Below are 55,788 nucleotides of genomic sequence, written 5' to 3' on the forward strand. Positions count from 1 at the left end.
CCTACCGGACCCTGGAGTCGATGACCTTGGTGCTGCCCAGCGGCACCGTCCTCGACACCGCGGCGCCCGACGCCGACGAGCGCCTGCGCGCGCTCGAACCCGACCTCGCGGCGGGCCTGGAACGGCTGCGCGACCGCGTCCGGGGCGACGCGGACTCGGTGCGCCGCATCACCGCCCAGTTCGCGATCAAGAACACCATGGGCTACGGCCTCAACAGCTTCCTCGATCACGACTCGCCCGCGCAGATCCTCGCCCACCTGATCATCGGCAGCGAGGGCACGCTGGGGTTCGTCGCCGAGGCGGTGCTGCGCACGGTCCCCGCCCACCCCCTGGCCGCCACAGGACTGCTCGTCTTCCCCACCCTGCGCCAGGCGATGGCGGCCATGCCCGGCCTGGTCGCGGCAGGACCCGCCGCCGTCGAACTGCTGGACGCCGAGTCCCTGCGGGTGGCCCAGACCGACCAGAAGGCCGACGAGGTGCTGCGCACGCTCGCCGTCAAGGATCATGCGGCGCTGCTGGTGGAATGGCAGGAGCCGGACGCCGACCTGCTCGGCGCGCGGGAACGCGCAGCGGAAGGGCTGTTCCCCACGCTGCCGCTGGCCGCCCCCGCCCGCCTGAGCAGGGAAAGCGGCGGTCGCGCGGCGCTGTGGCACATCCGCAAGGGCCTGTACGCCTCCGTCGCCGGGGCCCGCCCCAGCGGCACGACCGCCCTGCTGGAGGACGTCGCCGTCCCCGTGGCCGCCCTGGCCGACCTCTGCGACGACCTGACGGGCCTGTTCACCGCCCACCGCTACGAACGCAGCGTGATCTTCGGCCACGCCAAGGACGGCAACCTGCACTTCATGCTCAACGAGCGCTTCGACACCGACCTGGAGCGCTACGCCGACTTCACCGAGGACATGGTCGAGGCCGTCCTCGGCCGGGGCGGCACCCTCAAGGCCGAGCACGGCACCGGCCGCGTCATGGCCCCGTTCGTCCGCCGCCAGTACGGCGAGGAGCTGTATGAGGTGATCTGCGAGGTCAAGCGGCTGTGCGACCCGGCCGGCACGCTCAACCCCGGCGTCCTGCTCACCGACGACCCGCGAGCCCACCTGCGCGACCTCAAGTCGGTCGTCACCGTCGAGCCCGAGGTGGACCGGTGCGTCGAGTGCGGCTACTGCGAGCCCGTCTGCCCGAGCCGCGACCTGACCACCACCCCGCGCCAGCGGATCGTGCTGCGCCGCGAACTCGCCGCCGCCCACGAGGCCGGAGACGACGCGCTCGCCCGCCAGTTGGAGGCCGAGTACGCCTACGACGCCGTCGACACCTGCGCCGTGGACGGCATGTGCGCCACCGCCTGCCCCGTCCTCATCAACACCGGCGACCTGACCAAACGCCTGCGGGCCGAACGCCACGGCCGCGCCGCCCGCGTCGGCTGGAAGAGCGCCGCCAAGCACTGGAACGGCGTCACCCGGGCAATGGACCTGGCCCTGGACACCGCCGCCGCGACCCCTCCCAAGCTCTCCGAGGCCGCCGCCCGCGCCGCCCGCACCCTCATCGGCGCCGACACGATTCCGCAGTGGAGCCGCGACCTGCCCCGTGGCGGCAGACCCCGCCGACCGGACCCGGCTGAGAAGGCGGACGCCGTCTACGTCCCGTCCTGCCTGAACACCCTGTTCGCGCCCGCCGACGGCGGCCCCGGGGTCATGGCCGCGTTCCTGCGCCTGGCGGAGCGCGCGGGCCTGCGGCTGCATGTCCCGAAGGCGATCGGGGGGTTGTGCTGCGGCACGCCCTGGTCGTCCAAGGGGTACGCCGACGGCTACGACGCCATGGGCCGCCGCGTCCGCGACGCCCTCCTGCGCGCCAGTGACGGGGGCCGCGTCCCGATCGTCAGCGACGCCGCCTCCTGCACCGAGGGTTTCCACCGCCTCATCCCTGACCTGCGGGTGGTCGACGCGGTCGCCTTCACCGCCGAGCACATCCTGCCCCGCCTGCCTGCCGCCCGCCGCCTGCCCTCGCTGGCGCTGCACCCCACCTGCTCCTCCACCCACCTCGGCCTGGACGCCGCCATCACCGAGATCGCGCAGGCGCTCGCCGAACGGGTGGTCGTCCCCGACGGCTGGCAGTGCTGCGCCTTCGCCGGCGACCGCGGCCTGCTCCACCCGGAGCTGACCGCCTCGGCCACCCGCGCGGAGGCCGCCTCCGTGGCGGCCGGGGACTTCGCCGCGCACGCCTCGGTGAACCGCACGTGCGAGCTGGGCCTGACCCGCGCCACCGGCAAGCCGTACCACCACCTCCTCGAACTCCTCGACCAGGCCACCGCCGAACTGTGACGGCGGCTCGCGAAGCCGGGCCCGAAACCCGCGCCGTAGTTACGGGGCGTCGCCGATCCGGGCCAGGATCGCCGGGGTGTCCGTCGCGGGCGCGGCGTGCACCCCGAGGGTGTTCATCAGGTGCTGGTAGGGGCCGGCGGCGCCGTCCTTGGTGAGGTACTGGGCGCTGGCGAGGTGTTCGAGATAGACGACGTCGCCGAGCTGGGGCGGCGCGAAGCGCAGGATCGTGACCGGCCCGACCCCGCCCGCCGGGGCGCCGCCGGCGAGCGGCAGCACCTGCACGGTGATGTGCGGCAGGGCCGCCATGGCGGCCAGGTGGTCGAGCTGGGCCCGCATGATCTTCTCGCTGCCGACCTGGCGGTGCAGCGCCGACTCGTCCAGCACCACCCAGAACTTGCACGGCGTGGGCCCGTCGAGGATCCGCCGGCGGCGCATCCGCACCGCGACCCGCCGCTCGACCTGGTCGGAGGTGCCGCCTTCTGAGCCGTTCGCGATCACCGCGCGGGCGTAGTCCTCCGTCTGCAGCAGGCCGGGGACGAACTGCACCTCGTGGGTGCGGATGAGCACGGCGTCCTGCTCCAGGCCGAGGTAGGGCTCGAGCCACTCGGGGATCACGTCGCGGTACTCGTGCCACCAACTGGGGGAGTTGGCCTGGTCGACCATGGCCAGCAGGCTCGCGCGCTCGGCCTCGCCGGTCACGCCGTACAGGGTGAGCAGGTCGGCGACGTCGCGCACCTTGAAGCTGGTGCGTCCCACCTCCATGCGACTGATCTTGGAGTGGGAGCCGCGGATGTGGTAGCCGGCGTCCTCGCGCGAGATGCCCCGGGCCTCGCGCAGCTCACGCAAGCGCCCGCCGACCAGGATGCGGATCACGGTCGGACCGGACCAGGGGGAATCTCCGAGTTCGCCGACGGAGAGCTCGGTCGGGTCACCTACTTGGCCGGTGGTCGGCATCCATGCTCCTCACTCAGACATCAGTCACAGCGCGACTCACAACATGCTTCCACCTCAGCCCACAGGCAGACCGTATTCTCACATGGAGACTCCACTGCGTGTCAATGGCGACGTGAGGTCTGCGCCTGAGCCGAGTCCTTCATCCTCTCGTGACGCCGCTCCGGGCTCAGAGCTTGAACGACACCGCCGTCGAACAGTTCGACCGCCCGCAGCCGACCGGCCAACGCGGTCAACCAGGACGGTACGCGCTCAGCTGACCTCCGATCGCAGCTGCTCGACGCGTGGGTACGCTGCCGGAGTGGCGAGGGGACGGGGCTGGTACCGAGGAGACTGTCACGTGCACTCGGCGAGCTCGAAAGGCGGAGAGCTGACGCCGGAGCAGCTCGCGGCGGCCGCCCGCGCGCTGGGGCTGGACTTCGTCGCGGTCACCGAGCACAACACGGCCGAAACGCACGACGTCTGGAGTTCGCTCGCCGGCGACGACCTGCTGGTGATCCTGGGCCAAGAGGTCGTCACCCACACCGGGCACTGGCTGGCGCTGGGCATCCAGCCGGGGCAGGTGGTCGAAGGGCGCTATCGCGTCCGCGACGACGTGATCGACCGGCACATAGACCGGGTTCATGAGGCCGGCGGGCTGTGCGTGGCCGCCCACCCGCACGCGCCGTACCCGTCCGGCGACCTCATGTATCCCTTCGAGCTGTTCGACGCGGTGGAGGTCTGGAACGGGCAGTGGACCTCTGACCTGCCGTGGAACGCCGACAACGAGGCGGCGCTGGCCGAGTGGGGCCGCGGTCTGGCCGCTGACATCCACGCCGGACGGTGGCGACCGGCGATGGGCAACAGCGACACCCACCTGGAGGGCCAGATCGGCATCCCGCACACCGTGGTGCTGGCCGAGGAACCGAGCACGGAGGCGGTCCTGGCCGGTATCCGCGCCGGACGGAGTTGGATCGCGGAGTCGGCCGCGGTCGAGCTGTCGTTCTGGGCATCCGCCGGTGAGCGCAATGCCGGGATCGGTGAGCGACTGACGGCAGGCGACGGGCCGGTCGTGGTACGGGCGGACGTCCGCGGTGTGTCGTCCGGCGTGGTCAGCTTCCACACTGACCGCGGCAAGGCGCACCGCGTGTCGCTGCCCGCCGACGGATCAGGCGTCGTGGAGTGGCGCACCGACGCGGAGGAGTCGGCGTTCGTCCGCATCGAGGTGCGCCACCCCGGCGGTGGCATGGCGGCACTCACGAACCCCACCATCCTGGCCGATCCCACAACCGACGGTTGTCCGGGACGCGCATCGGCTGTTTGAGGCATGGTCCCACCGGGCCGGCGCTGGACGCCATCCCCCAGATCACCAGCACCGCCTCCTGCCCTGGCGGAAGACGGGCCTCAGCTGACGCCGTTGGGGACGAGCATCGCGGTGCACGTCCAGCCGGACTTCTCGACCATGGCGCACGCCCAGCCTCATCCCCGAGACGGGAAGCGTGATGAACGGCTTGTGCCTCATGTACGCGGGACGCGGCAGGAACCCGCCCATTTCGGCCTGGCGTGGTCTCAGACACTCGTCTCTCCCTTTGCGCCAGCGCCTGGAACCAGCACGACATCCGCCGCTGCGGCTGGCGTGTCTTCTGCGGTGAGTACTTCGGCCCATACCACGCAGCCCCCGAGCGGTCCCGGATCCACTCCCCACCGCACCGACAACTCATCGACCAGATGCAGGCCCCGGCCGTTACCCTCGCCCTCACCCGCCTGACGAGGACGAGGGATGGTGATCCCTCCCTCATCGATCACCTCAACACGTGCCAGCGCATCGCCGATCGCCGACACCTCAAGGATCACGAACCCGCCTGGCCGCCCCGACCGCGAATGAGACACCGCGTTGGTGGCCAGCTCACTGACCACCAATCGCACATCATCCACGTCCCGATGCCCCGCCGCCGTCAGGATGCGCCCAACGCACAGCCGGAGAAGAGAGACCGAGGCGCCCACCCCGGGCACCAGTAGCTCGGCGAGAAGCTGCGGCCTGCTCATGGCGCAATCTTTCGGAGCAGCAGTTCCGGTACGCCCTCATCAATCGCATCCGCTCTGCACCAGGGCCAGCTGTCCCGGGTACAGACCCAGCGATCCCGCCATAGAGTCGTGCGAACTGTCACCGACCCCGATGGGATTTCTACCACGAGCCTGGCCCAGCGCAGGTCCCATGACACCCGCTCACCCTGGCGGGCCAGAACCCCTTCCAGGTGCGAAGGGTAAGCGAAACATAGCTGTTCGTAGTCGCTGAACGGCATACTGTCCCCATCCTCGGTTGGGTTCCGGTGCTCTTTGGATTACTCTCTGCGTTGTGGCGCTCACGCAATGATGTGCCCGCCCATGGTGAGAACGCAACCGTTGTGTCTGCACTGTTCCTCGGGAGATAGGTAGCCTTACCTCATGTCAAGACGACCGCATTCGCCCAAGGTTCGCCTTCGACAGCTCGCGCGAGTGTTGCGCGATCTCCGCGAGGAGAAAGGTATGACGCGGGAGCAGGTTGCGGACGCAACAGAGATGAACCGTGCGACGTTGTACCGAATCGAAATGGCGCAAGCTCGCCCGCAGGTCCGAACGCTGCGAGCGCTCTTGGATGTCTACGGGGTGGCAGAAGCTCGACGTGCGGAACTGGTGGCCCTCCTCAAGGCCGCCAATGAACCAGGGTGGCTGCAGACGGCCGCCGATCTCCCGCCGCAGTACGCCACCTACATCGGCTTTGAGCAGGAAGCCAGGCGCGTACTGAACTACGAAACATCGTTCATTCCTGGCCTGCTCCAGACTGAGGCTTATGCCCGCGCAGCCATACCAGGAGGCGCGCCCGAACTGCCGCGCGAAGAGGTAGAGAACCGAGTGAGGGCCCGCATGCAACGTCAAGCACGGCGTGAGCCACCGCTCGCCCTGTGGGCGATAATCGATGAAGCGGCGATACACCGGCGCGTTGGCGGGCCTGCGGTTATGCGGGAGCAACTACAACGGCTCTTGGAGGAGAGCGAACAGTCGCATCTGACCCTGCAACTCGTTCCCTTCGCAGCGGGCGTGCACCCAGGAATGCACGGCTCGTTCGTCATTCTCCAGTTTTCAGAAGAACATCACGATGTCGTATACATCGAGTCCACCACGAGTGACCTATTTCTAGAGGGTGTGCAGGACGTTGCACGCTATAACCTGGTATTTGAGCATCTTCGCGCCGTAGCAGCCAGCCCGGATGTCACCTATGACCTTGTGGCCGAAGCGCTCACCAAGATCAAGTGAGAGGGGTATGAGGTGCCGAAGAAGGATGTTGATCTCTCTCGTGCGACGTGGCGTACGAGCACCTTGAGTGGCTCGAACGGTCAGTGCGTGTCTGTTGCTTTCGTGGACGGACACGTCGCGGTTCGACACTCCAAGGACGTGGACGGTCCGGTACTCGTCTTCACGGACAGCGAATGGCGTGCCTTCACCGGCGGGGTCCATCTGGGCGAATTCGATCTGCTCTGACGGCACTTGGCTTGCCCGTGCCGTTCGGGCCCGCCATCGCCCTGGTCCCGGTGGGCAGGGCGATGGCGGGCTCGCGTAGCGTTCACGGGCGCTGGCTTGCCGAGCCTGATGGGTTCAGCGATCTTCCTGGCCGGTCAGCTCGCGTACGCGGCGCAACAACGCGGCCCTGCGGGTGCGGGCGCGTACGGCCAGCACCAGCGCCATCCCGGCGAACAGCCCTCCGACGAGCAGTGTGCCGCCCAGTCCCGTGTCGCGTTGGGCGGCGACGACGGCCAGCACCGTCGTCGTGGTGAGCGAGGCGGCCAGGCCGATCCAGGCGGCGATCACCCGGTCGGTGGCGAACAACGGTACCCGGCGCGTCAGCAACCAACCGCCGTACCCGGACCAGGCCAGGCAGAACACGGTGAACAGCGCGAAGGCCAGATGGGTGCGGCCGGGCAGCGGGCCGGGCTCGGTCCACCACAGAGCGGCCACGAACACCGCCCCCGCCAACCCGGCCAGCAGTGCCGCCACCGCCCTTACCCGCCTCCCGGGCGACAGCGACGAGTCCAGCCGCTCGATCATCTCCCGCGCCGACAGACGCGGTTCCTCCTCCGTCATGACCGGTATCCCTTCTCTTCGAGGTGCTCACGCAGCAGGCGACGGGCGCGGTTGAGCCGGGACTTGACCGTGCCCGCAGGGATTCGGCAGATCCGCGCGCAGTCCTCGACCGGCAGGTCCTCCAGGTAGAACAGGACGAGGACCTCGCGTTCCAGTACCGGCAGCTCCGACAGGGCGCTCAGCAGTTCGGCGCGGTCCACCATCGCCTCCACCGGGTCCTCGGTGCCCACGTCGGTGGCGGCGGCGAGTTCCTCCCTGGCGTACTGGCTGCGCAGGCGATCGGTCACCGACCGGCGGGCGATCGTGAACAGCCACGGCGCGAACCTGGCGGGCTCCCGCAACCGGGGCAGGCCCCGCACGACGGCCAGCCAGATCTCCTGGCTCACGTCGTCGGCCCGCTCGGCGTCCAGCATGCGCCGCACATACGTCCACACCGGCACCCGCCAGTGGGACACCAACTCGGCCAACGCCGCCCGCTCGCCCAACTGGGCCCGCACCACCAGCAGCTCGTCGGTCATCTCGTCCTCCCCTCACCCTGCACAGTCGGACCGGAAGCCGGTCAGGTTCACCAGTTCCGCATCTTTCACCCACATCCGGCCTGTCAGCCGGACTGCGTCATTCGACCGCTTCGGGCAACTCGCGCGGCATGCGGCCGGAGATGCGAGCGTTGCCGATGCGAACGGTGTTGGTGCGGGCGGCAGGGACCTGCGGGATGCCTGATGGGGCATTTTCTGGGCATGCGCGCCCGCGAGATGAACCTCTACCGCCGCTGGCCGTTCTTCTTGACATGGGTGAGTTGTGCTCTGGCCTCGGCGAGAGCCTCCGCCTGCCGCATCCAGTCCCCGCCGTCGAGCGCAAGCCCGACCGTGTCGGCTCCAGCCTCGGAGTAGGCCTGGAGGCGTTCTGCCACTTGCGCTGGGCCGCCGGTGACGGGGACAGCCGCCGCTTCCTCTGGCGGCATGCGATGTACCTCAACGAGAACGCGAGTGAAGGATTCGATGGCAGCCGGGTTGTCGACGAGGATCGCGTGACCTCCCACGGAGATCGATGGGGTCGGGCGGTCCAGCTCATGGGCGATCTCGCGTAGCCGTACTGCCTTTTCGGCCAGAGCTGCGGGGCTGATCAGAGAGGGTGCCCAGCCGTCGCCGTGAAGGACGGCGCGGCGCATCGCCGCCTCCGAGTTCCCGCCGATGAGGATGGGCGGGACCGGGGCAGCGGGGGCGAGAGTGATTTCCTCGTCCCCCAGTTTGGTCGGCTCGCCGCGGATGAGGCCTGGCAATGCTTGCAGCGCCGCGTCGGTCCAGCGCCCCCGCCCGTGCAGCGGCGCCCCGACCGCACGCCAGAACGGCGAGCCGGGGAAACCCCCGATCCCGACGCCGAGGACAACGCGGTTGCCTGACAGATGCTGAAGTGTCTGTATTTGCGTGGCGACCCATGCCGTGGGATGCAGCGGAAGGCTCAGTACGCCGAATTCGAGTCCGATCTTCTCGGTCACGGTCGCGGCCCCGGCCAGAACCAGCGTGGCGTCAAAGCTCGGCGTCCCGTCGCCGACGATGAAATCGGCCATGCTGACCGCGTCGTAACCAAGTTCCTCAAGGTAGCGCGCCATCGCGATGTCGGGCCCGCCGGTCTGCGTCACGGGCAAGGTCGTGCTGATCCGCATCATGATCCTCTTCGAGTGTCTGTACGGGGATGCGGTCACGCTAGAACCCCAAGTCGTGTTGAGGTCAAGCGTCTCGGTCTTCATGGGGCTGCTCGCGAACACGGTTCGCTTGGCGGTTCTTCTCGCGCACATGCCCCGCCCGTTCGACGTGCCGGCCTCGCTTCAGGACGAGTCGGTGTGTGCCCGTCGGTACTGGGTGGGGGTGACGCCGTACGAGCGGGTGAACCAGCGGGTGAGGTGGGCCTGGTCGGTGAAGCCGACCTCGTTCGCGACCCTGGCTGCGGGGCGGCCGAGGGTGAGCAGGCGGCGGGCGGTGCGCAGCCGCACCTGGCGTTGGTATTCGCTGGGCGCCAGGCCGTAGGCGGTGCGGAAGGCCCGGTAGACGGCGTACCTGCTGGAACCCGTCCAGGCCGCGAGGTCGTCGGCGCTGATGGGCTCGGCGTAGTGGTCGTGGATGAGTTCGCGGGCCGTGGCGGCGAGGTGGGCGGCGCCGAGGATGGTGGGTGGGCCGGAGGGCGGGCGCGCGGCCAGGCGGACGAGGGCGGCGACCGCGGAGGAGAGGAGTTCGTCGCGTTCGAGGGGGTCTGCGCCCTGCAGGAGCGCGGTGTGCAGCCTGCGCAGCCGCGTGGCGAGGACCGGGGAGTTGATGACCGGCGCGGCGAACAGCGGCAGCCCGACGGGACGCCCGGCGATGTCGGCGAGGGCGTCGGCGATCAGTTCCTGGCCGATGTGCACGATCCGGTAGGTGAACCCCTGCTCGTCGGTGGCGTGCCCGTCGTGCACCTCGTCGGGGTTGAACGCCATGACCATCCCGGCCGCGCTGGTGTGGCCCGCGCCCCGGCAGTTGAACGTCTGCGCGCCGTGCTCGGTGACGCCGAAGGAGTACGTCTCGTGGCTGTGGCGGTGGTAGCGGTGGTGCAGGAAGCTGGCGTGCATGGCTTCCAGCGGCATCTCCGCCGAGCGCCAGTAGCTGGTCCACTCTCCGGTGCCGGTCATCGCGCTGCCACCCGGCTTTCTGAGGCGCACGAGCGTACAAGACGGGCATATCGCGTCCGGCGCAGGATGTTCGCCGCCCTTGTCTTCGGGCGCGGAAAGGCGTTGTGCGGAGGGGAGCCCATGACAAGCACTGTAACGACCGGCCCCAGGCCGTACCTCCTGCTGGTCACCACCATGCTGCTGTGGGGGAGCGGCTTCAGCAGCTCCAAGGTGATTGTCGATCACCTGCCTCACTCGGTGGTGGCGACCTTGAGGTTCGGCGGGGGCGCGCTGGCGCTGCTGGTGGCGTTGCGGTTCGTCCGGCAGGGCGGCGGCGAGCGGCGGCGGACGTCGCGGCGCGACTGGGTACGGGCGGCGGGGGCGGGCGTGCTCGGGGTCTTCGTGTACAACCTGCTGTTCTTCTGGGGGTTGTCGCTGGCCCCTGCGATCGACGGGAGCACCATCGTGCCGGTCATGAGCCCGGTGCTGACGACGTCGTTCCTGCTGATCACGCGTACGGAGAGGGCGTCGGCGGCGCGGGTGGCGGGGCTGGCGGTCGGAGCGGCGGGCGCGGTGATCTTCTTCGTGGGGTCGGGAGGGGAGGCGGGCGGGGGCCAGGCCAGGCTCGCGGGGGATCTGCTCTTCCTGCTCAGCGCCTGCTGCTGGGCGGCGTTCACACTGCTGGGCCGCCGCGTGCTCGCAGGGATCGAGCCGCTTCGGGCGACGACGTACGCCACGGTGAGCGGCGCGATCCTGCTGGCCCTCTACAGTGCGCCGGCGGCGGTCGAGGTCGCCTGGACCGAGGTGCCCGCCCACGTCTGGCTGAACGTCGTCTTCGTGGCGCTCGGCCCGACGGCCGTGGCGAACGTGCTCTACTACCGGGGCATCCACGCGGTCGGCCCGGCGTCCGCGTCCACCATGATGTTCGTCGTGCCCGTGGTCGGGACGACCTGCTCGGCGCTGCTCCTGGGCGAGTCGTTCGGGACGGTGCAGGCGGCGGGGGCGGCCGTGCTTCTCGTCGGCGCCGTCCTGGCCGTCACCCAGGGCAGACTCCCGGTACGGCGGCGCGGCCCATCGGATCATTGACCGTCCGGGGACGGTCCCGGATCTTCCTGGTCGAAGGGGGAGCCGGCCCGGCTGGCGCGGCTCAGATAGGTCACGCCGATGATGAGGGCCACACCGCCGAGCCCGAGCAAGGCGATGAGCCCCGGGTTCCACGGCGAGCGCGTGCTGCCGGAGACGACCACGACCCTGCCCTGGCCGGAGGTGGCGGTGATGTCGTCATGGGTGAGGATCCAGTCGTCCGAACCCAGCAGCTCGTTGTTCTCGCGGAAGTCGTTCAGGCCGCCGGTGTAGCGCCTGCCGCCGGGGTCGATCAGCGCGGTGGTCTTGCCGCCCGCGGTGCGGGCGATGTACAGCGTCATCAGCTCCAACCGGCCGTCGTGCCGTTTGACCAGGATGTCGCGCTCGAACGACTTCCCGCCAAAGCCGGCGTAGGACGTCACGGCGTCGCCCACAGACGAGTCGGGCAGGCAGCCGCGACCGCACGGCTGGGCCGCCATCATCGCCTCCAGGACCTGATCGGGGGTGCCCTCGGAGGCGAACTGCGCCAGCCGGTCCTCGCTCGTCTCGCCACGAAACTTGTCGCCCTTGACGTTCGTCGACCGTGCGTACTCGCCGAACAGGGCTGACACGCTGAGCGGTGGGGTGGCCGAGCCGCACCCCGTCAGCGCCAGGGCGAGAACAAGGAGAATCCAGGGGCGGCGGAGTACGTCCATGGTGGTCCTCTTCGTGGGCGTCGGAGCAGGGTCGCCCACGAAGTATCGGCGTGACCGGCCGGGACCCGTCCCGGCTCGCACGATCGGCCTTACGACTCTGAGGGCCGGGCGCCTTGGCCATTGGTCTTGGGGTGACCCCTACGTTGGCCAATCCTCCGGCGTGAGGCACCGCCGGAGGACGAGCTGCCGCCTTGCAGCAGTCGCTACTGCCCTTGCTCGGATATCCCTGCTGAATGGTGAACGACTCGGCTGAGCAACGACTGCGGCCCAAGCTTGCCCACGTGCAGCAAGTAACTCGCGGCCGAAGGCGGACGCTTTTGGGCTCGTGCGTGTTGAGTCAGAGGTCGCTCGAATTCCCGCTCGACTTCGTGGCGGAGATAGGCATCGAAGATGGTGGGCTCCTTCACGTCGGCAAGAACATCGCCCAGTTCAGACCGTCGTGGTCACCAAGTCGCCGAAAGCGTCGAAGTCGGACCCGTGCTTTTCCCTGAGACGGACGATCTTCTCGCTAAGTTCCTGAGATCGCTGATCTGCCGGCTTACCAAGCAGAGAAGTAGAGCGTTCACGATTTGGTTAGCTGTCCACTCTTGATCAGCGGGTTGTCTGGTTTGGTCGCGGCACCTTCTTCATCGTCCCGCTCTTCAGACGTCTCCGACGTGGGCTGGGGGGATACGGGCGCTCGTTTGCCAGAAGAGGGCGCAGTACGCGATCTGGATCGTGCTGCGATACCCAAGAAAAGGAGCCAGGAAGGGCTTGATGCAGGGCGCGGAGATCGTCATCGTTGGCGACACGTCGAGAGCGCGGTTTTCCACCCGATACGACACCACCCCTGGCTATAACCCAGCCCTATTCAGAGCTGCAAGGATGTCTTCATGTAATGCCCGCATCGAGCTCCGCTCGAATCCGGTTCTTGTTTGGAGCTCCCAATCTTCCAGTTCTTGGTCTGCTTCACGCAAGGCTGCTAGGATCATGCGAAGCTCTAGGGCAGACAATTCGAAGGTGAAACGATCAGCGTGAAGCGGTACCACCTTCATTTGCGCACCTCCATCGGCGTGTAATCGCAGCTTATCCCAGTACGCCTATTTTGTTTTCGGAGGGAAGATCGTACCATAATTCGGGTCTTTCGGATTCCAATGGACTAGCACATTCTTTGGGCCGGGATTGGGGATGGGGCCGGGGCCGCCAAGCGGGCCGCCGGTCGGTGCGGCGGCGGGCGCGGGCGCGGGCGGTGACATGCGCCCTGGCAGGCGCGGGCGGCGCCTGCCGGGGTCGCGGCGTCACGGGTAGTACGTGGCGAGTTTCTCCTTGATCTTGGCCACGGTGTCGTCGAAGGGCATGGCCTGCGGTTGGCCGTTCCGGTAGTCGAGGAGCTGGACGGCGTACACGGCCGTGCCCTGGCGAACCACGGCCACCCACCAGTACTGCGTGATCGCCGTGTAGCCGTTGACGCCGGAGGTGATGCGCATGACGTCCACCCCTCCCGCTTCGGCGACCTTGGTGACGTGGAGGACGAATGAGGCGTTCTCGTCCGGCCGGTTGCGTTCGACGCAGGTGGTCAGGTAGTTCCGCCACGTCCGCTCGAACGCCGCAGCCGCGTCCGCGGTCGGGAAGACCCAGACGTTGTTGTAGGAGTGGAACGACTTCGGGGTGGAGTATCTGGCGCTGATGCCCGCGCTCGCGCCGTTGGGCCGCCCGTACTGCCAGCACGTCGGGCCGGTGACGTCGCCCTCGAAGTACGGGTTGATCCACGGCTGCTGGAACGCCTGGCCGACCGGCGGCTGGTCCGCGGGGCTCAGGAGCACCTCGCGATTGACGTCGGCCATGGTGACCTGGGTGGCGGGGGCGGCGTTGGCGGGGACGGCGGCGGTGAGGAGCATCGCGCAGGCGATGGCGGCGCCGCTCAGGGCGGCTCGGGCTGCGGATAAGCGCATGGGGCAGGTCCTTTCTCCGTGCGTGGGATGACTTCTTTGATCATCTTGTGTCACGGACGGATGTCAACGACCGTGATCGAAGCGCAATCCCGGGTCAGCCGCCCGCGTAGGTGATGTTCGGCCGGGGCGGACGGGCCATGCCGGAGCCGAGGAAGTAGTCCACGTGGTGCGACTGCATGCATCCCTTGAGGGTCATGCCGTTGCGGTAGGCCGGGTTGTGCGCCAGCGTGTACAGCCTGGTGCCGCTCGGCCGGTCCGTGGTGAAGACGATCAGTTCGTTGAAGGCCGCGTTGGTGTAGACGACCTCGCGCCAGTCGCCGAGGATGTCGCCGACGAAGGCGGGGTTGACGGTGCTCGCGTTGACCGCGCCGTACCTCGATGTGGTGAGCAGGCGAGGCAACTCCGACCCTGGCACAGCCCGAAACCTACGACGCGCACGCGGCGTAGCAGAAGCAGTAAGGACCCCACGGCGACGTGGGGGAGTCCCCGGCGGTTGCGCCGGGGAGGATGTCAAAATGCAGTGTGCGCCTCCCCGAGACCGACACCCGCCTGTCCCCATACACCGGCTGGACCCGCGCCCACTGGGAGAGCGTGGCCGACCATCTGCTGGAGTCAGTGGTGCCGTACGCCACGGACGACTTCGCGCAGTTCCGCCTGCCCGGCAAGGCGAGCAGATCGGGCCGGGTGAGCGACGGGCTGGAGGGGTTCGCGCGCACGTTCCTGCTGGCGGGCCTGCGCATCGCGGGCGCGGGCGGTGATGTGCCGCCCGCCCTGCTGGAGCGCTACGCGGCGGGGCTCGTGGCCGGGACCGACCCCGCGCACCCCTACGCCTGGCCGGAACTGTCCGACATGTCGCAGCCGTTGGTCGAGGCCGCGTCCGTGGCGCTGGCGCTGCACGAGACCCGCCCCTGGCTGTACGACCGGCTGTCGCCCGCGCAGCAGGAGCGGGTGCTGGCATGGCTGGCAGGGTTCGTCGGGCGGTGCACGCCGGCGAACAACTGGGTGCTGTTCCAGGTGATCGTCGAGCAGTTCCTGGCCGAGGCGGGCGGGCCGCACGACCCCGCCGAGATCGCCGGCGGGCTGGAACGGATCGAGGAGTGGTACGTCGGCGACGGCTGGTACTCCGACGGCAAGGGCAAGAACTTCGACTACTACTGCGGCTGGGCGCTGCACCTGTATCCGTCGTTGTGGGCGCGCATGGCCGGCGACACCGCCCGCCAAGAGCTCTACGCCGGTCGTCTGCGGACGTTCCTGGCCCAGTACCAGCACCTGTTCGCCGCCGACGGCGGGCCGGTGCACCAGGGGCGTTCGCTGATCTACCGGTTCGCGACGGTCGCGCCGCTGTGGCTGGGCGCGCTGACCGGCGCCTCGCCGCTTCCTCCCGGCAGGACCCGGCGGATCGCCAGTGGCACGCTGCGCCACTTCGTCGAACGCGGCGCACCCGACGGCCGCGGCCTGCTCACCTGCGGCTGGTACGACGCCTTCCCGCCCGGCACCCAGGACTACTCGGGCCCAGGCTCGCCGTACTGGGCCAGCAAGGCCTTCCTCGGCCTGCTGCTGCCCCAGGACCACCCGGCCTGGACCGACGCCGAGGAGGCCGCGCCCATCGACGGCGCCGACCAGACGGTGGCGATGCCCGCGCCCGGCTGGCTGCTGCACGCCACCCACGCCGACGGCATCATCCGGCTGGTGAACCACGGCAGCGACCGCGACCGCGTCCAGGACCCGTCCGGTTGGCCGGATCCGCACTACCTCAGGCTCGCCTACACCAGCCACACCGGCCCCGACCTCGGCCCTGAGGCGGTCGACGGCCAGCTCGCCGTCCTGTCGCCAGACGGAGCCGTCTCGCGGCGGCGCCGCATCGAGCCCCTGTCGGTGGGGGAGCGCCTGGCGGCCTCGGCCTACCAGGACGGTCCCGTCCGCGTGGTGACCGCCTCCGTGATCGACGGCCCGGCCGAGATCCGCATCCACCAGGTCACCGCGCCCGCCGGGCACCGGGTACGCGACGGCGGTTACGCGCTCGCCTGGCACGAGCCGCCCACGACGCTCGTTTCCGGCATCTCCGCGCTGGCCCGCCGCCCGGACGGGCTGGCCAGTGTGGTGCGCGGGCTCCACGGCTACACGGGGACGGGCGTGGTCACGGCCAAGGACGTCAACGCCTTCGGCCGCCATTCCGCCACCCCGTACACGATCTGCGACGCCCACCCGGGCGGCACGGCCGTGTACGTCAGCCTGATCCTGCTCACCGCGGCGGAACCGCCCACGGTGGAGGCGCGGGTGGAGGGTGACGAGGTCGTGCTGAGGCTGTCCGGCGGCGACGAGGTCAGCGTCCGTCTGGGCGAGATCGCGGGTGTGCTGGACGATCGCGTATGCGGTTGAGAGGGCGGTGCATGGACCGGCTCGTGTGCCAGGCGTCACGATGAGCGCATGGTGGCACTCTCTCTCATCGCGCTCGCCCTGCACGGCCTCGTCGCCGGTCTCTTCTACGCCTTCTCCATGTCCGTCATGCCCGGACTGAACGCGATCGACCCGGCCCAGGCCGAGGCGGCCATGCGCAGCGTCAACAGGAAGATCCTCAACCCGTGGCTCTTCGTCGTCTTCCTCGGCTCGCCGCTCGTGGCGCTGGTGGCCGGGCTGCTCGCGGACGGTTCCGCCGCCCTGTGGTTCTTCGCCGCCGCGGCGGTGAACTTCGCCGGCTCGTTCCTGGTCACCGTGGCGATCAACGTGCCCATGAACAACGCCATCGAGGCGGGCACCATGCCGTGGAAGGACTACTCGCGGCGGTGGACCGCCTGGAACACGCTGCGTGCCGTGGCGTGCGTGGCGAGTCTCGTCCTGGTCGGCGTCGGCCTGACGGCCCTGTGACCAGGGTGTACGGGGGCTTGTGACCTATTTGTTCCTGTCTCGTGATAAATGACCAGAATGAACTGATCGTTCGTCTTCTCGTCAGTCTCTGCACGCACACTGTTCACTCGTGCGCTCCAATGTGTCCGCCCGGGAGCAGCCCGCCTGATCGGCCGCTCACGCACGGAGGAGAAGGGACTGCACCTGATGCAGCCAACAGCACGACACAATCGGGGCGGTTTATGGAGCCGCGGGCGTCTGGCCGCGGTCGGCGCGGTCACGGTGCTGCTCATGAGCAGCCTCGTGACCGCGGCCCACGCCGACCCAGGGGCACAGGGACGGCCCACCCCCACACCGACCGGTACGCCGAGCCCGCCGACGCTCACCCCCGCGGGCGGCTCCTACATCGAGGGCACGGTCAAGGTCGCGGCCGTCCCGACCTCGGCCGGTGACAGCGTCACCAAACTCGACATCGACGGGACCGCGATCGACGCCGCCAAGACCGTGGGCGTCTCCAAGCTCCGCTTCGACGTCGGCCCGAACTCCACCGAAGCGCAGTACCACAGCTACGTGCTGGTCAACGGCGCCTACCGGAGCGAGATCGGCGACCACGTCAACGAACGGGCGACCATCGAGATCCCGAACGAGCACCTCGTCAAGGGCGAGAACACCGTCGAGATCGTCGTCGGCGCCATCCAGAGCTCATGCGGCCTCAACTACGACGACTTCGTCCTGTCCGACGTGGGCCTCGAACTTCTCGGCGAGGTCGCGGACGGCGAGGACAACCCGTACACCCTCTCCTTCGGCGACGGTAGCTGCGGCACGAACACCTCGCTGCTGAAGCGCGCCACGCTCAAGTTCTTCACCCAGTCAGAGCCGCAGGCCACCACCGGGCTCGCCGCGGACGTCGACACGACGAAGCTCGCCAACGGCGAGCACGCCATCACCGCCACGACAGCCGCCGGCGTGACCACCAAGAACACCGTGACCGTGAACAACGCCCCCGCCGGGGCGCCACGGCTGCAGCCCGCGGACGGCACGATCGTGGCGGGCGTCAAGTCCGTCTTCGCGACCGTCCCGGCCACGGGCTCGGGCGGCGTCAAGTCCCTCACCGTCGACGACGCCGACCCGCCCGCCAAGCCCACGCTCGGCAACGGCGCCGCCATGTTCGCCTTCGACGTGGGCGCGGACCCGATCGAGGACAAGTACGACAACTTCCTGCTCGTCAACGGCAAGCGCATCGACCTGGGCGGCACCTATACGAGCCGGCGCGTGACCGTCGCGATCCCCGCCCGGTTCCTGGTGCCCGGCGACAACACGATCAAGGTCGTCACCGGTGACTACAAGGAGTCCTGCGGCAACAACCGCGACGACTTCACCATCGCGGGCCTCGGGCTCACCCTCGACGGCGCGACCGTGACCGGCCAGGACATCAAGCCGTCGTACGAGATGGGCGACGGCGACTGCGGCAGCAACCAGAGCGCCCTGCGCGAGGCCGAACTGCGCTACACGATCGAGGCCAAGGCGGTGCGCGTCGTCGAGACGCTCGGCTCGGGCGATGCGACCCTCAGCTTCAACGTGGGCAGCAACTCGATCGAGGCGCGCTACCAGAACTATCTGCTCGTCAACGGCCAGAAGGTCGTGCTCGACGGCGACTTCGTCAGCCGCCGGATCGACTTCACGATCCCGAACGAGTTCCTGGTGCCTGGCTGGAACACGATCGACTTCGTGACCGGCACGTACCCGACGTCGTGCGGCAACAACCGCGACGACTTCGCGATCTCGAACATCACCCTCACCCCGGCGCAGGGCACCGCGACCGGCCAGATGCTCAAGCCGTCCTACAGCATGGGCGACGGCAACTGCGGCGACAACGTGAACCCGCTGACCGAGATCGACCTCGAGTTCCTCGTCGACGCCCCGGCCCGAGGTCTGCGCGTGGACCTCGACAGCACCGAGCTCAAGGACGGCAAGCACACCCTTTCGGCTGCCTCGTCGTCCGGCGAGGTCGCCACCCGCCTGCTGGTCAGCGACAACTCGGCGCCGAAGGTCGTCAGGAGCGTCCCGGCCGCGGGCAAGAAGATCAGCGCCTCGGTCGTGCTGGACGTCACGCTGGAGGACGCCTCAGGCGTGGTGTCTGGGCCGGACGTCAAGCTCGACGGTCAGCCGATCGAGCTCGGCGCCCCGGTGGGGCCCGGCCTCAAGGCCGGCAGGCACACGCTGGCCGTGACCGGCGCCGACGGGCTCGGCAACACCGCCACCCACGAGATCGTGTTCGAGTCCGCGGGCATCCCGGACGTACCCGCCGAGCTGAGCCCGGCACTCGGGGCCGTGGACGTCTCCGACCCCGTCAAGCTCTCGGCGAAGGTCGGCGAGCCCGACGGCGGCCGGGTGACGGCGACGTTCAACGAGGCGCAGATCCTCACCCCGAACCAGGCGTACCAGGGCACGGCCACGTCCGTCCCCACGACCCTGAAGGTCCCGGGTGAGAAGCGCGTCAAGACCGACGCGCTCGAACCCGCCGACGGCAGGACGCTCGACGCGCCCACCGGCCAGGACCTCGTCTACCAGCGGTACGACGTCCAGGTCCAGGGCCACGTGGAGTCCCCGGTGCTGCGCTGGGAGGGCGTCATCGACCCCGAGCGCCTGGCGTCCCTGCGCGTGTGGAACACCAAGACCGACACCTGGGACCTGCTGACGAGCGCCCGCGGCGCCGACGACGGCAAGACCGCGCTGACGGCCGTCGTCGACCGCGAGTACGTCGACAAGCAGCAGGTGCACGTCATGGTGACGGCCGAGGACCCGTTCGCCGACGACATCGAGCCCGGCGACCCGAACGGCTTCGACGACCCCGCCACCTACGACTTCTCGATGGTGCACTTCACCGACACGCAGTACATCTCCGAAGGCGCGGTGGAGCAGGAGAGCCCGCAGGAGCGGGCGGTGTGGGAGTCCGCCTACGCCGGCATCGTCAACTGGATCAAGGACAACAAGGACCAGCGCAAGATCTCCTACGTCGCGCACACCGGCGACATCATCGAGAACAACGGCCGCAAGCCCGCTGACGAGGCCATGCAGCGGCAGGTCGTCGGCGAGTTCGAGGTGTCGTCGCGGCAGCAGAAGGTGCTGGACGACGCCGGCATCCCCAACGGCGTGATCGCCGGCAACCACGACAACCAGTCGGGCACCGAGAACGGCCCCGAGGCCATCTACAACAAGTACTACGGTCCGGGCCGCTACCAGGACGCCTCCCGGGGCTGGAAACACGCCTCGTACGGCGGCCCGTGGAAGGAGGGCGACAACCAGAACCACTACGAGCTGTTCTCGGCAGGCGGGCTGGACTTCGTCGTGGTCGGACTGTCGTACGGGGTGACCAGGGACGAGGCCGAGTGGGCCGACTCCGTCTTCAAGAAGTTCCCCAACCGCAACGGGATCCTGCTCTCGCACGACTACATCGTGCCGAGCACGGACCCCGCCGGTCGCGGCGCCGGCTTCGCGGCCCCCGACGGCTCGATGTTGTACAAGACCGTGGTCGAGAAGAACGCGAACGTCTTCCTGATCCTCGCCGGCCACGAGCACGGCGTGGGCACCAATGTGAAGCCCAAGGTGGGCCAGGTCGGCAACGGCGTCGTCGAGCTGCTGGCGGACTACCAGTTCTACACGGTCTCGGCCGACCGGCTCGGGCTCACCGAGATCGGCGGCTACAACCCGCAGGACCAGCTCCAGTTCGGCGCGAGCTTCTTCCGGCTGCTGCAGTTCAACGTCAAGCGGGCGGAGCTGAGCGTGGACACCTACTCCCCGCTGCTGAACGACTTCGGCGCCACCGAGTACGACCCGCTGCGCCGCTACAACGGCCTGGAGGACAACATGGTGCTGCCGGTCGACCTCACCACCCGTACGACGAACTTCCAGACCGACTCGCTGGCGCTCTACAAGCCCAGCCGGATCATCGGCAAGAGCACGGTCGCCTCGGGCCAGGTCGCCTCGGTCACCTGGGACCGCCTGAAGGACGACACGGCCTACGCCTGGTTCGTCACGGCGCGTTCCGCCGGTGGCGGCGTGACCGCCTCCGAGCCGAGCGTCTTCGTCACCAAGGACGAGCACGGCCGCCCCGGCAAGTGGGGGCCTGACTCGCCGATGTACCGCTGGTTCAAGCGCTGACCCCGCGCCGCCCCGGACCTGCCCGGTCCGGGGCGGCGTCCGTCCCGACCTGGAGAGACGACACATGTCCCGCAGGCGCTGGCTGTCGGCCGCCGTCCTCGCCGTGATCCTCTGCGGCGCGCTGGCCGACCTGGTGCGTCCCGCTCCGGCGCAGGCGCACGAGGCGACCACGAAGGCCCACGTCGAGGTGAGCGGCGCGGGCGCGAACGTCAGGGCCGTGCTCGACCTCGAGTACGACCTGCTCATGAAGTCGGCCTGGCTCTACGCCGAGGCGTACGAGGCCAAGGGCCGGGCCGAGCAGCTCCGCCAACTGAAGACCAACCGCGACGCGGTGATCCGCTACGTCACCGACCGCTTCCAGGTGGCCTACAAGGACAAACCATGCACGCCCACCATGGCGGGCGACGCGGACGTACGCCCGCGCGGCAAGGCGGCCTTCGCCGTGCTCACCCTCGACTACGCCTGCGGCGCGGGCGAGGGCGCTTACGCGATCTCCAGCGCGCTCTTCCCCGACTCCGAGACCTTCGTCCACAGCACGGAGACCCTCCTCCGCTACCGGCTCGACGGGGAGAACGGCTCGGCCGTCCTGGTTGCCCAGAGCCCGACGGTGCGGGTCGGCGAGCACTCGGCGACGAACCAGATCGGGGAGTTCTTCCTGCTCGGCGCGGAACACCTGCTGTTCGGTCTGGACCACGTCCTGTTCCTGCTCGCCCTGCTCATCGGCGCCCGCAGGCTACGGGACGTCGTCCTGACGGCCTCGGCCTTCACCGTCGCCCACAGCATCACGTTCTTGCTGGCCGCGATGGGGATCGTGGCGGTCCCCGGCGAGATCGTCGAGCCGATCATCGCGGGCTCGATCGTCGTCGTGGCGGTTGCGGGCCTCCTGGGCCGCGAAGAGGACCGGCTGGGCCGCCTGCGGCTGCCGATCGTCTTCGCCTTCGGCCTGGTGCACGGGCTCGGGTTCGCGGGCGCGCTGGACATCGACGAGAGCGGATCGTGGGAGCTGCTCCTGTCGCTGCTGAGCTTCAACGTGGGCATCGAGGTCACCCAGCTCGTGCTCATCGCCGTGCTCTTCCCGCTGCTGACGCTGCTGCGCCGCACGTCCGCCGCCCGCTGGGCGGTGCTCGCGCTGTCGGTCCCCATCGTGGCGGTCAGCGTGTACTGGTTCTTCGAGCGCATCCCGCTGCCGCTGTGAGACCTACGGGGTCCACCTGATGCCGGGATTGACGCCGCCGGTCCAGTTGAACGTGGCCATGTTGTCCCATTGGTCGCCGGTGCCGTTGATGTTGGCAGGGTCCCAGCCGTTGCCCCTGATGGCGTACCAGGTGGGCTCCCAGTAGAAGACGCCGATCGCGCCGGCCGCGCGGGCGGTGTTCTGGACGGCGGTGAAGTTGCTCGCCTGCCCCTCCCAGGTGGCCGGGTAGCCCGAGCAGGGAGCCGAGCCGTTGACCGCATTCGCCTCGGAGTCGGCGTTGGCCGCCGTGAAGGGGTAGGCGGTCTCGGCCACGATGACCGGCTTGCCGTAGCGGGACCTGGTGTCGTTGATCACGCTGGACAGGGTCGACAGCGGGCCGTGCCACATGCAGTAGTACGACAGGGCGGTGATGTCCCAGGGCACGCCCTTGGCGCGGATCCCGTCGTAGAACCAGCGCGCGTTGGCCAGGCTGTCGGCGTTGGCCGTGTGGATGATCACCTGCGTGCCGGCGTTGCACGCCTTGGTCGCGTTGTAGCCGGCCTTCAGCAGCAGGCTCAGGTTGGTGAAGTCGTTGTTGACGACCCTGCCGTCGTTCCAGAGCATGCCGACGTTGATCTCGTTGCCGATCTGCACGCTGTCCGGTGTGGTGCCCTGCGCCTTGAGGGCGGTGCAGACGTCATAGGTGTAGTCGTAGACGTCCGTCTGGAGCTGGCCGATGCCGTGACTCACCCATGCGGCCGGCTTGTACTGCTTGCCCGGGTCGGCCCAGGTGTCGGAGTAGTGGAAGTCGATCATCAGGCCGAGCCCTTTGGCCTTGACCGTCTTGGCGTAGGCCAGCACCTTCGCCTTGTTGTTGTATCCGCTGGCCGGGTTGTTCCAGACGCGCATCCTGACGTAGTTGACGCCGGCGCCGGTGAGGATGTCCAGCGGGTTGGCGGCGGTTCCCGAGGGGTTGTAGTACGTGGCCCCGAGGTCGAGGCTGCGCTGCACCGAGGAGATGTCGGCGCCGCGCATGCTCAACGTGGCGGCGTCGGCGGGGGTGGGGGTGAGGGGGACGAGCGCGAGCAGGGTCGCCAGTGCGACCCTCCGTAAGACGGCCATACCGGTCTCCGTGTGTGAACGTTCACAGACGCCTTGAGAATAGATCAGGGCGTGTGGACGCGCCACAGGGCGGCCCTGTCCAGGGTGTCGATCTGCCAGGTGTGTGATCGGAGCGTGCCCCGGTGGCGGTAGTCGCGCATGATCCGCACGTGTTCCGGCACCCGGACGAACGCGCGCAGGTCGTCCTCGCCGCACCACACCGATAGCGACCCGCACCGGCGACCGGCCAGATCGACCCAGAGCCACATGCCCACCGCCCCGGGCAACGACGGCCACAGGCGGCTCAGCGACCGCCCGCGCCGGGCGATGCCGGGCAGGTCGATGAGCCGGTGCATGCGATAGTCCGTCAACGCGGCCACCAGCGGGCCCGGCTGTCCGACCGCAGGGCCGGCGATCCAACGGAACCTCAACACGTGTGTCATGGACGTCAGACTATATGAACGACCGATCGGTCGTATATATCCGGGGTTGAGGGCCAGGTCGGTGTTCGGCGGCCTCAGGCCGCGTCGTCGCGGCGGAGGCTCTTGTAGACGCCGTACAGGGCCTCCAGCCCACCGACGATCATCAGGACCACGCCCACCTTCGACGGTGTGAAGATGAAGATCTCCTCGTCGAGCCCCCACAACCACAGCGCCAGCCCGCCGGCGAAGGTGAGGGAACCGGTCAGGAGCGTCTTGCGGGCGGAGGCCATGGGGGACTCTTTCGATCACGAGGATGCGGGCGTCGGCCAGCGTAGTGACGGGCCGGGGCTCGTGACCTCCTGCGGGTTGAGGAGAGCGCGTACATCTTTCGAGTGATGTCAGGCGGTGCAGGTGAGCGCGAACCACACGACCTTGCCGCCGCTCACCACCGTCACGCCCCAGTCGTCGGCGATCGCCGCGACGATCTGAAGCCCTCGTCCGGACAGTGCGTTGAGGTCGGGCGAGCAAGGACGGGGTTCGCCTTCGCCCGGATCGAAGACCTCGCCGTACAACCGGCCCTCACGGTCTTCCAGGCGCAGCGCGTAGGCCGAACCGCCGTACCGGATGGCGTTCGTGACGAGTTCGCTCACGATGAGGAGGCAATCGTCGATCGCCCCGTGCAGGCCCCAGCCGGCCAGCTCTGTACGGACCAGGGAACGCGTCTTGCCGACACCTGCGGGGACCGATGGCAGCAGGTATTCCACCGTGCGGAGTTCGGTGGTGGGCAAGGCCCCGGGCTGGGGGGTCATGTGCATCACATCTCTCGCTATGGGAGCGCTCCCAATCCCAACGATAAGCTCTCACGCTCACTCTTGGGAATCCGCAAGGTGCAAGATTGTTGCGACGGTTCCCATTCGGCTTCCCGGCGAGGGCGACGATGGAGACGCGGGCATGTGGGGCGTGACCTTGACGTGGGGGTCAGGTCAGGGGATGTGAGCTAAGGCGCCGTAGTTGCCTGATGTGCTTGGTTCGTCGGCGCAGGCGAGATCGGGCCCTGTTGGACGCCACTGCGGGACCCACACCAGTCCGGGTTCCACCAGGTCGAGCCCTTCGAGCAGGGCCGCGACCTCCTCCCGGGAGCGGATCGCGAGGCGGGGCAGCGTCATGGTCAGCAGGTCGCGGATGGCCGGCAACAACTCCGGGGGGACGCCGTCGAACGAGGTGTGCAACAGTCCGAGGAAGCTGCCCTTGGGCGCCGCGTGCCGGAGCCGTTTGATGACGTAGTGGGCGTGTTCGTCATCGTCGAGACTGTGCGTCGACAGCAGCAGCACGGCCACGGGCCTGTCCCAGTCGAGGAAGGTCTGGACCACCCGGTCCCGGAGCATCTCGTCGATCTCCCGCACGTCGCCGTCCAGCACGCGGACCGTGTCCGTGAAGGGTTCGATGGTGGCGCGGGCCATGGCGACCACCATCGGGTTGTTCTCCACGTACAGGACTCGCAGGGAAGGGCTGGCGCAGGCGTCGCGCGCGATGTCGTGCAACCGGTGCCCGGCGGGAAGGCCGCTGGGAACCCCGCTTCCCACGATCATGAACTGGTCCACGCCCTCTTCCGCCGCCAGGTGGCCTATCACCCGGGACAGGAACTCGATCACGGCGCGGGCCGCGGTGGTGATGACAGGGGTTACTTGATCGAAATGACGCACCATGTCCTTGTCCGCCAGGAAGTTGTTCTTCCCGCCCGCGGCGGCGTCGAATATCCGCGTGATTCTGGCCTGCGTCGATTCGAGCATGGCCAAGTTTCGGACAGCACGTCGGTGCATGAGCGTTGCCCCTTTCCCTCGCCGCTACCCTGATGCGGTAAGCGATCTTCGGACTTCACTCGGTCACTCTGTCCATATGTTCCAACAATTCCAGTCAATGGCAATAAGCTAGACCGGTTATTTCTGGAAATGTTTGTTACCAGAATCGCCGCGACCGGACCTGCCTTGAGGCACTCGGATGGCATATCCGTGCAGGTGGGGCTGGGTTTAAGGCGCTGAGAGCGGCCTGTATGCACGCAAGGAAGGCGATCAGTTGAGTACGCTATGTGTTCGACTGATGACTGTATGATGTCGGCGGAATGGGCCGGACATGGCCGCTCGGTTCGGGCGGGGCGCGTAGGCCGTAATCCTCGCCCGTGTCAGCGGTTGGCGGTCCCGAAGGGGGTGCCGGGGCGGGCCGATTTCAACCGATGATCGAGTTCTATTTGATCATCCGTCCGGCGTCGCCGACATGCGTCTTCGGGTCGCAACCCGGCGTCGGTCTGGTGCGTTAATTGTCCGCACCGTGAATTCTCGTGGACGCCGAGGCGGCATGACCGTACGAGAAAAGTTGGGTGACGCACAGGAGAAAGGAGATGCGCGCGAAAATTCTGAGGGATGTGTTGTCGGCGATAATTCTGGGAATCCGGCCGCCGAGATCGGGTCACGCGCCCCGCTGCTTCATCGGTCTCGGCCCCGTCCTGCGACGGTGTCACGGGTTCTGGACAGCGGACTTCTCCAGCCACGCGACGACGTGCTCGACGTAGCTGTCGACCAGCGTCAGGGGTCTGCCGCCCAGTTCCAGGACCGCGACGAGGTGGTCGACGCCGAAGGTGTGCTCCCAGACGCGGGCGCGCCGGTATGTCGCGCCGTCGACGGCTCGCCGCAGGGTTTCCCAGCCGTGCCAGCTCATGAAGGCGGCGTCGATCGCCGGGTCGAACAGGTGGGCCCGGTCCCAGTCGAGGACGCCGATCAGCTTGCCGTCCGGGCCCCAATGCACGTTTGCGCCGCAGAGGTCGCCGTGGACGAGGGTGTCGGGAACCGCCTCCAGGGCCAGGGCCGCCTCCAGCCGCCGCCGTCCCTCCTCGCGCCACTTCGTGGGGAAGCGCGGGATGACCTCGTCGGCCAGGATGTTCGCCCAGTTGGCGGCGCCCGTGTGCGTGCGCGGCGCTGCCAGCAGGGCGCGCAGGTCCGGGGTGATGGGCAGTTCCCGCAGCGTTTCGAGCAGTTCGCCGATCCCGACCGGGTCGCCCTGGCCCTCGGCCAGGCCGGCACCGTCGATCCACGACACGGCGACGGCCGCGCGCTCCCCGAACGCCGTCACCGGCGTCAGCGGCTCGGGCACCGCGAACGGCAGCCCGGACGCCGCGATCACCCGCAGCACTTCGGTACCGCGCGGCAGCAACTCGGCCCCCAACGGACGCTGGCTGATCCGCACGGCCGCGACGCCCGGCAGCAGCACGACGTCGTGGATCCCGCCACGGGCGAGCCTGGCGGCGTCCAGCGGGGCGCCGGGCATGAGCGCGTCGGCGATCTCCAGCAGGTCGGCGGGTACGGGCTCGCTCATAGGACGGCAGCCTACGGCAGAGGCGCGGCGTCCTCGGCCGTGGACTGTGGGTCAAGACAAGTGTGGAGTCTCCGTCAACGACATCTCTTCGCCTTACGGACATCCTGAAAGCCGTCCACCTTGAAGCCGGAAGAAGGAATCCGCATATGCGAAGGAAGCTGCCGGCCTCCCTTGTCGCCGTTGTCGTCGCGTTACCCATAACCGCGTTCAACGTCCCCGCGCTGGCGGCTACCTCCACTCAGTCGGAAGCCGAGGCGGAGGACCTCGCGCTGATCGCCGAGCAGCGGGGCATCACCCTGGAGGAGGCTCAGGCCCTCTTCGGCTGGCAGGAGCAGTTCGTCGAGATCGCCAAGCTGCGCTACTACCGGCACGGGACCAGCGGGTCGAACTACACCAACGTGACGAGAAGGGACAGCATCCCGTACAGGTACGGCGACGCGACCTGGTACTCCCGGGGCGCGTACACGCCGTCGCCCACCTTCTACTACAACTGGGACATGGCCCGCGACGTCACCAGTGTCAAGCGGCCCATTCTCGACCAGAACATCTGCCGCTTCGGCCGCACGACGGGCAGGAACTGCTCGACGCCCGTCTGGGTGACCGACGTGTGTGCTCGCGACTACTGCGACCTGGTCGCCACGACGGGCCACACCGCGGAGAACGGCGACAGCGGCGGCCCCTGGTTCTTGAACACCACCGCTTACGGCGTCCACAAGGGGTGGAAGGAGATCGCCGATAAGAGGCGCTCCATTTTCACCGAAGCGGCGAATTTTCCGTACATGGACGTGAGCGTTCTCACCCGATAGCCGATCAGGCCGTTGCCCAGCCCTGCGGGAAGCAGTGGTGCTGCGATTATCCAGGCCGAGTCTTGGCCGGTAGCCGACCGCACGGCGGCGGCTCAGGCGGCGTCGTAGACGAGGAACCCGTCATCGAGAAGGCGTGCGCCCGCGGTCGGCCGGTGTTCGGTGAGCCGTCCGTCATGGGCCAGGTGCAGTACGGGGACGTGGTGAACCAGCACGGCGTAGTCGGCGATGATCCGCCGGTGACAGCGCCACCAGAGGGCCTCGGCGCACATGATCGTGGTACGGCTGGCCGCCGCCTGGTCCAGGAGGTCCTTCAGGGCGGTGTGAAACTCCGGCCCGCGGCTGTAGCCGGCGTACCCCCGGAAGGAGTCGTTCCGCCAGAACGTGTCGGGCGAGTCCGGGGCCGGCGTGCGGAAACCGCCGAGCCTCTTCTCCCACCGGTAGTCGATACCCTCCTCCGGCAGCCAGGCGGAGAGCTCCTGCCGGCCAACATGGGGGAGGCGCCGGCTCCCCGGCGCGGTACGCACGTCCACGACCGCCTCCGCGTCGACGCCGTGAAGGAGGGCGGCGATCAGGTTCCGGGAGGCCGTGCCGTGGCCGAAGGTGAGCAGCGGAGGCGTCTGGACGCGGTCGGCAAGCAACGGACGGAGGTTCGCGGTACCCACCAACGGCGTAGTACCCGAGGGCCCGAGCGCCAATCGCCTGATCAGGACGACGCCGCCGGAGCGGGACAGGTGCCGCCAAAGGCCCGGGAATCGACGATCGCCCTACTACCCTCGTGGAACGCAGCGTGGGGAAGGCCGGATCCTCCACCCCGGTCGGTTCGACAACGGGTCCAATGTGCAACCATCGATGAGAAGGCTGAATCCGGTGGGAGGTTCGGAACTCGTCGGTCGGCGGAGCGACCAGGCCCATGGAGCGAGGCGGCCGGCAGCACCGGTTCCCAGTCTGGTTGCAGGATGATCCCATCGCGTAGGCCGGGGATGGGGAGAAGACGCCCACTGACTCATACGAGTGCAGCCAGTTGGGGGTACTGCCATGACCAAGGACATCACGTACCGCAGGATCTACGAGGAATCCTCGCCCCAGGACGGCAGGCGGGTGCTTGTCGATCGCGTCTGGCCCCGGGGGATGCGCAAGGAGGACGCACATCTCGACGAGTGGCTGCGTGAGGTCGCCCCGTCCACCGAACTGCGCCGCTGGTACGGCCACGAGCCCGGCCGCTTCGCCGAGTTCCGCCGCCGCTACCTCACCGAACTGCGCGAGCCTGCGCGGCGGCATGCCGTAGACCATTTGCGGGACCTCGCCGACCACGACAAGCTGACGCTGCTGACCGCCACCCACGATGTCGATTACAGCCAGGCCGCCGTCCTCGCCGAGTGGCTGACCGGCACCGGGAGATCCAGGGCTTGATCCGCCGGCCAGGTGTCCGTGATCGGAGGCGCTCATGCGGCCGGCCGTTCCGCATGCCCGCCGAAGCCCTTGCGCACGCATCATGACCTTCTTCACGTACCACCACGAACCGGTTAATCTTGACGCGACGTCATCGTGGTCTGACAGGAGCACCCCATGGCCCGCTCCGCCGCCGCCCTGCGCCCGTTCTTCCAGTGGCTCGGGGCCACCAAGGGCTTCGCCCTGATCGCGCCCAAGGTCGTGCCGCCGCTCGACCGGCTGATCAACCGGATGACCGGGGGTCGCGTCCTGATGGGCGACCAGATGATCCCCCACCTGCTGCTCACCACCACAGGCAGCAAGAGCGGGCAGCAGCGCCAGAGCCCGCTCGCCTGCCTGCCCGAGGACGGCGGCACCTTCCTCGTGGTCGGCAGCAACTTCGGCAAGGAGCACCACCCCGCCTGGAGCGGCAACCTGCTCAAGACGCCCGAGGCCACCGTCACCTTCCGCGGCAAGGCCGTCCCCGTGACCGCCCGCCTGCTGGCGGGGGCCGAGCGCGAGCAGGCGTGGCAGGCCCTCACCCGGTTCTGGCCGCTCTACCAGGGCTACACCGACCGTTCCGGCCGCGAACTGCGCGTCTTCCGCCTCTCCCCGCGCGAGGAGTGACCGGCCGCGGGAAGTGGCCGGCTGCGGGAATGGCCGGCCGTGGGGAGTGACCGGCCCCGGCGTCAGGGGCGGTCGAGCAGTACCGCGATGCCGTCCAGCATCCGGTACAGGCCGAACTCGAAGATGTTCGCGGGCTCCGAGGCCGCGAACGCCTCGTCGCCGAACTCCGACACCATCGGCAGCCGTCCCTCGCTCATGCTGCGGTCGAACGCCTCCCGCCGGGCCGCCGCCCACTGCTGCCGGGTGTTGCGGGTCCTGCGCGCCGCCTGCGTCTCGTACGCGAGCGGGGCCGCGGCGCTCTGCACGTATGTGCCGATCAGGATGGCGATCTGGACGAGGGTGGCGAAGTCGAGGTCGTGGCCGTCGAGCGCGCGCATGCGCCAGTCGGTGTAGGCCATCAGGTTGGGGGCGACGGGTGGCCGGGTGGTGACGGCGACGAGGTGTGACAGCCACGGGTGCGCGCGGTAGAGCGCCCACTCCTCGCGCGCGGACAGCTCCAGCTTGGGCCGCCAGCCGTCGGGGCCGGGCTCGGGCAGCGGGCGGGCGCCGAAGACGGTGTCGACCATCAGGTCGTTGAGTTCCTCCCGGCCGGCCACGTACCGGTAGAGCGACATCACGCCCGCGTCGAGGTCGGTGGCGATGCGCCGCATGGACACGGCGCCGACGCCCTCCTTGTCGGCGAGCGTGATGGCGGCGCGCACGATGAGGCTCTGGTCAAGTGCGGGCTCGGCGCCGTCGGGCGTCCTGCGCGCCTCGACCGTGGCCGGGCGTTCGGCGACGCGGGCCCGGTAGGCGCGGGCCCGGCAGGCGCGGGAGCAGTACTGCCGTGGGCGTCCCCGCTCCGTGGGGCGCAACGCCCGTCCACACATCTCACACGTCGCCACAGCGGCCCATCTCCCTCATTTTTTTGTCACGAACGCTCCCCGTGACGAAATCATAGCTTATCCCCCTTTAAGTGCGATTAGTTCGGCATGGGGTACGGTGTATTTATGACTCGTGCAGCGTACGCAAAATCAGTGACGAACAAGACCCGTCACCACGCACTCGAACTCCACCACGTCACCAAGCGCCACGGCTCGGGCGACACCGCCGTGACCGCGCTGGACCAGGTGTCCCTGTCCATCCCGCCCGGGACGTTCACCGCCGTCATGGGCCCGTCGGGATCCGGCAAGAGCACCCTGCTGCACTGCGCGGCCGGCCTCGACCGGCCCGACTCCGGATCCGTGACCCTCGACGGGCACGACCTGACCGACCTGGACGAGACCGCGCTGACCCGGCTGCGGCGCGAGCGCATGGGGTTCGTCTTCCAGTCGTTCAACCTGGTCCCCACCCTGACGGTGGCGCAGAACGTGGCCCTGCCCCTGGAGTTCGCCGGCCGCAGGGCCGACACCCGCCAGGTGCGCGGGCTGCTGACCCGGCTGGGGCTCGGCGACAGGACGGGGCACCGGCCCGCCGAGCTGTCCGGCGGCCAGCAGCAGCGGGTGGCCATCGCGCGCGCCCTGCTCTCCCAGCCGGCCATCGTCTTCGCCGACGAGCCGACCGGCGCGCTCGACACCCAGTCCGCCCGCGAGGTGCTCGGCATCCTGCGCGAGGCGGTGAGCGTGAGCGGGCAGACGATCGTGATGGTGACGCACGACCCGGTGGCGGCCTCCTACGCCGACGCCGTGGTCTTCTTCGCCGACGGCCGCATCGCGGACAGCCTGACCCGGCCGGACGCCGCGGCGGTGGCCGCGCGGATGGCGAGCCTGGGCGGGGGTGCCCGATGAGGTGGCGGCTGGCATTCGGCACGGTACGCGCCCACCTGGGCTCCTACCTCGCCTCGGCGGCCGTCATCGCCGCCGGGACCGCGCTGCTGACCGCGTTCGCGAGCCTGCTGGAGACCGGGCTGGCGACGGGCCGCGACAGCGGGTTCCTGATCATGTTGCCGGCGATCCTGGGCGGCTGGACCGTGGCGATCGTGGCGTTCGGCGTGGTCTCGACCGTCTCGCTGACGATCCAGCACCGCGAGCAGGAGCTGGCGCTGCTGCGGACGATCGCCGCCACCCCGCGGCAGATCCGGCAGAACGTGCTGCTGGAGACGGTGATCACGGCCCTGCCCGCGGTCGCGGCGGGGCTGCTGCCCGGCGTCGGCCTGGGCGCGGTCGTGCTCGGGCGGCTGACCGGCGGCGGCCTGGTCGACTCCGGGGTCGAACTCCAGGCGGGCTGGTTGTGTGTGGCGATCGGGGCGGGTACGTCCCTGCTCGCGGCGGTCGCGGCGGCCCTCATATCGAGCCGGCGCGCGGCCTCCGTCCCGCCCGTCCGCGCGCTGTCCACCGCGCCGCCCGCCCGACCGCTGACCCGCGGCCGCGTGCTCGCCGGGCTGAGCGTGCTGGCGCTGGGGCTGAGCCTGTCGGCCGGGACGCTGCTCATGGAGGACGGGCCGCTGCTGTCGAGCACGGCGGGCCCCGCGGGCGTCGCGGTCGCGGTCGGCCTGGCCCTGCTCAGCCCGGCCGCCATGCTGCCCGCCAGGTGGCTGTCCGAGGCCAGGTTCGGGGCGACGGCCCGGCTGGCGGCGCGCAACGTCCAGGCCCGCGCCCGGCACAGCGGCAGCGTGGCCGCGCCGCTGATCCTCCTGGTCGGCATCGCCGGAGGGACGCTCTACATGCAGACCACCGAGGACAGCCTCCCGCACGCGGCCGGCGACGCCAGCGTGCCGCTCGCCCCCGTGAACTACCTGGTCGTCGCCATGATCATCGCGTTCACGGCGATCGTGGTGGTCAACACCGTGATCGCGGCCACCCGGCGGCGGCGCCGTGAGTTCGGGCTGCTGCGGCTGTCGGCCGTGACCCGCGCCCAGGTGCTGGCCATGGTCGCCGCCGAGGGCGTGCTGACGGCGGTGCTGGCCATCGTGCTCGGCACGGTCGCCGCCGCGGCGACGACGGTGCCGTACAGCCTGGTCAAGACCGGTTCGCCGCTGGCCAGCGGCCCCTGGTGGGTGTACGTGGCCATCGCCGGGGGAGCGCTGCTGCTCGTGATGGCGGCCGCGATCCCGACCGCCGTGGGCGCGCTGCGCCTGCGTCCCGTCGAGGCGCTCACCAAGGCGTGAGGCTCAGTCGCGGCCGTAGGTGCTCGCCCGGAACAGGAAGGAGGCCCAGGAGCGGTAGGGCCGCCACGTCTCGGCCAGCTTCCTGTACGCCGACGGGGGCGCGTCCTCGGGCAGCCCGTACGCCTCGCGCAGGATCGCGAACAGCCGGGGCTCGTCCCCGGGGAACGCGTCGGGCGCGCCCGCGCCGCGGATCAGGATCAACCCCGCGGAGAAGGGGCCCACGCCGGGCAGCGCGCGCAGCTCGGCCAGGGCCTGCTCCGGCGGGAGCGCGCGCAGGTGCTCGGTGGTGAGCACGCCGTCCAACGCGGCGCGGGCCAGGCCGCGCAGCCACTCCTCCTTCTGCGCGGGCAGGCCCAGGCCGCCGGCGTCCACCAGGGTCATGGGCGGCGGGAAGGCCGCGTACGCGCGCCCGTCCACGGCGACCTCGGCGCCGAACCGCTCCGCGATGCGCTGCTTGATCTTGGAGGCGATCAGCATCGACGAGCGCTGGACGATGACCGCCCAGCACGCCGCCTCCCACGGGCTCCAGAAGCACACGGGCCGCAGGCCGGGGCTGCGCCGCTGCAGGTCGCCGAGGACCGGGTCGGCTTCGCCGAGCTTGGCGAAGCCGCCGCCGTCCACGTCGAGCGAGAGGATCCGCGCCACCTCGCCCCGAAGGGCGGGCCCCGGCGCGCGCGTCGTGGCGACGGCGACCCCGCCGGGCGCGGCCGTCACGCTCACGCCGACCGGCAGCCAGTCGGACTCCGCGCAGTAGGCGAAACGCAGCGCCCGCCCGTCGGAGGGCAGCGCGCTGGTGGCCGGCCACTCCTCGACGAAACGCAGGCTGGCGCCGAAGTCGAACGGGCCGTCGGCGGTGAGCGTGAATCCGTGCGTGGTCATGCGCGTATGGTAGGAGCCCCGCCGTCGTCCCCGGGCATCAAGGCGCGGGCTGGTGGGTAGGTTCACCCGGGCCGGGCCCGCCACCGACGCGCGGGCGTACACCGAGGCCGTGCGCTCTCCCCCAGCGCGGCGCCCGACGGGGGAGAGGACCGATGAAAGTCGTCGTCGACCTGACACGCTGCCAGGGCTACGGGCAGTGCGTCTTCCTCGCGCCGGACGTCTTCACCATGCACGACGAGGCGCTCCTGTACGACCTCGACCCCGACGACGTCCACCGCGAGCACGTCCTGCGGGCCGCGAACGCCTGCCCCGTCCAGGCCATCCACCTCGACTGGACGGAGCGGCGCGGCGCCGGAGAGCCGGTCACGATCAGGACGGGCGGCCACATCGTCATCGTCGGAGCCTCGCTGGCCGGGGCGCGGGCCGCCGGCGTGCTCAGACGGGAGGGGTTCGCCGGGCAGCTCACCGTGATCGGCGACGAGCCGCACGAGCCCTACGACCGGCCGCCCCTGTCCAAGCAGATCCTCACCGGCCAGGTGCCGGCCGAGCACACCACGCTGCCCCACCTGCGCGAGGTCGAGGCCGAACGGGTACGCGGTCCCGCTACAGCGCTGGACGTGGCGGGGAAACGGGTGCTGCTGGCCGACGGCACCGCGGTCGGCTTCGACCGGGTCCTGCTGGCCACGGGCACCCGCGCCCGCCCGTGGCCGAACGCGGCCGAGGCCGCGCTGGAGGGCGTGTACACGCTGCGCACCGTGGAGGACGCCGCCCGGTTGCGTCAGGCGCTGGCCGCCCGCCCGCGCCGCGTGCTGGTGCTCGGCGCCGGGTTCACCGGCAGCGAGATCGCCTCGGCCTGCCGCGAACTGGACCTGCCCGTGACCGTCGTCGAACGCGGCCCCGCCCCGCTCATCAGCGCCATGGGCGGCGTGATCGGCGACGTGGCGGCGCGGCTCCAGCGCGAGCACGGCGTGGACCTGCGCTGCGGCCTGACCGTCACCGCCCTGAAAGGCGACGCGGACGGGCGGCTGCGCGCAGCCCGCCTGTCGGACGGAAGCACGGTGGAGGCCGAGGTGGCCGTCGTCGCGCTCGGCTCGATACGCAACGTCGAATGGCTGCACGACTCCGGGCTGGCCGCCGGCGTGTGGGGTGTGGCCTGCGACGCCGGCTGCCGCGTCGTGGACACCAACGGCCTGGTCACCGACGACGTCTTCGTGGCCGGCGACATCGCCCGCTTCCCGCACCCGCTCTACCAGTACCAGTTCATGACGCTGGAGCACTGGGGCAACGCGGTCGCCCAGGCCGAGGTCGCCGCGCACAACATGATCAGCGACCAGACGCACCGCTGGCCGCACCTGTCGGTGCCGGTGTTCTGGTCCAGCCAGTTCGGCGTCAACATCAAGTCGGTCGGGGTGCCGACCTTCGCCGACCAGATCGTCATCACGCAGGGCTCGACGGCCGAATACCGGTTCGTGGCCGTCTACGGGTACCAGGGCAGGATCACGGCGGCGGTGACCTTCAACCAGGGCATGTGGCTGGACTTCTACCGGGACCTGATCGAGCGGGCCGCGCCGTTCCCGCCGGACTTCCGGCACGTGGACCGGCGCGAGCAGGCCGGGCCCGTGCCCGCCCGGGTCCCCGAGCGCCTCGTGGCCACCGGCGGGGCGACCGTCGTGGTGACCGGCCACGATCCGGCCGAACGGCGCGCGGTGCTGGTGCATCCCGCGGGAACCGAGAGAGCAAGGTCATGACATCGCAGAACGTCTTGCGGCAGATCCTCGACCCGTCGGGGCGGGCCGATCCCTATCCGCTCTTCAAGGAGCTCAGGAAGACCCCGGTGGCGCGGCAGGAGGACGGGACGTACGTGGTCAGCACCTACCGCGAGATCGTCGCGCTGCTGCACGACCCCAGGATCAGCTCCGACCGGCGCAACCTCGCCACCCCGAGCGGACTGAGCCTCGGCTTCATCGGCCTCGACCCGCCCGAGCACGACCGCCTGCGCCACCTGGCCATGCGCCACTTCGGGCCGCCGCACTCCCCGAGGACGGTCGAGAACCTGCGCCCCGATATGCTCGCCATCACCACCCGGCTGATCGACGGCATCGCCGGCGAACCCCGGGCCGACCTCGTCGACGAGGTCGCCTACCCGCTGCCGGTCGCGGTGATCTGCCGCCTGCTCGGCGTGCCGGTAGAGGACGAGGAGCGCTTCCACGCCTGGGCCGACCAGATCATCGAGACCCTCGGCCCGGGCGAGGAGGACCGCGCCGAGCGGGATCGCGCCCGCCAGGCCGTGCAGGCCGAACTGGGAGGCTTCCTCGCCGGGCTGGCCGACGACCGCCGCCGCCATCCAGGGGACGACATGCTGTCCGGGCTCGTCACCTACCACGGCCCCGAGGGCTCCATGACGCCCGAGGAGGTTGTCTCCACGGCCGTGCTCCTGCTGATCGCCGGCCACGAGACCACGATCAACCTCATCGCCAACGGCATGCTCACCTTCCTGCGCCACCCGGACCTGCTGGCCCGCGTCCGCTCCGACCCCGGCCTGATCGTCCCCGCCGTCGAAGAGCTGCTGCGCTTCGAGCCGCCGGTGCAGATGCTGTCCCAGCGGGTCGCCCTCGACGACATCACGGTCGCGGGCACCACAATTCCGGCCGGATCGCCCGTCGTCCTGGTCCTGGCCGCGGGCAGCCGCGACCCCGACCACCTGCCCGACCCCGACACCTTCATCCCCGACCGGCCCGGCAACGAGCATCTGGGCTTCGGCGGCGGCGTCCACTACTGCTTCGGGGCGCCCCTGGCCAGGCTCGAGGCCCAGATCGCGCTCACCGAGCTCACCCGGCGGCTGCGCAACCCCAGGCTGGTGACCGACCCGCCGCCGTACCGGCCGAGCCCGGTGCTGAGAGGGCCGCGCCACCTGCTGGTCGACTACGACGGGGTCGAGCCCGGGAGGTGATTCACGCCCGCCGCCACGGGGTGTCGGCAAGGGCATGCTCGGCGAGGTTGGTCGAAAGACCGTTCGACAGGAGGTTCAAGGCCGGCACATCATCCGCCGATGTCGGGGTAGGGGCGAGCGTAGTCTGAAGATTGGGGATACGGTCATGGGCCGCATAGCGGAATGGTTGAAGAAGGCAGAGAACCTGGCCAGAGGGCATTCCAAGCAGGCTGATCAATTGCTGGACCGCGCCGAGCAGATGGCGAAGGAGCGGACTGGGCACAAGTACGACGACAAGATCGAGAAGGGCGTGGACGAAGTGCAGCGCCGCTACGGCGGTGGCCAGCCCGGCCAGCAGGGCCGCCAGCCTGGCCAGGAGCAGCAGCCGCCCCCTCAGCAGCAGCCGCCGCCCCAGCAGCCGCCGGGCCAGCAGGGGTGATCCGCGGCAGGCAACGCCCGCCACGCGGCGGGCGTTGTCGCCTGCCCTTTCATGGGACGCCCGTCGCTCGGAAGCGGTGATGGCCGTTCCGATACGGTGAGCCCATGGTCAACGGGGCGTTACTGGTCGCGGGCACCACGTCCGACGCGGGCAAGAGCGTGGTCACCGCCGGGATCTGCCGCTGGCTGGCCCGCCGGGGCGTGCGCGTCGCGCCGTTCAAGGCGCAGAACATGTCGCTCAACTCGTACGTCACCGCGCAGGGCGCCGAGATCGGCCGCGCCCAGGCGATGCAGGCGCAGGCCGCCGGCATCGAGCCCGCGGCGGACATGAATCCGATCCTCCTCAAGCCGGGCAGCGACCGCCGCAGTCAGGTCGTCCTCATGGGCACGCCGGTGGCGGACGTGGACGCCATGGAGTACGGCGCGCTCAAGGACCTGCTGCGCACCACGGCGCTGGAGGCGCTGGGCCGGCTCAGGAAGCAGTACGACGTGGTGGTCTGCGAGGGCGCGGGCAGCCCCGCCGAGATCAACCTGCGCCCCGGCGACATCGCCAACATGGGCCTGGCCAGGGCCGCCGGCCTGCCGGTGATCGTGGTGGGCGACATCGACAGGGGCGGGGTGTTCGCCGCGTTCTACGGCACGGTGGCGTTGCTGGACGCCGACGACCAAGCCCATATTTCGGGATTTGTCGTGAACAAGTTCCGCGGTGCCCGCGAACTCCTCGAACCCGGGCTCGACATGATCGAACAGCTCACCGGACGCGAGGTGTACGGCGTCCTGCCCTGGCTCGACGGCCTCTGGCTCGACGTCGAGGACTCCCTGGCCCTGGACGGCCGCCGGGTCCCCACCCGAGCCCCGCACGGCAGGCAGACCCTGCGCGTGGCGGTCGTCCGCCTGCCCAGGATTTCCAACTTCACCGACCTCGACGCGCTGGCCGCCGAACCGGGTGTCGTGGTGCGTTTCGTGACCGACCCGGTCGAGTTCGACGACGCCGACCTGGTCGTCCTGCCCGGCTCACGGGCCACCGTCCGTGACCTGGCCTGGCTGCGGCAGAGCGGCCTGGCCGGGGCGATCGCCGAACGCGAAGGGCCCCTGCTGGGCATCTGCGGCGGGTTCCAGATGCTCGGACGCGAGATCGTCGACGCGGTGGAATCGGGGGAGGGCCGGGTCGAAGGGCTCGGACGGCTGCCGGTACGGGTGGAGTTCGGGCAGGACAAGCGGCTCGCCAGGCCGGAGGGGACGGCCTACGGGCAGCCGGTGCGCGCGTACGAGATCCACCACGGCAGGGCGTCGGTGGAGGGCGGCGAGCCGTTCCTCGACGGCTGCCGGGTCGGGAACGTCTGGGGCACCACCTGGCACGGCGCCCTGGAGAACGACGGCTTCCGCCGCGCCTTCCTGGCGGACGTGGCCGAGCGGGCGGGCCGCGACTTCGTCCCCGCTCCCGGCACGGACTTCGCCCGGCTGCGCGAGGAACGCCTCGACGCCCTCGGCGACCTGGTCGAACGGCACCTCGACACCGACGCCCTGCTCCGGCTCATCCAGCACGGCCCCCCGCACGTCCCGACCCTCCCCCGGTGAACCCCTTCTGCTCGGCTGGCCCGCCGGGTCTGTCAGGGGATGAGGAGCAGCTTCCCGGTGGTACGGCGGCCCGCGAGGTCCTCGTGGGCCCGGCCGGCCTCGGCCAGCGGGTAACGGTGGGAGACGTTGATGGCCAGCTTGCCCTCCGCGATCCAGCCGAACAGGTCGGAGGCGCGCTGGAGCAGCTCCGCGCGTTCGGCGATGTAGTGCACGAGTGACGGCCTGGTCAGGAAGAGCGAGCCCCGCTGGTTGAGCACCTGGGGATCGAGCGGGGGGACAGGGCCGCTGGCGGCGCCGTACAGGGCCATCAGGCCGCGCGGGCGCAGCGCCTGCAGCCCGCCGTCGAACGTGGCCGCCCCGACCCCGTCGTAGACGACGTCGATCCTGCCGCGCAGGGCCTCGGCGAAGTCCTCGTAGCCCAGCACCTCGTCGGCGCCGGCCGCGCGGGCCAGCTTCTCCTTCTCCGCGGAGGAGACCGTGGCGTACACCTTGGCGCCCTTGAGCTTGGCGAGCTGGATCAGCAGCTGCCCCATCCCGCCGGCTCCGGCGTGGACCAGGACCTGGTCGCCCTGGCGTACCTCGTGGGTGGAGTGGGTCAGGTAGTGGGCGGTCAGGCCCTGGAGCATCGCCGCGGCCGCCACCTCGGCGGGGACGCCCTCCGGCACCGGCACCAGGCGGTCGGCGGGGACCACCGCCTTCTCGGTGTAGCTGCCCAGCACGCTCGCCCAGGCCACGGTGTCGCCGACGGCGACGTCGCGCACGCCGGGGCCCACGGCGGAGACGGTGCCCGCCCCCTCGGAGCCGATGGTGACGGGCAGGGGAAGCGGGTAGGCGCCGGAGCGGTGGTAGATGTCGATGAAGTTGACGCCGGCGGCGGCGACGTCGACCACGACCTGCCCCTCACCCGGGACCGGGTCGGGACGCTCGACGTATTCGAGAACCTCTGGACCGCCCTGGGCGGAGACGATGATGGCATGCATGTCCCTAGTCAACCCTGTTTCCCCCGGCGCGTGTTCCCGCGAAGTCAGGCCGCCGTCGGCCCAGAGCTGCCCTGGCTGGCGTGCCAGAGCCGCCTGGGCGGGTCGGCGACGGCCGGGCCGAGGTCGGAGTAGGGCGACAGGCGGAAGCCGTTGGCGTACTCGATCCTGCGCCCGCCGACCCCTGCCACCTCCCGCGGAGCCTGGTCGAGGACGGCGCGGACCGCGTCGATGCCCTCGGCGCGCCAGAGCCGGTCCAAAGCCGTCAGGTCCCAGCAGTCGACCGCGCGCAGCGACACCGCCCGCGTGCCCGTGCGCCTGACCACCCCCTTGGCCAGCAGCAGCCACGAGCCGAACACCGTCGCCGCGCACCGCCCCTGCACCGACTCGAAGAACGTCAGGTCGATCGGCCCCGTCGAGTCATCGAGCGTGGTGAAGATGACCCGCTGCCCCGAGCGCACGGCGGGCGTCTGCGTCGCCACCTTGACCCCCGCCACCAGGATCTCCGCGCCGTTGCGCGGCCTGAGAAGATCTCTGGAACGTACCACTCCGAGCGCGTCGAGCAGCTCGTCGTGGAAGCTGACGATGTGGCGGCTGACGTCGATGCCGAGGATCTCCAGCTCCGCCTCGACCATCTCCGTCTCGGTCATCTCAGGCAGTTCGCCGGGCGGGAGGTGCTCGCCGAAGCCGAGCGGGAGCTGCGCGGACGGCTGCGGGTCCGCATGGGCGGGGCGGTCCCGCGCGCCGGCCGGGACGTAGCGTTTGGAGGCGCGTGGCCCCGCACGCACGCCGCTCGCCGAGGTCCGCTCCAGCACGCCGACCTGGGCGATCAGGTCGCGGCGGGTCAGCTCGCCCGGACGCCAGCGCGGGCCGCCCGGGTGCAGGTCGTGGAGCGCGTCCAGGCCGCCGACCTGGACGATCCGCTCGATCGTGGGCCGCGAAGGGCGGGCGCGGTCCCAGAAGTCGGCCAGCGACGTGTACGGCTGCCCGGCGACCATGCGCTCGACCTCCGCCTCGCTCACCCCCTTGATCGCCGAGAACGGCACCCGCAGCGCGTACCCCTTGCCGATCTCCCCGATCCTGAACTCCCGCCGCCGCCCGGTCGCGGGCTCCGAGAGCTGGGACGGCCGCACGCGCACCCGCAGCCCGAGCCGCTCCACCCGCCAGTCCTTGCCCGACTTGTTGACGTCGAGCGGCAGGATCTTGATGCCGCACTGCCTGGCCTCGTCGATGATGACGCGCGGCGGGTACATGCCGGGCTCGTGCGTGAGCACCCCGGCGAAGAACGCCGCCGCGTGGTGCCGTTTGAGCCAGGCCGACTGGTAGGTGGGCAGCGCGAACGCCGCCGCGTGCGCCTTGCAGAACCCGAAGGCCCCGAACGCGTCCAGCACCTTCCACGCCCGCTCGACGGCCGCGTCGTCGAAGCCGCCCGCCCTGGCCATGGGGACGAACGTCTTGCGCACCCGCTCGCGCCCCTCGGGCGTGTCCAGCGTGCGCCGCAACTTCTCGGCGAACGACAGGTCCCGCCCGGTCATCACCTCGATGATCCTGAGCACCTGCTCGTGGAAGACCACGACGCCGTGCGTCTCCTTCAGCGCCTCCCGCAGCCGTTCGTGTGGATAGTGCGGCTGCCGCCACCCGTGCCTGGCCTCCAGGTAGGGAGTGACCATGTCGGAGTTGACCGGGCCCGGCCTGAACAGCGAGATGTCCACGATCAGGTCGTGCATCCGGCGCGGCTCCAGCTTGGCCACCAGCTCGCGCTGGCCGGGCGACTCGATCTGGAAGCAGCCGAGGGTGCGGGCCGCGCAGATCATGTCGTAGGTCTCCTGGTCGTCGTGCGGGACGTATTGGACGTCGGGTTCGTCGCCCTGCTGGGTGTCGAGTTCGACCACGACGTCGTCCACGCGCTTGATCTCGCTCAGCGCGTACGCCATCGCCGACTGCATCCGCACGCCCAGCACGTCGAGCTTGAGCAGCCCCGCATCCTCCACGTCGTCCTTGTCGAACTGCGACATCGGGAACTCCAGCAGGCTGCGCTCCACCGGCGTCCTGTCGCGCAGGCCCGTGTTGCCGACCAGCACGCCGCACGGGTGCAGCGCGATGTGCCTGGGCAGGCCGTCGAGCTTCTCCGCCAGCCGGAACACCCGGTCCAGGCCCGCCTCGCCGAGCCGGCTGTCGCGCAGCTCGGGCAGGTCGTTCAGTGACGCGGTGATCTGCCTGGCCCTGATGTGCGGGAACGCCTTGGCGATCGCGTCGATCTCGTGCGGCGGCAGGCCCATCGCGCCGGCGACGTCGCGGATGGCGCTGCGCGCCCGGTAGGTCTCCATCATGGACACGCAGGCCACGCGGGCCTCGCCGTAGCGGTCGAAGATGGCCTTGTAGCAGTCGAGCCGGCGGGCCGACTCCACGTCCACGTCGATGTCGGGCAGCCCGATGCGGCCCTCCGACAGGAAACGCTCCATGAGCAGGCCGTGGTCGAGGGGGTTCACCTCGCCGATGCCGATGAGGTGGTTGACCAGGCTGCCCGCCCCCGAGCCGCGGATGGCGCAGCGGATGCCCATGCCGCGGATCATGTCGGTGATGCCGGCCACGGCGATGAAATATCCGGACAGGCGCTTGCGCTCGATGACGGCCATCTCGTCGCGGAGGCGCCGCCTGGCCTCCTCGGAGCGGTCGAGCCCGCGTGCGACCAGCCCGTCCTCGACCCGGTGACGCAGCAGCGGCACCGGGTCACGGCCGATCTCGGGCAGGTTCAGGTCGGGCGGGTCGTTCCTGAGCGCGAGCAGGCCGAGCGGGTCCATCGAGCAGTCCTCCGCCAGCCGCCTGGTCGTGAACAGCAGCCGCGCCACCCGCTCCCGGTCGGCGCCGCAGACCTTGGCCGCCACCTGCCACATCTCCTTGGTGCTCTTGAGGTAGGCGTGGGAGGTGGTGCGTTCCAGGTGGCGCGGGTGCAGCGGGACGAGCTGGCGGGCCGCGTCGAGCACGTCGCCGACCTGGTGGTCGGCCGGGTCGAGGTATCTGGCGGCGTTGGTCAGCACGGCGGGCACGCCCATGGACTCGGCCAGGCCGAGCATGCGCACGGCCGTGATGGCGTCGCGGAAGCCGTACTGGTCGACCAGCTCGATCACGACGCCGGGCACCGAGTCGCGCCACAGGCCGAGCAGCGTCCTGGCCTGCTCGTCGCGCCGCTCGGCCACCGCGCGGCCCACGTCGGACCTGGGGCCGAGCAGCACCACGAGCCCGTCCTCCGCCCCGAACCCGTGCTCGCCCGCCCCGCCGGCCCACTCGCCGACCAGCTTCCTGGTCACCTTGGGCACGCCGCGCTCGCCGGCGTGGTGGGCGGCCGTGACCAGGCGGCACAGGCGCGACCAGCCGCCGGAGCGGGCCAGCACCGTGACGCGGTCTTCGGCGTTCCCGCCGGTCCTGGGCCGGGGTGTGCGCAGACCGGGCACGGGCGTGAAGGCCGAGGCGGGGACGTCGAGCGCCAGGCTCACGCCCAGGACGGGGGCGATCCCGGCGTCCGCGCACGCCTGGGCGTGCTTGATCGCGCCGTAGAGCCCGTCGCGGTCGGTCAGCGCGAGGATGTCCATCCCGTGCTCGACCGCCCGGTTCACCAGCGCGCGCGGGAAGGCGGTGCCGTAGCGCATGGAGTACGCGGAGCTCACGTTGAGGTGCGGGAACGGGGGCGCCATCAGTCCCACGCCCTCAGAAGCAGCCAGCCGCTGCCGGCGGTGTCGTAACGCAGCTCGTAGGAGCCCACGTCGCGGCCGGGACTGGCCTCGACCCGCCAGAACCGGCGCTCGCCCGGGTCGCGCTCGCTGGTCTTCCACCATTCGCGCGCGACCACCCAGTGGTCGAGGACACGGCGGACGAGAAAGAGGCGGTCGCGCCAGACGAACTGGGTCGGCTCCCCGTCCCTGGTCCACACCTCGATCGGATCGCCATAGAGTCTGCTCAAGACGCTTCTCCCGCGGCTCTTGGTCGTATGGTGAGCCACCCGGGGGAAGGCGGGCGCTTATGGTTAATTACGATTCGAACATATGTTCTTCGGCTCAGAAGCGCAAGTCGCCGGCCTGTCGTGTGAGGGGGTTGGCGCCGATCGAGTTGCGGATGCTGAACGTCACGCTGCCCGGCTTGTAGCGGTCGTCCGAGGTCTCCACCGGCCTGCCCTCGTGCGTGGTCGTGGTCCTGCGCTGGCGCAGCAGCGGGCTGCCGCGGCGCACCCCGAGGAGCCTGGCGTCCTGGGCGCCGGCGGAGACCGCGTCGATGAGGTGCTCGCCGTAGGCGAACACGAGCCCGATGGAGTCGTACAGCGCCTCGGTGACGGACTCGCAGTCGGCGGGGAGCCGCTCGACGGCGGGGGCCACCCACTCGGCGTACACGGTCCGCTCGACCAGCACGGGCTCGCCCTCCAGCGAGCGCACGCGCAGCACCTCCAGCACCTCGCCCCTGCCGAGTCTGGCCGACTCGAAGGCGCTCGCGGGCCTGCGGCGCTGCTCGATCACCTGGCCGCCGAAGCGGTGGCCGCCCGCGCGCGCCCACTGCGCGAAGCTGTGCAGTTCGGCGAAGCTCTGGCTGCGGGCGGCGCCGAGCACGATGCGCCTGGCACCCTGCCGGGAGCCGACCAGGCCCTCGGCGACGAGCACGGCAACCGCCTGCCGCACGGTGCCGCGGGCCGCGCCGAAGCGTTCGGCCAGCTCGGACTCGCTGGGGAGCTGGGAACCGACGGGTTGCGCGCCCGAGAGGATCTCGGCCCGTAACCCATCGGCGATCAGTTCATAGCGCGCAACCATCACCGTCCTCTCCCATTCATGAAGGAGCAACATTCATGGGACTTACTGGTGCTCGCTTGTTTGTACAAGTTCCCATACGTTTTTCCCACACCCCCAGCAAAAAGGAGGCGTCGTGTTCACAACTCGCGCCCGTGTGGCCGGCGTCGCCGCAGCGATGACCGTGATGACCGCGGCATGCGGCGCCGCGCCCGGTGCTCAGTCGTCCCAAGCTTCTCAGGGCGGCGTCAACGCCGCCGCCGCCACGTCCGCGGCGGACTTCGGCGGGTTCGACCAGCTCGTCGAGGCGGCCAAGAAGGAGGGCAATCTCCACGTCATCGCCCTTCCGCCCGACTGGGCCAACTACGGAGAGATCATTCAGAAGTTCCAGGAAAAGTACGGTATCAAGATCGAGAGCGAGACCCCCGACGCGGCCAGCGCCGACGAGATCAACGCCGTCAAGACCCGCAAGGGCCAGGACCGCGCCCCCGACGTGCTCGACCTCGGCCAGTCGTTCGCGATCAGCGGCGCCGCCGAGGGGCTGTTCGCGCCGTACAAGGTGCAGTCGTTCGACAAGATCCCCGAGGGGCAGAAGGAGCCGACCGGGCTCTGGGTCAACGACTACGGCGGCTACATCTCCATCGGCTGCGACGCCAAGAAGATCACCACCTGCCCGACGAGCTTCGCCGACCTGCTCAAGCCCGAGTACAAGGGCAAGGTCGCGCTGAACGGCAACCCCACCAAGGCGGGCTCGGCCTTCGCCGGCGTGTACGCCGCCGCCCTGGCGGGTGGCGGCTCGTTCGACGACATCGATCCCGGCATCCAGTTCTTCAAGAAGCTGAAGGACGCGGGCAACTACAACCCGGTCGAGACCACGCCCGCGACCATCGAGCGGGGCGAGACCCAGATCAGCATCGACTGGGACTACAACAACGCCGCCTACGCGCCCCAGATGGCCGCCAAGGGTCTCGACTGGAAGGTGAACATCCCTGCCGACGGCAAGTACTTCCAGATGTACGCCCAGGCCATCAACAAGGACGCCCCCCACCCGGCCGCGGCCAGGCTCTGGCAGGAGTACCTCTACAGCGCCGAGGGCCAGAACCTCTACCTGAAGGGCTTCGCCCGGCCCGTCCTGCTGCCCTCGATGACCGCCGACGGCACCGTGGACAAGACCCTGGCGGACAAGCTGCCCTCGGTGGAAGGCGAGCCGACCTTCCCCACGACCGCGCAGGTGGACGCGGCCAAGGCCAAGCTGGCGAGCGGCTGGGACGCCGCGATCTCGGGATGACAGGCTCGCGCGGCCGGCTGGGGGCGCTGCCCCTGCTGGCCTTCTTCGCCGTCGTCTTCGGCGTCCCCGCCATCGCGCTGGTGGCGGGGGCCTTCACGGCGCAAGGAGAGCTGAGCCTGGCGAACATGTCGCGGAGCCTGCAGGGCGGCTACCTCACCGCCATGATCGGCAGTGTGCGGCTGTCGGCCGTGGTCGCGCTGCTGGGCGCCGTCCTCGGGACGCTCCTCGCCCAGGCCGTCGTCACCTCCCGCGCCACGTGGCTGCGCGAGTCCGTGCTGACGGCCTCCGGCGTGCTCGCCAACTTCGGCGGCGTGCCGCTGGCCTTCTTCTGGATCGCCACGCTCGGCAACTCCGGCGTGATCAGCGGCCTGGTCGGGCTGCCCTCCGGCGCGCTGTACACCTTCTGGGGGCTCGTCGTGGTCTACCTGTACTTCTCGATCCCGCTGATGGTGCTGGTCATGGCGCCCGCGCTGGACGGGCTGCGGCCCCAGTGGCGCGAGGCCGCGGCGAGCAGCGGCGCCACCGCCTGGCACTACTGGCGCTTCGTCGCGCTGCCCGTGCTGACGCCGGCGATGCTGGGCGGGGTGGTGCTGCTGTTCGGGTCGGCCTTCTCCGCCTACGCCACCGCCAACGCCATGGTCGGCACCGTCGTCCCGCTGGTCACGCTGAAGATCGCCAGCGCGCTCACCGGCGACGTGCTCGTCGGCTACGAGAACGTCGCCCTGGCGCTCAGCCTCGACATGGTCCTGGTGGCCGGGCTGGTGATGGCCGTCTACCTGCCGCTGCAGAAAAGGAGCTCCCGATGGCTGCGCTGACCGGCCTGGAGCGGGTCTCCGGGACCGCCGCCCGGCCCGCCGTGTGGCGCTGGGCGGTGCTCCTGGTGGCCGCGGCCTACTTCCTGATCCCGCTCGGCGCCTCGCTCTGGTACACGGTCTACACGCCTGCCACGGGGGTGTCCCTCTCGGCCTACGGGGAGTTGCTGAGCGCCGAAGGCTTCCTGCGCTCGCTCGCGCTCTCCCTGGGCCTCGCGGCCGCCACGATCGTGCTGGTGCTGCTGCTCGCGCTGCCGGCGATGCTGGCCGTACGCCTCTTCGCGCCGGGGCTGCGCCCGGTGATGGAGGTGCTGTGCACGCTGCCGCTGGTGGTGCCGCCGATCACGTTCGTGGCCGGGATCGGCACCTCGCTGCGCACCGGCGCCGAGGTGCTGGCGCCGACGCCGTTCTGGGCCACGCTGATCGCCATGCAGGATCCGGCGTTCCCGGTGGTGCTGGTGCTGGCGTACGTGGTGCTGGTGCTGCCGTTCGTCTACCGGTCGCTGGATGCCGGGCTGCGCACCATGGACGTGCGGACGCTGGTGGAGGCGGCCCGCAACCTCGGGGCTTCGTGGCCGTACGTGCTGTTCCGGGTGATCGTGCCGAACCTGCGCTCGGCCCTGGCCAGCGCCTCGTTCCTGACGCTGGCCCTGGTGCTGGGGGAGTACACGGTCGCCAGCCTGCTGGGGTACGAGCCGTTCGCGGTCTGGATCGTGACCGTCTCCGGCTCCAAGGGGCAGCTCTCGGTGGCCGTCTCGATCCTCAGCCTCTTCCTCATCTGGCTGCTGTTGCTGGCCGTGTCGAGCGCGTTCGGCAAGGATGCTGTTTCTAAGGAGAAGCGGAAATGACGGCATCGGTGGAGTTCCGGGCGCTGCGCCGCGTCTTCGGCAAGACGGTCGCGCTGGACGGCCTCGAACTGGTCGTGGCGCCCGGCGAGTTCGTCGCGCTGCTCGGCCCCTCCGGCTGCGGCAAGACGACGGCGCTGCGGTGCGTGGCCGGTTTCGAACGGCCCGACTCGGGGGCGGTGCTGGTGGACGGCAGGGACATCACCGATGTTCCGGCCAACAAGCGCGACGCGGGCATGGTCTTCCAGTCCTACTCGCTCTTCCCCAACCTGAACGTCCGCGACAACGTCGCCTTCGGCCTGCGCGTACGCAAGGTGCCCGAGGCGACCAGGCGGGCGAAGGCGAGGGAACTGCTCGACCTCGTCGGCCTGCCCTCCTACGCCGACCGCTACCCGCACCAGCTCTCCGGCGGCCAGCAGCAGCGCGTCGCGCTGGCCCGCGCGCTCGCCCTGGAGCCGCGCGTGCTGCTGCTGGACGAGCCGCTGTCGGCCCTGGACGCCAAGGTGCGCGTGGCGCTGCGCGAGGAGATCCGGCGCTTGCAGGACAGCCTGTCCATCACCACCATTTTCGTCACCCACGACCAGGAGGAGGCCCTGTCGATCGCCGACCGGGTGGCCGTGCTGCGCGACGGGCGGCTCGAACAGGTCGGATCGCCCGCCGAGATCTACAACCGGCCGGCGACGCCGTTCGTGGCGGAGTTCGTCGGGACCATGAACCACCTGCCGGGGCAGATCTCGGGGGACCGGGTCAGGGTTCTCGGGCAGGTTCTGCCCGTGGACGGGGCCGTTCCGGAAGATCCGTCCGTCGACGTCCTGGTCCGTCCGGAGGCCGTCACGGTCGTCCCGGACGAGGACGGGGGCGCCACGGTGACGGCCGCCTCGTTCCGCGGGGCCTCCGTGCGGCTGCGGCTGCGGGTGGAGGGAGGGGACGTGCTCGCGGACGTGCCGGGGCACGAGGCGGCCCGGTTCACGACGGGGACCCGCGTGGCGATGCGGCTGGTGGAGCGGCCCGTCCTGGTGGCGGCCCGCACGGCCACGGTTCCCGCGCCCGTCGTGGCCGCCGATGCGCTCTGAGCGCGGCGGCCCCGAGGCGGTGCTGCTGGACATGGACGGCACGCTGGTCGACACCGAGGGGTTGTGGTGGCGGGCCGCCGAGGCGGTCGCGGCCTTCCTCGGGCGACCCTTGGGGGCCTCGGACGTGCCACACGTTCTCGGGCGGACGGCCGAGGACGTGGCCGCTCATCTGGTAAGGGACGGGACGTCTTGTGGCCAGGCGTCACCGGTTTCTGTGGCCGGGCGGCTCACCGAGGGCTTCGCCGAGCTGGTCGGGCGGGAGCTGACGGTCATGCCGGGGGCGCAGGAGTTGCTGTCCGGGCTGTCCGCGGCCGCCGTCCCCACCGCGCTGGTCACCGCCTCGCCCCGGAGCATCGTGGAACTGGTGCTGCCGCGGCTGGACCACGCGTTCGACCTGGTGATCGCGAACGAGGACACCGAGCGCGGCAAGCCGTACCCCGACCCCTACCTGGAGGCGGCCAGGCGGCTCGGAGCGGCGCCCTGGCGGTGCGTGGCCATCGAGGACAGCCCGACGGGCATCGCGGCGGCCACCACGGCCGGCTGCCGCGTGCTGGTCGCCGGGACGGGCCACGGGCTGCCGTCGCTCGACCGCGTCCTTGTTCCGTTACCGGAATGGCAGCCGCCACGCTGGCCTATGCAGGGCGTATTCACGTCCCCAATCGGTAAGCTAACGCGGCGTGAGCGGTGAAACCTCCCAGATCGGGCGCTACAGGCTGCTTAGTGTGCTGGGCCGGGGCGGAATGGGCACGGTCCATCTCGCCGAGGACCCTGCGGGGCAACGGGTCGCCATCAAGGTGATCAACCCGGAGCTCACCCAGCACGAGCAGTTCCGCATGCGATTTCGCAGGGAGGCGGACGCCGCCCAGAGGGTACGCAGGTTCTGCACGGCCGCCGTGATCGAGGCCGCGCTGCAGGGCGACCAGCTCTACGTGGTCACCGAGTACGTGCCGGGGCCCAACCTCGACGAGGCCGTCCAGCAGTCGGGGCCCCTGCGCGGCTCCAGCCTCGACGCGCTGGCCGTCAGCGTGGCCACGGCGCTCACCGCCATCCACGGGGCGGGGGTGGTGCACAGGGACCTCAAGCCGTCCAACGTGCTGCTGTCGCCCGTCGGCCCGCGCGTGATCGACTTCGGCATCGCGCGGGCGCTCGACACGCTCGGCGGTGTCACGGGCACCGGAGAACTGGTCGGCACACCCCGCTACATGGCGCCCGAGGTGCTGCGCGGCGACCCGGTCTCACCGGCCTGCGACGTGTTCTCGTGGGGCTGCCTGGTCGCGTTCGCGGCCAGCGGACGGGCGCCCTTCGGCGGCGACACGCTGCCCGCCATCGTCTACCAGGTGCTCAACACCGAGCCCAAGCTCGACGACGTCGAACCCGGCCTGCGCGAACTGGTCGCGGCCTCGCTCGACAAGGACCCGGCCAGGCGGCCCACGGCTCAGCAACTCCTCGACCACCTCGTCGGGCGGTCGGCCGCGCCGGAGCAGGCGGCGCAGACCGTACAGGTGGCCTGGCAGCGGGCGACCACGCCGTTCGCCTTGGAGAACAAGCCCAGGAACAAGCTGCTGCTCTGGGGCGCGGTGGCCGCGGCCGTCGTCGTGGCCGGCGCCGCGACCGTGTGGGCGCTGATCCCGTCAGGACCGCCCGACGACCTGCCCGTGCTCTACCGCGAGGACTTCACGCAGAGCACGGGCGGCTGGAACGGCACCTACGATCCGGATGATTCGACCAGCTACGGGTACCGCGCGGACGGCACGTACGGGCTGGATGTGGAGGAAGGCTACGAAGAACGGTTGGCGCGGGCGCCGATCCCGTTCCTCGTCGCCAAGCCGACGACCACCCCCGACCCGTCGGCCTCGCCCACCCCGATGCTGCCCTCGTCCGTCGTGATCGGCGTCACCGCCGAGGTCAAGAGGTCGGTCGGGACCGGCGAGTACGGCATCTACTGCCACAACTCCGACGATGACGACACCTACTACGAGTTCGCGCTCGACACGACCGGAAGGGCCAGAATCCGGCGGATCGTCGACGGGGCCGGGGGCACCATCGCGCAGCCCGTCCAGGTGGACGGGCTGCCGGGGAAGGCACGGATGGTGGCCGCGTGCGAGCAGGCCGGGGCGGCCGTGCGGTTGACGTTGTGGGTCAATGATCAGCGGGTGCACCAGGTGGAGGATCCGCATGGGATCGGGAACGGGGCCTTGGGGCTTTTCGCCCGTACGCCCAAGAGGAGCGAGGCGCTGCTGAAGACGACGTTCGACGACTTCGAACTACGCGGCCAGAAGGACCCCTGAGCCCTGGGGTTTGTCCCGGTCAAAGGACCCCGGCGCGGGCGGCGGCCAGTGCGGCGTCGGCGGCGCGGTCGGCGTCCCGCTCGCTCACCGGCTCATGCGCGACGAACAGCCGGTAGTACACGGGCGCCACCGCGACCCTGACCACCTCCCGCACGTCGATGACGTCGGGAAGCTCGCCTCGCGCGACCGCCCGCCGCACCACCTCGGCCGACTGTTCGTGCCGGGCGACGAAGAACTCGTGCAACGCCCGCGCGGCGTCCGGATTCTGCACGGCCGCCGCCACGAACGCCGTCGACACCGGCCCCAGTTCGGGATCGTCGAACCCTGTACGTACGAGCTGGACGATCCCCCGCAGATCACCCTCGATGGAACCGGTGTCCGGAATGGGCCACGGCTCGTCCTTGGCCAGCTCAAGGGCATCGGAGATCAACCCTTCGACGCTGCCCCACCGCCGGTAGACGGTCGTCTTGTGCACCCCTGACCGCTCGGCCACGTTCTCCACCGTCAGCCCCGGATAGCCGCGTTCGACCAGCTCGGCGAGCGTGGCCTGCCGCACGGCGTCCCGCACCCGCGCGCTACGGCCACCGGGCCGCTTGCTCGACTCCAAAATCTACTCCAGTTGCGTTAGCCTTGCCCGTATGGCACGCTAACGCTACCCCGGTTGCGATTGGAGTTCCATCCTGATCAGGCGTGCTCATCCGACTCTTCCGAAAGGGATACCTGTGTTGACCATGATCGATGAGGGCGCCCCGTACGGCATCGCCACCGGTGCCGACGGCGCGCTCTGGTTCACGCTCGTCCACCAGGGCAGGATCGGCAGGATGGTTCCCGGCCAGAGCCCGGTGATCCATCAGCTCGACCCGCCCGACGGCCTGCCGACCGTGATCACGCCCGGGCCCGACGGGGCGATGTGGTTCACCGAGGGGAAGGGCGGGCGGGTCTGCCGCATCGCCGCCGACGGGCAGGTGAGGCCCTACAAGGCGCTGTCGCCTTACGGGATCGCCGCCGGTCCTGACGGAGCCGTGTGGTTCACGCAGATGGAACCCGCGAGGATCGGCCGCATCGGCGCCGACGGCGCTGTTTCGGAGTTCGAGGTGCCGGTGGAGGGCGGCATGCCCGCCTTCATCACGGCCGGTCCGGATGACGCTCTGTGGTTCACCCTCAACCAGGGCAACGCCATCGGGCGCATCTCGCCGGCGGGCGAGGTCGCCGTACATCCGCTCCCGACGGCAGGGGCCGCACCGGTGGGCATCACGCGGGGGCCGGACGACGCGCTCTGGTTCGTCGAGATCGGCGCGGGCCAGGTCGGGCGCATCGACACCTCAGGGAAGATCACCGAGTTCCCCCTTCCCGACCGCGCCTGCCGACCTCATGCGATCATCTCCGGCCCCGATGAGGCGCTCTGGTTCACCGAATGGGGCGCAGGCCGTCTCGGCCGCATCACCACCGACGGCACGATCGAGGAACACCCGCTCCCTCACCTGCCGGCCCGGACGGAAGGGGAGCAGGCACGTAAGGCCGAGCCACATGGGCTGACGGCCGGCCCGGACGGGGCGATCTGGGTAGCCCTGGAAGCAGGCGCCCTGGCCCGCTTCGGCATGGCGGCCGGTTTCGAATGAGGTCTCAGCCCGTACGGCCGATGGCTGTGGAGTCCGAGGTGGGTTGCGGTGGTTGGGGGGAGAAGGTGTGTACCGTGCTGGGCTCCGACCCCGTCGTCCAGGGCAGGCGGGCCGCACCTTGCAGGCGCGTCAGCTCGCGTACGGTGGCCGCGCACAGCAGGGCGGTCACCACGGCGCAGGCCAGTTCCGGCAGCCCCACCCCCGTGAGGTCGCCTTTCGTGGCGTCGAGCGGGAGGCGGATGGTGATCAGGGCGAGCGTGGTGAGCCAGCTCAGCCACCACCCGGCCAGCAGCGCCAGCCACCGGCCGCGCTGTCCTGCGGGCGGGCGGGCGGTACGCCAGATCTCGTCCACCAGCACCGCGGGGGCCACGAGGTTGATGCCGGGCAGGAGCCAGGCGGCGGCCACCGGGCCCGTCGGGGCGGAGCGGTCGCCTGCCTGCCTGGCCCGGACGAGCCAGGTCACGTAGGCGGCCGCCGCGGCGATCGTGGTGCCGGCGACCAGCATCATCAGCACCGCGAACACCGTCACCGCCCCCACCACGGCCTCCGCGTCGGCGCCTTCTGGCCGGCCGCCGAAGGCGGCGATCTGGGCGGCGAGTTCACGGCCGCGGAAATGCTCGAAGATGACGAGGGCACCAAGAGAGAAGACTTGTGCGGCAAGCGTTACATATACGGCAATAGCGGCTCTCGTGGGCGGTGACTGGGCGTAGCGCACGTTGTTCTCCCCCCGGGCCATGCGCTGAGGTTCTGATTCACTTGTATCCCGCGAGCCCCGCTGTTAATCAGCTCACCACGCCGGATTCCCACGCCCAAGCCGCGATTCCAACCCGATTGCGGACAGCGAGCTTCGTCTGGATGCTGCCGAGATGGGTTTTGACCGTCGAGAGCGACACGAACAGCTCCGCCGCCACCTCCTGGTTCGTGTGCCCCCTCGCCACGAGCCGCACGACGTCCAGCTCGCGATCGGTCAGCAGCTCGTTCGAGGGGAGCGCGGCCCGCCGGGGCTGGGTCAGGTGCTGCAGCAGGCGCACGGTCACCGACGGTGACACCAGCGCGTCACCCGCCGCGGCCGCCTTGACGGCCTCGATCAGCAGCGTGGGCCCGCTGTCCTTGAGCAGGAACCCGGTGGCGCCGGAGCGCAGCGCCCCGTAGACGTACTCGTCCAGGTCGAACGTGGTCACGATGACCACGCGCAGGGGGTTCTCCACTCCCGGTCCCGCCAGTACCCGGGTCACTTCCAGCCCGTCCAGCTTGGGCATCCTGATGTCGAGCAGGCACACGTCCGGCCGCAGCCGCCTGGCCTCCGACACCGCCTCGGCGCCGTCGGCCACCGCGGCCACGACCTCCATGTCCGGTTGAGCGTCCAAAATCATCTGGAAGCCGGTGCGTACCAGTTGTTGGTCATCGGCGATGAGAACCCGAATAGTCACGGCCCCAACTCTAGAATCAGCCGTTCGGACGAGGGAGATCTGGTCGCACGGCCGATCCGCCGCACCCCCTCCGGGCGAGAGCCTGTTCGTCATGAACGACGTACTTGTTGGACGAGCCCTGGCCAAGCGGTTCGGGCAGACGGTCGCCCTGGGCGGCGTGGACATCACCGTACGGGGCGGCGAGGCCGTGGCGATCATGGGCCCCAGCGGTTCCGGCAAGTCGACGCTGCTGCACTGCCTGGCGGGGATCATGAAGCCGGACGCGGGCGAGGTGCACCTGCTCGGCCAGCGCATCGACACGATGGGCGAACGCCGCCGCAGCGGGCTGCGCCGCACCCGCTTCGGGTTCGTCTTCCAGTTCGGCCAGCTCCTGCCAGAACTGCCCGCCGAGGAGAACGTGGCCCTGCCCCTCATGCTGGGCGGGGTGCCCAGGGCGCAGGCGGTACGGCAGGCGCGCGAGTGGTTCGCGCCCCTGGGCCTGCACGGCATGGAGGCCAGGCGGCCGGGGGAGCTGTCCGGAGGCCAGGCGCAGCGGGTGGCCATCGCCAGGGCGCTGGTGAGCAAACCGGCCGTGGTGTTCGCTGACGAGCCCACAGGGGCGCTCGATCAGCAGACCGGGCACGACACGATGCGGCTGCTGGTGGAGGCGACCAAGCACAACGGCGCCTCGCTGATCGTCGTCACCCACGACACGAACGTGGCCGGATGGTGCGACCGCACGGTCGAAGTCCGCGACGGCCACCTGATCGCCACGGGAGGTTCCCCGGAGGCGGGTGGCGGGTCGATGGGCGACGGTCGTCAGCCGGCCCCTCAGAACTCCGCTCTGACGCGGCCGGCCGCCAGGAGCACCGCGTGAACCTCGACCTCACCTGGCGCCTGCTCAAGGGCTCGGGCCGCAAGGGCATGCTCGGCACCTGGCTGACCCTGGGCGCCGTGGCCGTGTCCACGGCGCTGCTGCTGTTCGCCGTGGCCGTGAACTTCGCCTTCGCCGCCAGGGCCGAACGGGGCGCGTGGCGCAACCCGGTCCCCGCCACCTCGAACGCGGTGGCGATCGAGGCCTCGCGCTTCGACTACGTACGCGACCAGGCGATCACCGTCATCGACCTGGCCGCGCTGAAACCGGGCGCGCCCGCGCCACCGGGGCTGCCCCGCTTCCCCGCGCCCGGTGAGGTGTGGTTGTCACCGGCCCTCGCCGAGTTGGCCCGCCAGTTGCCGTCAGACCAGTTGGCCAAGCGTTACCCCGGCCCCAAGGGCGTGCTCGGCGACGAAGGGCTGGTCCACCCTGACGAGCTGGTGGCGGTCGTCGGCCACGCGCCGGACGCACCCGCGATGACCGCCCAACGCAGCAACGACTGGATCGAGGGCAAACTGCCCACCAAGGTCGCCGGCCTGGCGGGCGCCCCGAGCGAGGACGCGCAGGTGTACCAGGTGCTCACGGTTGTCGCGAGCGTGCTGATGGTGGTGCCGCTGCTGGTGTTCGGGGGCGCGGCGGCCAGGCTCACGGTGGCCAGGCGGGATCAGCGGCTGGCGGCGCTCAGGCTGGTCGGGGCGACGCCGGGCCAGGTGGTGGGCATGACCGTGGCCGAGGCGATGATCGTCGCGCTGGCCGGCGCCCTCGTCGGCGCGATCGCCTTCGCGGCGGCGACGCCGCTGCTGGCGGGCATCGAGATGCAGGGCGGCTCATGGTTCGTCGCCGACCTGTTTCCGAGCCCACTGGTCCTGGCCGGTGTGCTGGTCGCGGTGCCGCTGCTGGTGGGGCTCTCGGCGGTGGTCGGGTTGCGGCGCGTCGTGGTGAGCCCGCTCGGCGTGGCCAAGCGCGAGACGCCGCCCGCCATGCGGTTCGTACGGGTGCTCGCCCTGCTTGCGGTGCTGGCCGCGTTCCCGCTGCTGGCCAGGGACCGCAGCGTGGCGGTCGTCGCGGTGGCGCTCGGGCTGGCCTTCCTCTGCCTCAACCTGGCCGGACCCTGGGTGGTCGGCATGATCGGCAGGATCGCCGCCAGGTACGCCCGCCGCCCCGCCCGGCTGCTCGCGGCCCGCAGGCTCGTGGACGACCCGCGCGCCGCCTGGCGGACGGTGAGCGGGGTGGCGCTGGCCGGCTTCGTGGCGGGCTTCATCGGGCTGCTCAGCCCGGGAGCGTTCGG

At 70.2% G+C, this 55,788-nt stretch carries 52 protein-coding genes (2 of these 52 cut by a window edge); 27 read left to right on the top strand and 25 right to left on the bottom strand.

The annotated features are described in order from the left end of the window. Window positions 1-2,312 carry the 3' portion of an FAD-binding and (Fe-S)-binding domain-containing protein gene (locus ACFOY2_RS18005; RefSeq protein WP_379529193.1) on the top strand. 481 nt of this gene lie to the left of the window's left edge, so the window shows 2,312 of its 2,793 coding nt (coding positions 482-2,793); the start codon falls outside the window, past its left edge; its stop codon occupies window positions 2,310-2,312. Window positions 2,313-2,351: 39 nt separating this feature from the next. On the opposite strand, the gene ACFOY2_RS18010 is transcribed toward ACFOY2_RS18005, so the two are convergent. Next, the gene (locus ACFOY2_RS18010; protein ID WP_379529194.1) at window positions 2,352-3,266 is read right to left on the bottom strand and encodes a helix-turn-helix domain-containing protein; all 915 of its coding nucleotides are present in this window, start codon (window positions 3,264-3,266) and stop codon (window positions 2,352-2,354) included. An 82-nt stretch (window positions 3,267-3,348) separates the two neighbouring features. On the opposite strand from ACFOY2_RS18010, the gene ACFOY2_RS18015 reads away from it, so the two are divergent. Further along, window positions 3,349-4,566: a CehA/McbA family metallohydrolase gene (locus ACFOY2_RS18015; RefSeq protein WP_379529195.1), complete on the top strand. Its 1,218-nt coding sequence runs from the start codon at window positions 3,349-3,351 to the stop codon at window positions 4,564-4,566. A gap of 245 nt (window positions 4,567-4,811) precedes the next feature. On the opposite strand, the gene ACFOY2_RS18020 is transcribed toward ACFOY2_RS18015, so the two are convergent. After that, window positions 4,812-5,288, bottom strand: coding sequence for an ATP-binding protein (locus ACFOY2_RS18020; protein ID WP_379529196.1), 477 nt, complete (start codon window positions 5,286-5,288; stop codon window positions 4,812-4,814). Between the two features lie 399 nt (window positions 5,289-5,687). On the opposite strand from ACFOY2_RS18020, the gene ACFOY2_RS18025 reads away from it, so the two are divergent. Further along, a complete protein-coding gene (locus ACFOY2_RS18025; protein ID WP_379529197.1) occupies window positions 5,688-6,536 on the top strand; it encodes a helix-turn-helix domain-containing protein in 849 nt (282 codons plus the stop codon). A 12-nt stretch (window positions 6,537-6,548) separates the two neighbouring features. Further along, a complete protein-coding gene (locus ACFOY2_RS18030; protein ID WP_379529198.1) occupies window positions 6,549-6,761 on the top strand; it encodes a DUF397 domain-containing protein in 213 nt (70 codons plus the stop codon). Window positions 6,762-6,875: 114 nt separating this feature from the next. Here ACFOY2_RS18030 and ACFOY2_RS18035 read toward each other — a convergent pair whose 3' ends face one another. The 4 genes from ACFOY2_RS18035 to ACFOY2_RS18050 form a co-directional block, all read right to left on the bottom strand. Further along, entirely contained in the window at window positions 6,876-7,361 is a 486-nt protein-coding gene (locus tag ACFOY2_RS18035) for a hypothetical protein (protein WP_379529199.1), read from the bottom strand. Beyond that, a complete protein-coding gene (locus ACFOY2_RS18040) occupies window positions 7,358-7,879 on the bottom strand; it encodes an RNA polymerase sigma factor (RefSeq protein WP_379529200.1) in 522 nt (173 codons plus the stop codon). The genes ACFOY2_RS18035 and ACFOY2_RS18040 overlap by 4 nt, the downstream gene beginning before the upstream one ends. A gap of 242 nt (window positions 7,880-8,121) precedes the next feature. Beyond that, entirely contained in the window at window positions 8,122-9,027 is a 906-nt protein-coding gene (locus tag ACFOY2_RS18045; protein ID WP_379529201.1) for an LLM class flavin-dependent oxidoreductase, read from the bottom strand. A 159-nt stretch (window positions 9,028-9,186) separates the two neighbouring features. Beyond that, window positions 9,187-10,020: an AraC family transcriptional regulator gene (locus tag ACFOY2_RS18050; RefSeq protein WP_379529202.1), complete on the bottom strand. Its 834-nt coding sequence runs from the start codon at window positions 10,018-10,020 to the stop codon at window positions 9,187-9,189. A gap of 120 nt (window positions 10,021-10,140) precedes the next feature. On the opposite strand from ACFOY2_RS18050, the gene ACFOY2_RS18055 reads away from it, so the two are divergent. Continuing rightward, complete coding sequence (locus ACFOY2_RS18055) at window positions 10,141-11,085, top strand: DMT family transporter (RefSeq protein ID WP_379529203.1); 945 nt, start codon at window positions 10,141-10,143, stop codon at window positions 11,083-11,085. Here the strand turns inward: ACFOY2_RS18055 and ACFOY2_RS18060 are convergent. From ACFOY2_RS18060 to ACFOY2_RS18070, 3 genes are all read right to left on the bottom strand, one after another. Beyond that, entirely contained in the window at window positions 11,079-11,777 is a 699-nt protein-coding gene (locus ACFOY2_RS18060) for a hypothetical protein (protein ID WP_379529204.1), read from the bottom strand. The genes ACFOY2_RS18055 and ACFOY2_RS18060 overlap by 7 nt on opposite strands. Before the next feature lie 1,277 nt (window positions 11,778-13,054). Further along, entirely contained in the window at window positions 13,055-13,708 is a 654-nt protein-coding gene (locus ACFOY2_RS18065; RefSeq protein ID WP_379529205.1) for a hypothetical protein, read from the bottom strand. 94 nt (window positions 13,709-13,802) lie between these two features. Further along, window positions 13,803-14,123, bottom strand: coding sequence for a rhamnogalacturonan lyase family protein (locus tag ACFOY2_RS18070; protein WP_379529206.1), 321 nt, complete (start codon window positions 14,121-14,123; stop codon window positions 13,803-13,805). 107 nt (window positions 14,124-14,230) lie between these two features. Here ACFOY2_RS18070 and ACFOY2_RS18075 point away from each other — a divergent pair, with 107 nt between their 5' ends. From ACFOY2_RS18075 to ACFOY2_RS18090, 4 genes are all read left to right on the top strand, one after another. After that, window positions 14,231-16,087: a DUF2264 domain-containing protein gene (locus tag ACFOY2_RS18075; protein ID WP_379529207.1), complete on the top strand. Its 1,857-nt coding sequence runs from the start codon at window positions 14,231-14,233 to the stop codon at window positions 16,085-16,087. A gap of 48 nt (window positions 16,088-16,135) precedes the next feature. Next, a complete protein-coding gene (locus ACFOY2_RS18080) occupies window positions 16,136-16,573 on the top strand; it encodes an anthrone oxygenase family protein (protein ID WP_379529208.1) in 438 nt (145 codons plus the stop codon). A gap of 270 nt (window positions 16,574-16,843) precedes the next feature. Continuing rightward, window positions 16,844-20,713, top strand: a complete 3,870-nt coding sequence (locus tag ACFOY2_RS18085) for a metallophosphoesterase (RefSeq protein WP_379529209.1) — start codon at window positions 16,844-16,846, stop codon at window positions 20,711-20,713. A 64-nt stretch (window positions 20,714-20,777) separates the two neighbouring features. Further along, on the top strand, window positions 20,778-21,908 hold the full coding sequence (locus tag ACFOY2_RS18090; RefSeq protein ID WP_379529210.1) for a HupE/UreJ family protein: 1,131 nt from the start codon (window positions 20,778-20,780) through the stop codon (window positions 21,906-21,908). A gap of 3 nt (window positions 21,909-21,911) precedes the next feature. Here ACFOY2_RS18090 and ACFOY2_RS18095 read toward each other — a convergent pair whose 3' ends face one another. The 6 genes from ACFOY2_RS18095 to ACFOY2_RS18120 all read right to left on the bottom strand — a co-directional run bounded on the left by ACFOY2_RS18095 (window position 21,912) and on the right by ACFOY2_RS18120 (window position 26,776). Continuing rightward, window positions 21,912-23,009 (bottom strand): glycoside hydrolase family 53 protein, encoded by a 1,098-nt coding sequence (locus tag ACFOY2_RS18095; RefSeq protein ID WP_379529211.1) that lies wholly within the window; start codon window positions 23,007-23,009, stop codon window positions 21,912-21,914. A gap of 44 nt (window positions 23,010-23,053) precedes the next feature. Then, complete coding sequence (locus ACFOY2_RS18100; protein WP_379529212.1) at window positions 23,054-23,431, bottom strand: hypothetical protein; 378 nt, start codon at window positions 23,429-23,431, stop codon at window positions 23,054-23,056. Between the two features lie 74 nt (window positions 23,432-23,505). Next, window positions 23,506-23,700 (bottom strand): DUF5708 family protein, encoded by a 195-nt coding sequence (locus tag ACFOY2_RS18105; protein ID WP_357814616.1) that lies wholly within the window; start codon window positions 23,698-23,700, stop codon window positions 23,506-23,508. Between the two features lie 108 nt (window positions 23,701-23,808). Next, on the bottom strand, window positions 23,809-24,219 hold the full coding sequence (locus ACFOY2_RS18110; protein WP_379529213.1) for an ATP-binding protein: 411 nt from the start codon (window positions 24,217-24,219) through the stop codon (window positions 23,809-23,811). Between the two features lie 174 nt (window positions 24,220-24,393). Then, window positions 24,394-25,230: an SAM-dependent methyltransferase gene (locus tag ACFOY2_RS18115; RefSeq protein WP_379529214.1), complete on the bottom strand. Its 837-nt coding sequence runs from the start codon at window positions 25,228-25,230 to the stop codon at window positions 24,394-24,396. 691 nt (window positions 25,231-25,921) lie between these two features. Next, the gene (locus tag ACFOY2_RS18120; protein WP_379529215.1) at window positions 25,922-26,776 is read right to left on the bottom strand and encodes an aminoglycoside phosphotransferase family protein; all 855 of its coding nucleotides are present in this window, start codon (window positions 26,774-26,776) and stop codon (window positions 25,922-25,924) included. Between the two features lie 146 nt (window positions 26,777-26,922). On the opposite strand from ACFOY2_RS18120, the gene ACFOY2_RS18125 reads away from it, so the two are divergent. Beyond that, window positions 26,923-27,582 (top strand): trypsin-like serine protease, encoded by a 660-nt coding sequence (locus ACFOY2_RS18125; RefSeq protein WP_379529216.1) that lies wholly within the window; start codon window positions 26,923-26,925, stop codon window positions 27,580-27,582. A gap of 92 nt (window positions 27,583-27,674) precedes the next feature. On the opposite strand, the gene ACFOY2_RS18130 is transcribed toward ACFOY2_RS18125, so the two are convergent. Continuing rightward, complete coding sequence (locus ACFOY2_RS18130; protein ID WP_379529217.1) at window positions 27,675-28,220, bottom strand: DUF488 domain-containing protein; 546 nt, start codon at window positions 28,218-28,220, stop codon at window positions 27,675-27,677. A 397-nt stretch (window positions 28,221-28,617) separates the two neighbouring features. Between ACFOY2_RS18130 and ACFOY2_RS18135 the strand changes: the two genes are divergently transcribed. Next, a complete protein-coding gene (locus ACFOY2_RS18135; protein WP_379529218.1) occupies window positions 28,618-28,992 on the top strand; it encodes a DUF488 domain-containing protein in 375 nt (124 codons plus the stop codon). Window positions 28,993-29,148: 156 nt separating this feature from the next. After that, window positions 29,149-29,637: a nitroreductase family deazaflavin-dependent oxidoreductase gene (locus tag ACFOY2_RS18140; RefSeq protein WP_379529219.1), complete on the top strand. Its 489-nt coding sequence runs from the start codon at window positions 29,149-29,151 to the stop codon at window positions 29,635-29,637. 62 nt (window positions 29,638-29,699) lie between these two features. On the opposite strand, the gene ACFOY2_RS18145 is transcribed toward ACFOY2_RS18140, so the two are convergent. Next, window positions 29,700-30,491, bottom strand: coding sequence for a TetR/AcrR family transcriptional regulator (locus ACFOY2_RS18145; RefSeq protein ID WP_379529220.1), 792 nt, complete (start codon window positions 30,489-30,491; stop codon window positions 29,700-29,702). Between the two features lie 162 nt (window positions 30,492-30,653). Here ACFOY2_RS18145 and ACFOY2_RS18150 point away from each other — a divergent pair, with 162 nt between their 5' ends. Beyond that, complete coding sequence (locus tag ACFOY2_RS18150; RefSeq protein ID WP_379529221.1) at window positions 30,654-31,403, top strand: ABC transporter ATP-binding protein; 750 nt, start codon at window positions 30,654-30,656, stop codon at window positions 31,401-31,403. Beyond that, window positions 31,400-32,722, top strand: a complete 1,323-nt coding sequence (locus ACFOY2_RS18155) for an ABC transporter permease (protein WP_379529222.1) — start codon at window positions 31,400-31,402, stop codon at window positions 32,720-32,722. The genes ACFOY2_RS18150 and ACFOY2_RS18155 overlap by 4 nt, the downstream gene beginning before the upstream one ends. Window positions 32,723-32,725: 3 nt before the next feature. On the opposite strand, the gene ACFOY2_RS18160 is transcribed toward ACFOY2_RS18155, so the two are convergent. Further along, window positions 32,726-33,601, bottom strand: coding sequence for a DNA-3-methyladenine glycosylase family protein (locus ACFOY2_RS18160; RefSeq protein ID WP_379529223.1), 876 nt, complete (start codon window positions 33,599-33,601; stop codon window positions 32,726-32,728). Window positions 33,602-33,753: 152 nt separating this feature from the next. Here ACFOY2_RS18160 and ACFOY2_RS18165 point away from each other — a divergent pair, with 152 nt between their 5' ends. From ACFOY2_RS18165 to ACFOY2_RS18180, 4 genes are all read left to right on the top strand, one after another. Next, entirely contained in the window at window positions 33,754-35,349 is a 1,596-nt protein-coding gene (locus ACFOY2_RS18165; RefSeq protein WP_379529224.1) for an FAD-dependent oxidoreductase, read from the top strand. After that, window positions 35,346-36,551: a cytochrome P450 gene (locus tag ACFOY2_RS18170; RefSeq protein ID WP_379529225.1), complete on the top strand. Its 1,206-nt coding sequence runs from the start codon at window positions 35,346-35,348 to the stop codon at window positions 36,549-36,551. Before ACFOY2_RS18165 ends, ACFOY2_RS18170 begins: the two co-directional genes overlap by 4 nt. Before the next feature lie 166 nt (window positions 36,552-36,717). Then, on the top strand, window positions 36,718-36,969 hold the full coding sequence (locus tag ACFOY2_RS18175; RefSeq protein ID WP_379529226.1) for an antitoxin: 252 nt from the start codon (window positions 36,718-36,720) through the stop codon (window positions 36,967-36,969). Window positions 36,970-37,073: 104 nt separating this feature from the next. Continuing rightward, a complete protein-coding gene (locus ACFOY2_RS18180) occupies window positions 37,074-38,546 on the top strand; it encodes a cobyric acid synthase (protein WP_379529227.1) in 1,473 nt (490 codons plus the stop codon). A gap of 32 nt (window positions 38,547-38,578) precedes the next feature. Here ACFOY2_RS18180 and ACFOY2_RS18185 read toward each other — a convergent pair whose 3' ends face one another. From ACFOY2_RS18185 to ACFOY2_RS18200, 4 genes are all read right to left on the bottom strand, one after another. Beyond that, entirely contained in the window at window positions 38,579-39,526 is a 948-nt protein-coding gene (locus tag ACFOY2_RS18185) for a quinone oxidoreductase family protein (protein ID WP_379529228.1), read from the bottom strand. A gap of 44 nt (window positions 39,527-39,570) precedes the next feature. Then, window positions 39,571-43,215: a DNA polymerase III subunit alpha gene (locus tag ACFOY2_RS18190; protein WP_379529229.1), complete on the bottom strand. Its 3,645-nt coding sequence runs from the start codon at window positions 43,213-43,215 to the stop codon at window positions 39,571-39,573. After that, the gene (locus tag ACFOY2_RS18195; RefSeq protein ID WP_379529230.1) at window positions 43,215-43,481 is read right to left on the bottom strand and encodes a DUF6504 family protein; all 267 of its coding nucleotides are present in this window, start codon (window positions 43,479-43,481) and stop codon (window positions 43,215-43,217) included. Before ACFOY2_RS18195 ends, ACFOY2_RS18190 begins: the two co-directional genes overlap by 1 nt. Window positions 43,482-43,575: 94 nt before the next feature. Next, window positions 43,576-44,316 carry a GntR family transcriptional regulator gene (locus tag ACFOY2_RS18200; RefSeq protein ID WP_379529231.1) on the bottom strand — a complete coding sequence of 247 codons (741 nt, stop codon included), beginning with the start codon at window positions 44,314-44,316 and terminating at the stop codon, window positions 43,576-43,578. Window positions 44,317-44,428: 112 nt separating this feature from the next. Between ACFOY2_RS18200 and ACFOY2_RS18205 the strand changes: the two genes are divergently transcribed. The 6 genes from ACFOY2_RS18205 to ACFOY2_RS18230 are packed head-to-tail and all read left to right on the top strand — an operon-like array spanning window position 44,429 to window position 50,598. Then, entirely contained in the window at window positions 44,429-45,580 is a 1,152-nt protein-coding gene (locus ACFOY2_RS18205) for an ABC transporter substrate-binding protein (RefSeq protein WP_379529232.1), read from the top strand. Continuing rightward, window positions 45,577-46,395 carry an ABC transporter permease gene (locus ACFOY2_RS18210; RefSeq protein WP_357814671.1) on the top strand — a complete coding sequence of 273 codons (819 nt, stop codon included), beginning with the start codon at window positions 45,577-45,579 and terminating at the stop codon, window positions 46,393-46,395. Before ACFOY2_RS18205 ends, ACFOY2_RS18210 begins: the two co-directional genes overlap by 4 nt. Continuing rightward, window positions 46,383-47,240 carry an ABC transporter permease gene (locus ACFOY2_RS18215; protein ID WP_379529233.1) on the top strand — a complete coding sequence of 286 codons (858 nt, stop codon included), beginning with the start codon at window positions 46,383-46,385 and terminating at the stop codon, window positions 47,238-47,240. Before ACFOY2_RS18210 ends, ACFOY2_RS18215 begins: the two co-directional genes overlap by 13 nt. Beyond that, window positions 47,237-48,310, top strand: coding sequence for an ABC transporter ATP-binding protein (locus tag ACFOY2_RS18220; RefSeq protein WP_379529234.1), 1,074 nt, complete (start codon window positions 47,237-47,239; stop codon window positions 48,308-48,310). The genes ACFOY2_RS18215 and ACFOY2_RS18220 overlap by 4 nt, the downstream gene beginning before the upstream one ends. Beyond that, window positions 48,300-48,998 carry an HAD family hydrolase gene (locus tag ACFOY2_RS18225; protein WP_379529235.1) on the top strand — a complete coding sequence of 233 codons (699 nt, stop codon included), beginning with the start codon at window positions 48,300-48,302 and terminating at the stop codon, window positions 48,996-48,998. The genes ACFOY2_RS18220 and ACFOY2_RS18225 overlap by 11 nt, the downstream gene beginning before the upstream one ends. After that, entirely contained in the window at window positions 48,988-50,598 is a 1,611-nt protein-coding gene (locus ACFOY2_RS18230; RefSeq protein WP_379529236.1) for a serine/threonine-protein kinase, read from the top strand. Before ACFOY2_RS18225 ends, ACFOY2_RS18230 begins: the two co-directional genes overlap by 11 nt. Window positions 50,599-50,617: 19 nt before the next feature. Here ACFOY2_RS18230 and ACFOY2_RS18235 read toward each other — a convergent pair whose 3' ends face one another. Beyond that, window positions 50,618-51,205 carry a TetR/AcrR family transcriptional regulator gene (locus tag ACFOY2_RS18235; protein WP_357814685.1) on the bottom strand — a complete coding sequence of 196 codons (588 nt, stop codon included), beginning with the start codon at window positions 51,203-51,205 and terminating at the stop codon, window positions 50,618-50,620. A 124-nt stretch (window positions 51,206-51,329) separates the two neighbouring features. Between ACFOY2_RS18235 and ACFOY2_RS18240 the strand changes: the two genes are divergently transcribed. After that, a complete protein-coding gene (locus ACFOY2_RS18240) occupies window positions 51,330-52,217 on the top strand; it encodes a Vgb family protein (protein WP_379529325.1) in 888 nt (295 codons plus the stop codon). 4 nt (window positions 52,218-52,221) lie between these two features. Here the strand turns inward: ACFOY2_RS18240 and ACFOY2_RS18245 are convergent, their stop codons facing one another. Then, the gene (locus tag ACFOY2_RS18245; protein WP_379529237.1) at window positions 52,222-52,953 is read right to left on the bottom strand and encodes a DUF4328 domain-containing protein; all 732 of its coding nucleotides are present in this window, start codon (window positions 52,951-52,953) and stop codon (window positions 52,222-52,224) included. Between the two features lie 46 nt (window positions 52,954-52,999). Further along, window positions 53,000-53,647, bottom strand: coding sequence for a response regulator transcription factor (locus ACFOY2_RS18250; protein WP_357814689.1), 648 nt, complete (start codon window positions 53,645-53,647; stop codon window positions 53,000-53,002). 91 nt (window positions 53,648-53,738) lie between these two features. Here ACFOY2_RS18250 and ACFOY2_RS18255 point away from each other — a divergent pair, with 91 nt between their 5' ends. Together ACFOY2_RS18255 and ACFOY2_RS18260 are read left to right on the top strand one after the other, a co-directional pair. Beyond that, window positions 53,739-54,503 carry an ABC transporter ATP-binding protein gene (locus ACFOY2_RS18255; RefSeq protein ID WP_379529238.1) on the top strand — a complete coding sequence of 255 codons (765 nt, stop codon included), beginning with the start codon at window positions 53,739-53,741 and terminating at the stop codon, window positions 54,501-54,503. Further along, window positions 54,500-55,788, top strand: the 5' portion of a protein-coding gene (locus tag ACFOY2_RS18260; protein WP_379529239.1) for an FtsX-like permease family protein. 646 nt of this gene lie beyond the right edge of the window; 1,289 of the gene's 1,935 nt are visible here — the first part of the coding sequence; the start codon lies at window positions 54,500-54,502; its stop codon lies off the right edge, out of view. The genes ACFOY2_RS18255 and ACFOY2_RS18260 overlap by 4 nt, the downstream gene beginning before the upstream one ends.

The organism is Nonomuraea purpurea (assembly GCF_042650645.1).
Lineage (GTDB): Bacteria > Actinomycetota > Actinomycetes > Streptosporangiales > Streptosporangiaceae > Nonomuraea > Nonomuraea purpurea.

Excerpts from the sequence above, each read along its gene's own strand:
- ACFOY2_RS18010 (WP_379529194.1), bottom strand. The coding sequence starts at position 3,266 with ATGCCGACCACCGGCCAAGTAGGTGACCCGACCGAGCTCTCCGTCGGC.
- ACFOY2_RS18015 (WP_379529195.1), top strand. The coding sequence starts at position 3,349 with ATGGAGACTCCACTGCGTGTCAATGGCGACGTGAGGTCTGCGCCTGAG.
- ACFOY2_RS18020 (WP_379529196.1), bottom strand. The coding sequence starts at position 5,288 with ATGAGCAGGCCGCAGCTTCTCGCCGAGCTACTGGTGCCCGGGGTGGGC.
- ACFOY2_RS18025 (WP_379529197.1), top strand. The coding sequence starts at position 5,688 with ATGTCAAGACGACCGCATTCGCCCAAGGTTCGCCTTCGACAGCTCGCG.
- ACFOY2_RS18035 (WP_379529199.1), bottom strand. The coding sequence starts at position 7,361 with ATGACGGAGGAGGAACCGCGTCTGTCGGCGCGGGAGATGATCGAGCGG.
- ACFOY2_RS18040 (WP_379529200.1), bottom strand. The coding sequence starts at position 7,879 with ATGACCGACGAGCTGCTGGTGGTGCGGGCCCAGTTGGGCGAGCGGGCG.
- ACFOY2_RS18045 (WP_379529201.1), bottom strand. The coding sequence starts at position 9,027 with ATGATGCGGATCAGCACGACCTTGCCCGTGACGCAGACCGGCGGGCCC.
- ACFOY2_RS18050 (WP_379529202.1), bottom strand. The coding sequence starts at position 10,020 with ATGACCGGCACCGGAGAGTGGACCAGCTACTGGCGCTCGGCGGAGATG.
- ACFOY2_RS18055 (WP_379529203.1), top strand. The coding sequence starts at position 10,141 with ATGACAAGCACTGTAACGACCGGCCCCAGGCCGTACCTCCTGCTGGTC.
- ACFOY2_RS18060 (WP_379529204.1), bottom strand. The coding sequence starts at position 11,777 with ATGGACGTACTCCGCCGCCCCTGGATTCTCCTTGTTCTCGCCCTGGCG.
- ACFOY2_RS18065 (WP_379529205.1), bottom strand. The coding sequence starts at position 13,708 with ATGCGCTTATCCGCAGCCCGAGCCGCCCTGAGCGGCGCCGCCATCGCC.
- ACFOY2_RS18080 (WP_379529208.1), top strand. The coding sequence starts at position 16,136 with ATGGTGGCACTCTCTCTCATCGCGCTCGCCCTGCACGGCCTCGTCGCC.
- ACFOY2_RS18085 (WP_379529209.1), top strand. The coding sequence starts at position 16,844 with ATGAGCAGCCTCGTGACCGCGGCCCACGCCGACCCAGGGGCACAGGGA.
- ACFOY2_RS18090 (WP_379529210.1), top strand. The coding sequence starts at position 20,778 with ATGTCCCGCAGGCGCTGGCTGTCGGCCGCCGTCCTCGCCGTGATCCTC.
- ACFOY2_RS18095 (WP_379529211.1), bottom strand. The coding sequence starts at position 23,009 with ATGGCCGTCTTACGGAGGGTCGCACTGGCGACCCTGCTCGCGCTCGTC.
- ACFOY2_RS18100 (WP_379529212.1), bottom strand. The coding sequence starts at position 23,431 with ATGACACACGTGTTGAGGTTCCGTTGGATCGCCGGCCCTGCGGTCGGA.
- ACFOY2_RS18105 (WP_357814616.1), bottom strand. The coding sequence starts at position 23,700 with ATGGCCTCCGCCCGCAAGACGCTCCTGACCGGTTCCCTCACCTTCGCC.
- ACFOY2_RS18110 (WP_379529213.1), bottom strand. The coding sequence starts at position 24,219 with ATGACCCCCCAGCCCGGGGCCTTGCCCACCACCGAACTCCGCACGGTG.
- ACFOY2_RS18115 (WP_379529214.1), bottom strand. The coding sequence starts at position 25,230 with ATGCACCGACGTGCTGTCCGAAACTTGGCCATGCTCGAATCGACGCAG.
- ACFOY2_RS18120 (WP_379529215.1), bottom strand. The coding sequence starts at position 26,776 with ATGAGCGAGCCCGTACCCGCCGACCTGCTGGAGATCGCCGACGCGCTC.
- ACFOY2_RS18125 (WP_379529216.1), top strand. The coding sequence starts at position 26,923 with ATGCGAAGGAAGCTGCCGGCCTCCCTTGTCGCCGTTGTCGTCGCGTTA.
- ACFOY2_RS18135 (WP_379529218.1), top strand. The coding sequence starts at position 28,618 with ATGACCAAGGACATCACGTACCGCAGGATCTACGAGGAATCCTCGCCC.
- ACFOY2_RS18140 (WP_379529219.1), top strand. The coding sequence starts at position 29,149 with ATGGCCCGCTCCGCCGCCGCCCTGCGCCCGTTCTTCCAGTGGCTCGGG.
- ACFOY2_RS18155 (WP_379529222.1), top strand. The coding sequence starts at position 31,400 with ATGAGGTGGCGGCTGGCATTCGGCACGGTACGCGCCCACCTGGGCTCC.
- ACFOY2_RS18160 (WP_379529223.1), bottom strand. The coding sequence starts at position 33,601 with ATGACCACGCACGGATTCACGCTCACCGCCGACGGCCCGTTCGACTTC.
- ACFOY2_RS18165 (WP_379529224.1), top strand. The coding sequence starts at position 33,754 with ATGAAAGTCGTCGTCGACCTGACACGCTGCCAGGGCTACGGGCAGTGC.
- ACFOY2_RS18170 (WP_379529225.1), top strand. The coding sequence starts at position 35,346 with ATGACATCGCAGAACGTCTTGCGGCAGATCCTCGACCCGTCGGGGCGG.
- ACFOY2_RS18180 (WP_379529227.1), top strand. The coding sequence starts at position 37,074 with ATGGTCAACGGGGCGTTACTGGTCGCGGGCACCACGTCCGACGCGGGC.
- ACFOY2_RS18185 (WP_379529228.1), bottom strand. The coding sequence starts at position 39,526 with ATGCATGCCATCATCGTCTCCGCCCAGGGCGGTCCAGAGGTTCTCGAA.
- ACFOY2_RS18190 (WP_379529229.1), bottom strand. The coding sequence starts at position 43,215 with ATGGCGCCCCCGTTCCCGCACCTCAACGTGAGCTCCGCGTACTCCATG.
- ACFOY2_RS18200 (WP_379529231.1), bottom strand. The coding sequence starts at position 44,316 with ATGGTTGCGCGCTATGAACTGATCGCCGATGGGTTACGGGCCGAGATC.
- ACFOY2_RS18210 (WP_357814671.1), top strand. The coding sequence starts at position 45,577 with ATGACAGGCTCGCGCGGCCGGCTGGGGGCGCTGCCCCTGCTGGCCTTC.
- ACFOY2_RS18215 (WP_379529233.1), top strand. The coding sequence starts at position 46,383 with ATGGCTGCGCTGACCGGCCTGGAGCGGGTCTCCGGGACCGCCGCCCGG.
- ACFOY2_RS18220 (WP_379529234.1), top strand. The coding sequence starts at position 47,237 with ATGACGGCATCGGTGGAGTTCCGGGCGCTGCGCCGCGTCTTCGGCAAG.
- ACFOY2_RS18225 (WP_379529235.1), top strand. The coding sequence starts at position 48,300 with ATGCGCTCTGAGCGCGGCGGCCCCGAGGCGGTGCTGCTGGACATGGAC.
- ACFOY2_RS18240 (WP_379529325.1), top strand. The coding sequence starts at position 51,330 with ATGATCGATGAGGGCGCCCCGTACGGCATCGCCACCGGTGCCGACGGC.
- ACFOY2_RS18245 (WP_379529237.1), bottom strand. The coding sequence starts at position 52,953 with ATGGCCCGGGGGGAGAACAACGTGCGCTACGCCCAGTCACCGCCCACG.
- ACFOY2_RS18255 (WP_379529238.1), top strand. The coding sequence starts at position 53,739 with ATGAACGACGTACTTGTTGGACGAGCCCTGGCCAAGCGGTTCGGGCAG.